This window comes from Sulfitobacter sp. 1A12779, assembly GCF_043557315.1.
GTDB lineage: Bacteria > Pseudomonadota > Alphaproteobacteria > Rhodobacterales > Rhodobacteraceae > Sulfitobacter > Sulfitobacter faviae.
Genome location: NZ_JBIFFU010000012.1, coordinates 55,687 through 100,671, shown reverse-complemented (window position 1 = coordinate 100,671; position 44,985 = coordinate 55,687). Strand labels below are relative to the sequence as shown.

Annotated in this window: 44 protein-coding genes, 1 tRNA gene and 1 riboswitch (1 of these 46 only partly in view); of the genes, 20 read left to right on the top strand and 25 right to left on the bottom strand. The window is 63.3% G+C overall.

What is annotated here, in order from left to right; translation table 11 throughout:
- The first annotated feature begins 260 nt into the window (after window positions 1-260).
- Window positions 261-337, top strand: a tRNA-Met gene (locus ACGYLQ_RS14580).
- Between the two features lie 214 nt (window positions 338-551).
- Here ACGYLQ_RS14580 and ACGYLQ_RS14575 read toward each other — a convergent pair.
- The 5 genes from ACGYLQ_RS14575 to ACGYLQ_RS14555 all read right to left on the bottom strand — a co-directional run bounded on the left by ACGYLQ_RS14575 (window position 552) and on the right by ACGYLQ_RS14555 (window position 5,188).
- Window positions 552-1,556 (bottom strand): FecCD family ABC transporter permease, encoded by a 1,005-nt coding sequence (locus ACGYLQ_RS14575; RefSeq protein WP_394443577.1) that lies wholly within the window; start codon window positions 1,554-1,556, stop codon window positions 552-554.
- Between the two features lie 54 nt (window positions 1,557-1,610).
- On the bottom strand, window positions 1,611-2,546 hold the full coding sequence (locus tag ACGYLQ_RS14570; protein ID WP_394443576.1) for an ABC transporter substrate-binding protein: 936 nt from the start codon (window positions 2,544-2,546) through the stop codon (window positions 1,611-1,613).
- 14 nt (window positions 2,547-2,560) lie between these two features.
- Window positions 2,561-3,343: an ABC transporter ATP-binding protein gene (locus ACGYLQ_RS14565; RefSeq protein ID WP_394443575.1), complete on the bottom strand. Its 783-nt coding sequence runs from the start codon at window positions 3,341-3,343 to the stop codon at window positions 2,561-2,563.
- A complete protein-coding gene (locus ACGYLQ_RS14560; RefSeq protein ID WP_394443574.1) occupies window positions 3,340-3,747 on the bottom strand; it encodes a DUF1636 family protein in 408 nt (135 codons plus the stop codon). Before ACGYLQ_RS14560 ends, ACGYLQ_RS14565 begins: the two co-directional genes overlap by 4 nt.
- A 120-nt stretch (window positions 3,748-3,867) precedes the next feature.
- Window positions 3,868-4,083, bottom strand: a riboswitch (cobalamin riboswitch).
- A 25-nt stretch (window positions 4,084-4,108) separates the two neighbouring features.
- On the bottom strand, window positions 4,109-5,188 hold the full coding sequence (locus ACGYLQ_RS14555; protein ID WP_394443573.1) for a CobW family GTP-binding protein: 1,080 nt from the start codon (window positions 5,186-5,188) through the stop codon (window positions 4,109-4,111).
- Between the two features lie 355 nt (window positions 5,189-5,543).
- On the opposite strand from ACGYLQ_RS14555, the gene urtA reads away from it, so the two are divergent.
- The 6 genes from urtA to aspS all read left to right on the top strand — a co-directional run bounded on the left by urtA (window position 5,544) and on the right by aspS (window position 13,388).
- On the top strand, window positions 5,544-6,830 hold the full coding sequence (urtA, locus tag ACGYLQ_RS14550) for an urea ABC transporter substrate-binding protein (RefSeq protein WP_394443572.1): 1,287 nt from the start codon (window positions 5,544-5,546) through the stop codon (window positions 6,828-6,830).
- Window positions 6,831-6,906: 76 nt separating this feature from the next.
- Window positions 6,907-8,835, top strand: coding sequence for an urea ABC transporter permease subunit UrtB (gene urtB, locus ACGYLQ_RS14545; RefSeq protein ID WP_394443571.1), 1,929 nt, complete (start codon window positions 6,907-6,909; stop codon window positions 8,833-8,835).
- A gap of 3 nt (window positions 8,836-8,838) precedes the next feature.
- Complete coding sequence (gene urtC, locus ACGYLQ_RS14540) at window positions 8,839-10,020, top strand: urea ABC transporter permease subunit UrtC (protein WP_394443570.1); 1,182 nt, start codon at window positions 8,839-8,841, stop codon at window positions 10,018-10,020.
- Window positions 10,017-10,772, top strand: coding sequence for an urea ABC transporter ATP-binding protein UrtD (urtD, locus tag ACGYLQ_RS14535; protein ID WP_394443569.1), 756 nt, complete (start codon window positions 10,017-10,019; stop codon window positions 10,770-10,772). Before urtC ends, urtD begins: the two co-directional genes overlap by 4 nt.
- Window positions 10,759-11,454, top strand: coding sequence for an urea ABC transporter ATP-binding subunit UrtE (gene urtE / locus ACGYLQ_RS14530; RefSeq protein WP_271692372.1), 696 nt, complete (start codon window positions 10,759-10,761; stop codon window positions 11,452-11,454). Before urtD ends, urtE begins: the two co-directional genes overlap by 14 nt.
- Window positions 11,455-11,612: 158 nt before the next feature.
- Window positions 11,613-13,388, top strand: a complete 1,776-nt coding sequence (aspS, locus tag ACGYLQ_RS14525) for an aspartate--tRNA ligase (RefSeq protein ID WP_394443568.1) — start codon at window positions 11,613-11,615, stop codon at window positions 13,386-13,388.
- 29 nt (window positions 13,389-13,417) lie between these two features.
- Here the strand turns inward: aspS and ACGYLQ_RS14520 are convergent, their stop codons facing one another.
- The 4 genes from ACGYLQ_RS14520 to ACGYLQ_RS14505 all read right to left on the bottom strand — a co-directional run bounded on the left by ACGYLQ_RS14520 (window position 13,418) and on the right by ACGYLQ_RS14505 (window position 15,637).
- Entirely contained in the window at window positions 13,418-14,149 is a 732-nt protein-coding gene (locus tag ACGYLQ_RS14520; RefSeq protein ID WP_394443567.1) for a BglII/BstYI family type II restriction endonuclease, read from the bottom strand.
- A complete protein-coding gene (locus ACGYLQ_RS14515; protein WP_067261508.1) occupies window positions 14,133-14,765 on the bottom strand; it encodes an MT-A70 family methyltransferase in 633 nt (210 codons plus the stop codon). The genes ACGYLQ_RS14520 and ACGYLQ_RS14515 overlap by 17 nt, the downstream gene beginning before the upstream one ends.
- A 112-nt stretch (window positions 14,766-14,877) precedes the next feature.
- Window positions 14,878-15,354: a hemerythrin domain-containing protein gene (locus tag ACGYLQ_RS14510; protein WP_394443566.1), complete on the bottom strand. Its 477-nt coding sequence runs from the start codon at window positions 15,352-15,354 to the stop codon at window positions 14,878-14,880.
- Between the two features lie 58 nt (window positions 15,355-15,412).
- Window positions 15,413-15,637 (bottom strand): hypothetical protein, encoded by a 225-nt coding sequence (locus ACGYLQ_RS14505; protein WP_394443565.1) that lies wholly within the window; start codon window positions 15,635-15,637, stop codon window positions 15,413-15,415.
- 95 nt (window positions 15,638-15,732) lie between these two features.
- On the opposite strand from ACGYLQ_RS14505, the gene ACGYLQ_RS14500 reads away from it, so the two are divergent.
- Entirely contained in the window at window positions 15,733-16,455 is a 723-nt protein-coding gene (locus tag ACGYLQ_RS14500) for a GNAT family N-acetyltransferase (RefSeq protein ID WP_394443564.1), read from the top strand.
- Between the two features lie 9 nt (window positions 16,456-16,464).
- On the opposite strand, the gene ACGYLQ_RS14495 is transcribed toward ACGYLQ_RS14500, so the two are convergent.
- Window positions 16,465-17,184, bottom strand: coding sequence for a response regulator (locus tag ACGYLQ_RS14495; RefSeq protein ID WP_394443581.1), 720 nt, complete (start codon window positions 17,182-17,184; stop codon window positions 16,465-16,467).
- A 126-nt stretch (window positions 17,185-17,310) separates the two neighbouring features.
- Between ACGYLQ_RS14495 and mce the strand changes: the two genes are divergently transcribed.
- Together mce and ACGYLQ_RS14485 are read left to right on the top strand one after the other, a co-directional pair.
- Complete coding sequence (gene mce / locus ACGYLQ_RS14490) at window positions 17,311-17,715, top strand: methylmalonyl-CoA epimerase (protein WP_067261515.1); 405 nt, start codon at window positions 17,311-17,313, stop codon at window positions 17,713-17,715.
- Between the two features lie 2 nt (window positions 17,716-17,717).
- Window positions 17,718-18,011 (top strand): DUF1467 family protein, encoded by a 294-nt coding sequence (locus tag ACGYLQ_RS14485; RefSeq protein WP_394443563.1) that lies wholly within the window; start codon window positions 17,718-17,720, stop codon window positions 18,009-18,011.
- Here the strand turns inward: ACGYLQ_RS14485 and ACGYLQ_RS14480 are convergent.
- The 4 genes from ACGYLQ_RS14480 to trpS all read right to left on the bottom strand — a co-directional run bounded on the left by ACGYLQ_RS14480 (window position 17,944) and on the right by trpS (window position 21,583).
- Complete coding sequence (locus ACGYLQ_RS14480) at window positions 17,944-18,678, bottom strand: EI24 domain-containing protein (RefSeq protein ID WP_394443562.1); 735 nt, start codon at window positions 18,676-18,678, stop codon at window positions 17,944-17,946. The two genes, ACGYLQ_RS14485 and ACGYLQ_RS14480, sit on opposite strands and share 68 nt — an antisense overlap.
- Window positions 18,669-19,241 (bottom strand): nitroreductase family protein, encoded by a 573-nt coding sequence (locus ACGYLQ_RS14475; RefSeq protein WP_394443561.1) that lies wholly within the window; start codon window positions 19,239-19,241, stop codon window positions 18,669-18,671. The genes ACGYLQ_RS14480 and ACGYLQ_RS14475 overlap by 10 nt, the downstream gene beginning before the upstream one ends.
- Window positions 19,242-19,250: 9 nt before the next feature.
- Window positions 19,251-20,357, bottom strand: a complete 1,107-nt coding sequence (locus tag ACGYLQ_RS14470; protein WP_394443560.1) for a class II histone deacetylase — start codon at window positions 20,355-20,357, stop codon at window positions 19,251-19,253.
- 209 nt (window positions 20,358-20,566) lie between these two features.
- Complete coding sequence (gene trpS, locus ACGYLQ_RS14465) at window positions 20,567-21,583, bottom strand: tryptophan--tRNA ligase (protein ID WP_209217007.1); 1,017 nt, start codon at window positions 21,581-21,583, stop codon at window positions 20,567-20,569.
- Between the two features lie 75 nt (window positions 21,584-21,658).
- Between trpS and ACGYLQ_RS14460 the strand changes: the two genes are divergently transcribed.
- Entirely contained in the window at window positions 21,659-22,345 is a 687-nt protein-coding gene (locus ACGYLQ_RS14460) for a rhomboid family intramembrane serine protease (RefSeq protein WP_394443559.1), read from the top strand.
- On the opposite strand, the gene murJ is transcribed toward ACGYLQ_RS14460, so the two are convergent.
- The 4 genes from murJ to ACGYLQ_RS14440 all read right to left on the bottom strand — a co-directional run bounded on the left by murJ (window position 22,342) and on the right by ACGYLQ_RS14440 (window position 28,633).
- Complete coding sequence (gene murJ, locus ACGYLQ_RS14455; RefSeq protein ID WP_394443558.1) at window positions 22,342-23,883, bottom strand: murein biosynthesis integral membrane protein MurJ; 1,542 nt, start codon at window positions 23,881-23,883, stop codon at window positions 22,342-22,344. The two genes, ACGYLQ_RS14460 and murJ, sit on opposite strands and share 4 nt — an antisense overlap.
- 109 nt (window positions 23,884-23,992) lie before the next feature.
- Window positions 23,993-24,544, bottom strand: a complete 552-nt coding sequence (locus ACGYLQ_RS14450) for a CHAP domain-containing protein (protein ID WP_394443557.1) — start codon at window positions 24,542-24,544, stop codon at window positions 23,993-23,995.
- A gap of 125 nt (window positions 24,545-24,669) precedes the next feature.
- Window positions 24,670-27,450 (bottom strand): [protein-PII] uridylyltransferase, encoded by a 2,781-nt coding sequence (locus ACGYLQ_RS14445; protein ID WP_394443556.1) that lies wholly within the window; start codon window positions 27,448-27,450, stop codon window positions 24,670-24,672.
- Window position 27,451: 1 nt separating this feature from the next.
- The gene (locus ACGYLQ_RS14440; protein WP_394443555.1) at window positions 27,452-28,633 is read right to left on the bottom strand and encodes a penicillin-binding protein activator; all 1,182 of its coding nucleotides are present in this window, start codon (window positions 28,631-28,633) and stop codon (window positions 27,452-27,454) included.
- Between the two features lie 87 nt (window positions 28,634-28,720).
- Here ACGYLQ_RS14440 and rsmI point away from each other — a divergent pair, with 87 nt between their 5' ends.
- From rsmI to ACGYLQ_RS14420, 4 genes are all read left to right on the top strand, one after another.
- The gene (rsmI, locus tag ACGYLQ_RS14435; RefSeq protein ID WP_394432047.1) at window positions 28,721-29,578 is read left to right on the top strand and encodes a 16S rRNA (cytidine(1402)-2'-O)-methyltransferase; all 858 of its coding nucleotides are present in this window, start codon (window positions 28,721-28,723) and stop codon (window positions 29,576-29,578) included.
- Window positions 29,579-29,600: 22 nt separating this feature from the next.
- Window positions 29,601-29,999 (top strand): YraN family protein, encoded by a 399-nt coding sequence (locus ACGYLQ_RS14430; RefSeq protein WP_394443580.1) that lies wholly within the window; start codon window positions 29,601-29,603, stop codon window positions 29,997-29,999.
- Between the two features lie 105 nt (window positions 30,000-30,104).
- On the top strand, window positions 30,105-31,040 hold the full coding sequence (gshB, locus tag ACGYLQ_RS14425; protein ID WP_394443554.1) for a glutathione synthase: 936 nt from the start codon (window positions 30,105-30,107) through the stop codon (window positions 31,038-31,040).
- On the top strand, window positions 31,037-31,954 hold the full coding sequence (locus ACGYLQ_RS14420; protein WP_394443553.1) for an alpha/beta hydrolase: 918 nt from the start codon (window positions 31,037-31,039) through the stop codon (window positions 31,952-31,954). Before gshB ends, ACGYLQ_RS14420 begins: the two co-directional genes overlap by 4 nt.
- On the opposite strand, the gene ACGYLQ_RS14415 is transcribed toward ACGYLQ_RS14420, so the two are convergent.
- The 3 genes from ACGYLQ_RS14415 to cobU form a co-directional block, all read right to left on the bottom strand.
- Window positions 31,917-33,434: a YifB family Mg chelatase-like AAA ATPase gene (locus tag ACGYLQ_RS14415; RefSeq protein WP_394443552.1), complete on the bottom strand. Its 1,518-nt coding sequence runs from the start codon at window positions 33,432-33,434 to the stop codon at window positions 31,917-31,919. The genes ACGYLQ_RS14420 and ACGYLQ_RS14415 overlap by 38 nt on opposite strands.
- 72 nt (window positions 33,435-33,506) lie before the next feature.
- Complete coding sequence (locus tag ACGYLQ_RS14410) at window positions 33,507-34,088, bottom strand: histidine phosphatase family protein (RefSeq protein WP_394443551.1); 582 nt, start codon at window positions 34,086-34,088, stop codon at window positions 33,507-33,509.
- Window positions 34,085-34,606 carry a bifunctional adenosylcobinamide kinase/adenosylcobinamide-phosphate guanylyltransferase gene (gene cobU, locus ACGYLQ_RS14405; RefSeq protein ID WP_394443550.1) on the bottom strand — a complete coding sequence of 174 codons (522 nt, stop codon included), beginning with the start codon at window positions 34,604-34,606 and terminating at the stop codon, window positions 34,085-34,087. The genes ACGYLQ_RS14410 and cobU overlap by 4 nt, the downstream gene beginning before the upstream one ends.
- 98 nt (window positions 34,607-34,704) lie before the next feature.
- Between cobU and ACGYLQ_RS14400 the strand changes: the two genes are divergently transcribed.
- The 5 genes from ACGYLQ_RS14400 to ACGYLQ_RS14380 all read left to right on the top strand — a co-directional run bounded on the left by ACGYLQ_RS14400 (window position 34,705) and on the right by ACGYLQ_RS14380 (window position 40,418).
- Window positions 34,705-35,583, top strand: a complete 879-nt coding sequence (locus tag ACGYLQ_RS14400; protein ID WP_067265311.1) for an RNA polymerase factor sigma-32 — start codon at window positions 34,705-34,707, stop codon at window positions 35,581-35,583.
- A gap of 81 nt (window positions 35,584-35,664) precedes the next feature.
- On the top strand, window positions 35,665-36,858 hold the full coding sequence (coaBC, locus tag ACGYLQ_RS14395; protein ID WP_394443549.1) for a bifunctional phosphopantothenoylcysteine decarboxylase/phosphopantothenate--cysteine ligase CoaBC: 1,194 nt from the start codon (window positions 35,665-35,667) through the stop codon (window positions 36,856-36,858).
- 9 nt (window positions 36,859-36,867) lie between these two features.
- Window positions 36,868-37,320, top strand: a complete 453-nt coding sequence (dut, locus tag ACGYLQ_RS14390) for a dUTP diphosphatase (protein ID WP_394443548.1) — start codon at window positions 36,868-36,870, stop codon at window positions 37,318-37,320.
- Window positions 37,320-38,357, top strand: coding sequence for a HesA/MoeB/ThiF family protein (locus ACGYLQ_RS14385; protein WP_394443547.1), 1,038 nt, complete (start codon window positions 37,320-37,322; stop codon window positions 38,355-38,357). The genes dut and ACGYLQ_RS14385 overlap by 1 nt, the downstream gene beginning before the upstream one ends.
- A gap of 48 nt (window positions 38,358-38,405) precedes the next feature.
- A complete protein-coding gene (locus ACGYLQ_RS14380) occupies window positions 38,406-40,418 on the top strand; it encodes a M3 family metallopeptidase (protein ID WP_394443546.1) in 2,013 nt (670 codons plus the stop codon).
- 19 nt (window positions 40,419-40,437) lie between these two features.
- Here ACGYLQ_RS14380 and ACGYLQ_RS14375 read toward each other — a convergent pair whose 3' ends face one another.
- The 4 genes in view from ACGYLQ_RS14375 to ACGYLQ_RS14360 are tightly spaced (at most 15 nt apart) and all read right to left on the bottom strand, a layout consistent with a single transcriptional unit that may run on beyond the window.
- Window positions 40,438-41,376 carry a 2-hydroxyacid dehydrogenase gene (locus tag ACGYLQ_RS14375; RefSeq protein ID WP_394443545.1) on the bottom strand — a complete coding sequence of 313 codons (939 nt, stop codon included), beginning with the start codon at window positions 41,374-41,376 and terminating at the stop codon, window positions 40,438-40,440.
- A gap of 3 nt (window positions 41,377-41,379) precedes the next feature.
- Complete coding sequence (gene rodA / locus ACGYLQ_RS14370) at window positions 41,380-42,519, bottom strand: rod shape-determining protein RodA (protein ID WP_394443544.1); 1,140 nt, start codon at window positions 42,517-42,519, stop codon at window positions 41,380-41,382.
- Complete coding sequence (mrdA, locus tag ACGYLQ_RS14365) at window positions 42,516-44,465, bottom strand: penicillin-binding protein 2 (RefSeq protein ID WP_067265293.1); 1,950 nt, start codon at window positions 44,463-44,465, stop codon at window positions 42,516-42,518. Before mrdA ends, rodA begins: the two co-directional genes overlap by 4 nt.
- Window positions 44,466-44,480: 15 nt before the next feature.
- Window positions 44,481-44,985, bottom strand: partial view of a rod shape-determining protein MreD gene (locus tag ACGYLQ_RS14360; RefSeq protein ID WP_394443543.1) — the 3' portion only. Its footprint extends 35 nt past the window's final position; 505 of the gene's 540 nt are visible here — the last part of the coding sequence; the start codon falls outside the window, past its right edge; it ends in the stop codon at window positions 44,481-44,483.

Sequence of the window (44,985 nt, the reverse complement as noted above, 5' to 3'; positions counted from 1 at the left end):
GTCTTAAGACGTGGGAGAGTAGGTCATCGCCAAACCTAATAAGTTCCTAGACTACAGTATCTCTCGACGATGATCAGATTAACAAAACCGCCGCAGCTCAATGCTGCGGCGGTTTTGTGTTTGAGGGGGCTTTCCGGCGGCCTTCGAACTTTGGCGGCGCGAACGTTAAGCGTGCCAGGAAAAATCTCAAGAAAAATTACCTTTTTCTGTTCGAATGCGCTTGCAGCTCCCGCGCTATAAGTCTAAACGGAGGGCATTGGCGCGGGATGGAGCAGCCCGGTAGCTCGTCAGGCTCATAACCTGAAGGTCGTAGGTTCAAATCCTACTCCCGCAACCAATATTAGCGAAGTATCGCTTTCAGAAAGACCCGCCCTTGCCGGCGGGTCTTTCTGCATTCGGGGGGATGTCTCCTTGCTTTACCCCTGTTCAAATTCGTATTCCGCCGGCTTTGCGAAGAGGACTATTTGTGTTGGTAGAAGGGAAGAGAGTTTAGCACAGGGGCGGGTTAGCGGTTCAGCGCCCGGTTCGAGCGTCTCTCATTGTTCTGCGCCTCACCGTATCTGCCGCCGCAGCAACCAGACGAAAAACACGCCGCCGATCAGTCCCGTAACAATACCGATGGGCATATCGTCGGGGGCCATGATGGTTCTGGCCACGATGTCCGCCCATAAGAGGAACACCGCGCCGCATAGGGCTGAGATGGGCAGCAGGCGACGGTAGTCGCCGCCGACCATGAGGCGCACGATGTGGGGGATCATCAGGCCGACGAAGCCGATCACCCCTGAGAAAGCGACCATGACCCCCGTGATCAGGGCGCCAATGACAAAGATCGTAAGCCGGAAACGCGCCACGGGGATGCCGAGGGTGGTGGCGGTTTCATCGCCGACGGTCATGGCGTTCAGGTGGCCGGATCTGAACCAGAGGTAGGCGCCGCAACCCAGTAGGATCACGGCGGGGTAGATGAGTTGGTCCCATCCCGCCAAGCCGAGGCCGCCGAGCATCCAGAACACCACCGTATGTGTGGCCCGTGGATCGCCAAGGAAGATCAGCACATTGGCGGCGGACATGACGATGAAGGACACGGCGACGCCAGCCAAGACCAGCCGGTCGGCGCTGGTGGCGGCCGCGAATTGCGTGACGGCAAGAACGATCAGTATCGCCCCGAGCGACCCGAGGAAGGCGAGCAGGGGGACGGTCAGCCCTCCGAGGAACAGCCCCGTGTGCAGTAGGGCAAGAATGGCGCCGAATGCGCCACCTGCCGAAATGCCCAGCAGATGCGGGTCTGCTAGCGGATTGCGGGTGACGGCCTGAAGGCTTGCGCCGACGATCGCCAATCCCGCCCCGACCAAACAGGCGAGGATGGCCCTCGGCAGGCGGATGTTCCAAACGATGGCCTCCCGCCCGGCGGACCAGTCCACGGCCACGGCGCCGGGGGCGGCCTTGTTGACCAAGATGCCCCAGACGGTTTTGACGGGGACCACGACGGCCCCCACGCTCACCGCAATCGACAGCGATGCCAGCAGGATCGCGATGCCGAACAGGCAAGTGATCCACACCCCCCGCGTGGGTTTCCGAGGCGCTATCGATCGCGGTTTAAACGTCATGAATGCTCACTGCCCCCGAAACGCGGTGGCGAGGGTTTTGACCGCTTCGATGTTGCGCGGGCCGGGTGTGGCCTCGACATATTCCAGCACGACGAAACGGTCGTTGCGCACGGCATCGATGTCGGCGAAGGCGGGGTTCTCCATCATGAAAGCGCGCTTTTGATCGGCGGTGACTTCGCCGTAATTGACGATCACGATGACTTCGGGGTCGCGCGCGACCACGGCCTCCCAACCGACGGTGGCCCAGCTTTTCTCAAGGTCGTTCATGATGTTCGTGCCGCCTGCGGCCTCGATCAAGGCGTTCGGCATGGCATAGGCCCCGGAGGTGAAGGGCACATCTTCGCCGCTGTCATAGACAAAGACCCGGGGGGCGGTCTCAAGCGGGGGCAGCGCTGCTAGGAATGCGTCGAGTTCGGCTTGGTAGCCTTCGATCAAGCGCTTGGCGCGATCGGAGACGTCGAAGATCGTGCCGAGATTGCGCAGATCGTTATACATATCCTCCATCGCGGATGGGGCCTTTTGACCGATATGGATGCAGCTTTCGGTGAGTTCGTAGACTTGAATGCCGAAGGGGGCGAGCGTTTCCGGCGTCACCTCGCCGCCGACCTTCATGCCGTAGTTCCAACCGGCAAAGAAGAAGTCGGCATCCGCCCCGATCAGCACCTCCCGCGAGGGGTATTTCGACGACAGTTCCGGCAGCGCCGCGACACCTGCTGTCATCTCTTGGTCCAGTTTGTTCCAGCCCGAGATGCCGGTATAGCCCACCATGCGGTCTGCAAGGCCAAGCGCGAGCATCATCTCAAGCAGGTTCACGTCATTGGCGACCGCAGCTTGGGGCGGGTGATCGAAGGTGACTTCGCGGTCACAGCTTTGCACGGTGGTCTGGGCGAAGGCCGATCCGGCGATCATCAGGGCGGCGAGGGTGGTGAGCATCAGTTTCATAAGAGTTTTCCGTTTCAATCTGGAAGGGCAAAAAAGAAACGCGCCGCGCCGCTGGGGGTGAGCCGCTCGCGCTGCGCGTCGACGCGAAATGTTTTTGAGACGAGATCATCGGTCAGAACCGTATTTGGCGGGCCGAAGCCCTGCGGATAGCCGTCTTTCAGCACCAGCACCTCGTCACAGATGCCATCGGCCATATTGAGATCATGAAGCGAGACGACGATGGTCATGTTCAAACCGCGGATCAGGGACACGATTTCAAGCTGGTGGCGTATATCGAGGTGGTTGGTCGGCTCATCCAGGACCAAGACCTGCGGCTCCTGCGCCAAGGCGCGGGCGACCATGACGCGCTGCCTTTCCCCGCCCGAAAGGGTGCCGACATCGCGGTCGGCGAGGGGGCGCAGGCTGAGCCGGTCCAAGACGCGATCGATGATCTGCTCATCTTTCCGGCTTGATGACGAAAACGCCGCGCGATGAGGCGTGCGGCCAAGGCGGACGATCTCCAAGACCGTTAGCCCAAAAGACGGCGTCTGTTCTTGCAAGACGGCGGCGATGCGCCGCGCGGCGGCACGGGCGGAGAGGGACCAGATATTCTGCCCGCCCACATGGATCGACCCCGTCTGGGGCGGTTGAAAACGGTAGAGCAGGCGCAAGAGGGTGGATTTGCCCGCGCCATTCGGCCCCAGCACGCCCAGAACGCCACCCGCTGCGACGTTAAAGGACGTAGGGTGCAGAACGGGCTGACCCGATTTTCCCGGCGCCCAGCTTACATCCTTTACCGCAAGATCGGCGGCCCTCATGAGGCGCGCAGGTGGCTGGGTTTCAGCTCGATCATCGCTGCGGGCACCCGCGCAAGGGTGGATTTGCGCAGTTTGCCGGGGCGGTCCAGCGAAGAGCACCAGCCGTCATTCAATGTGGCATAGTGCCGGGCGAAGGCCACAAGGTCATCGATGTCTTCGTCAGGGTCGATATCACCAAAGAGGTAGGTCGCCTTTGCGCTGGCGTGATAGGCCACCGTGCAGGGGCGGTCGCAGCCCGCCATACAGGCCACGCCCGCGACCTCGAAATCCTCGGGGATCGCCGCGCCGGCTGCCGCGATTGCGGCGCTCAGCCTCTGGATCAGGTCAAAGCCCGGGCGGCAATCCGTGCCTTTGTGTTTGCATGAGGTGCAAACCGTAATCCTGTGGTTTTGATGCGTATCCATGTCGCCCTCCGCGAACGCGCGGGGGATCGAGCAGCCATGTTCTACAGCAGGGGAGTTTTCCTGTCGCCATCATGTTCTCCTAACCAGACACCCCGTCTGGGTTGAGTTGCAATTGCGGCCCCTCTCGGTGCCGGTGATGGCAGGTCTCCTGACTCGCGGATCGACGCTCGCCCGAACCTTCCCAAGCCTTAAGCTCAGTGGTTTTTGTCGGGGTCACTCACCGCTCACAGTTGCGGGGGCAGTTACGGTTTCGGCGCGCGCTGCTTGCCTTACCGTATTCCCTTTTCATCCCAGACGCCGCTGCGGCGGCTGGAAACCATCGCCATAATCTGTGGCCGAAGAGCCATGCCGGGTCAAGCTGCTATCCCGCCTGTCGCCCAGGCCCATCGCGCCGGGCGCGCAGCATATCGAGGCTCCGGTTCAGTTCGGGGTTGGTCATGTCGCGGGCGATGACGACAATGCGGGACTGCTGGTCGTCCTTTGGCCAGTCGCGCAAGGGGACGGGCGGGTCGAAAAGATGCTGCACGCCGTGAAAGACGAAGGGGGTGGGGACGTCTTCCAGATGCACAATGCCTTTGACCCGCAAAAGATCGGACCCGCGCAGCCTGACCAGCGTGTCGAGCCAAAGGTCGAAAGCCTCGGCCGGGATCGGTGCGTCTAGAACGATGGAGGCCGACCCGATCCGCGCATCATGTTGGTGGGTTTGCATCATGGGGGCGGATGCCGTGGGCGCGGCGAAGCCCGAGAGGTTGTCGAGCGGATCGGACTTCTCGACGGGCGTGAGCCATTCCATAACGTTGCCCGCATCAACCGCCCGCCGCATACCGCTGAGCCCCCAGAGCGATGCAATCGGGATAAGTCCGCGTTCGGCCTTGATGATGCGCGCCGTTTGGTTGAGGTCGCGCAGCCTGCCTTCAAAGGCGGCAAGCGCTTGCTGGGTCACCAAGTCGGATTTGCTGAGCACCAGCAGGTCTGCCATCGCCACCTGCGAGACGGCTTCGAACTGCTGATCCAGCGTGTCCGGCCCATTCGCGGCATCGACGACTGTCACAACCCCGTCCACGCGGAATTTGCGGGCCAGATAGGGATCGGCCGAGAAGGTCTGGAGAATGGGGCCGGGGTCGGCCAGCCCCGTCGTCTCGATTACAACGCGGTCGAATTGCACGCGCCACGTCTGCCTGCGGCGCTTGAGGTCTTGCAGCGTCCGCGACAAATCCCCCCTGATCGAGCAACACAGGCAGCCCGATTGCATGAGAATGACCTCTTCGTCGGCGGTTTCGATCAGGTCGTGGTCAAGCCCGGCCTCGCCGAATTCGTTCACGACGACTGCGATTTTGGGGGCCTCTTCGCTTGCGACGATGTGGTTGAGCAGCGTGGTTTTCCCTGCGCCGAGGAAGCCGGTCAGCAGGGTGACGGGGATACGTTTGTCGGTGGCGGGCATGGTTTGCGGGCTCTGCTATGGATAATCTGGGTAACGTTATAACATCACAATATGTGGTGCAACCCGTAGGCCGATGCCCCGCGCGTGCCAAATCCATGCGCTCAGCGCCCAAATTTTGGCAGCTCCACCTCAAATTGCCCAATCGAAGGGCGTTGTCGCTGCGCCGCAGAAAGCGACCTTGGGTTAGGGCTTGTTGCAACGCGCCCTGAAATTGAGGCTGCAGGGGCCTCGCTATGGGGCGGCGCCAAGGGAGTTGTCCGGCAAGGGGGGCATCCGCGCGCGATAACAATAAACGCTGTGTGGAAGAGGCATCATCGCGTCTTTGCTTTTCCGCACACCAAACGGGGATACCGTCATGAAATTTTCCACCAAACGCACAGTCACGGCGACCGCTGCCCTTCTGCTCGCAGGATCAGCCGCCGCTGCGGCCTGCGACGATCCGATCAAGGTTGGCGTGCTGCACTCCCTCTCGGGGACGATGGCCATTTCTGAGACGACATTGAAAGACACGATGGAGCTTTTGATTGCGCAGCAGAACGCCGCGGGCGGCTTGCTGGGATGTGAGATCGAAGCGGTCGTCGTCGACCCGGCTTCCGACTGGCCCCTGTTCGCCGAAAAGGCGCGTGAGCTTCTCACCGTCTCGGAGGTGGATGTCATCTTTGGCTCTTGGACCTCGGTCTCGCGCAAATCCGCGCTGCCCGTTCTGGAAGAGCTGAACGGCCTGATGTTCTACCCGGTCCAGTATGAGGGCGAGGAAAGCTCGCGCAATGTGTTCTACACCGGTGCGGCCCCGAACCAGCAGGCGATTCCGGCCACCGATTATTTCCTTGAGGAATTGGGCGTCGAGAAATTTGCGCTGCTGGGCACTGACTATGTCTATCCCAGAACCACCAACAACATTCTTGAGCAATATCTGCTGGATAAGGGCATCCCCGAAGAGAACATCTTCGTCAACTATACGCCTTTCGGCCATTCTGACTGGTCCACGATCGTGTCGGATGTGGTCGAACTGGGGGCGGATGGCTCGCAGGTGGGCGTGATCTCAACCATCAATGGCGATGCGAATATCGGCTTTTACAAAGAACTGGCCGCGGCGGGCATCTCTGCCGATGACATTCCGGTCGTCGCCTTCTCGGTCGGGGAGGAAGAGCTTTCGGGCCTCGATACCGCTGACCTCGTGGGGCACCTCGCGGCGTGGAACTACTTCCAATCGGCTGAATCCGAGCAGAATGACGAATGGGTCGCTGCCTGGAAAGAGGCGATGGGCGAAGACCGGGTGACCAATGACCCGATGGAGGCGCATTACATCGGTTTCAACATGTGGGTGAACGCGGTCACCGAAGCAGGCACCACGGATGTGGATGCGGTTCGTGCGGCGATGTATGGGCAGGAATTCCCCAACCTCACCGGCGGGACGGCTGTCATGCTGCCCAATCACCACCTCGCCAAGCCTGTGTTGATCGGTGAAATCACCGAAGACGGCCAATTCGACATCATCAGCCAGACCGAAGAAGTGCCGGGCGATGCATGGACGGATTTCCTGCCTGAATCGGCGGTTCTGGTCTCCGATTGGAAAGACCTCGAATGCGGCATGTACAACAGAGAGACTGAGACCTGCGTTCAGTTGACTTCGAACTACTGAACCCAAGCGCCGGGCGCGTCCTCAGCCGTGCCCGGCATCCGCTTTGACCACTCCCTCACCGAAAGCCCCATACCTCATGGTTCGAATGCTGCTCAGCCTGATGTGCTTGCTGGCCTCTGTCGGTTTTGCATCCGCTCAGGACCTCCAGTCCCTTTTGCAGACCCACGAAGCAGAGGTGGTCAAACCCTCGCGAAAATCGGTCGGTGTCCTATTGGACGATCTGGTGGCCTCGGGCCTGCCGCAGGTGCCAGTCTTTCTGGAGCAATGGGCCGAGCGGAACGTTTGGCAAGAAGATGCCTCGGGCCTGTTCTACTTTGGGGCCGAGGCGGATGATACACTCGCGCTGCGCGACATAGATACGGGCGAAGAGGCCACCGCGCCCTCGGATGGGTTCAGCCAATTGCGCCCCAATGGCGGCGTGCGGCGGGTCATTGGCACGGCCTTGGTGCAGTTTCAACTGTCCGATCCCGATCCTGCGCGCCGCCGCGCCGCGCTTGAAAGCATCGCGCGTCGCAGCGATGCCAGCCAGCTTGGCCCGCTCGTGGCCTCCCTCGACGGGGAGGATGACCCCGCCCTGCGCGCCCGCAAGGAGCAATTGGCCAATTTCCTGACCGCGCGCTTTGGGCAGGCGGCTGATGCGCGCATTCGCGCGATTGAAAGCCTGTCCTCCGATACCTCACTCGAAGCGCGGGCGGTGCTGAGCCAGATCCTCTCGGCCAAGACCGGCGTGGCCGAACAGCGGCCCGAGGGGAACATCGCCCGCATTCTTGATCCCACGGCAGCACCCTCGGCAAGCTATGAGACGCTGGTCGAGGCGGGCCTCGCCCCTGCGATCGTGTCACAAGGCGAGATACGGGCGGCCCTGGAAGCCAATATCGTCGATGGCCGGGTGGGCGGCGTTCCTCTGGCGCAATTGGATGACCCGGCGCGGCGTTTGGATGCCTATCGCGCGCTTGCCGAGGCAGGCAGCGTGCCGCCTCTGGTGACGCAGGATGATATCGACACCGCTTTGCAGAACGCCGTTTTTTATGAACGCTACGCAGAGGATGACGCCGCGATCACCGACGCGGCCCGCGCCACGCTCGACGCGGTCGAAACCCGTGTCGGCTGGGCGCAGACGTTGGATTTGACGCTCGACGGTCTTTCGCTGGCTTCGATCTATTTCCTCGCCGCGATTGGGCTTGCGATCACCTTTGGGCAGATGGGGGTCATCAACATGGCCCATGGCGAGTTTATCATGATGGGCGCCTATACGGGCTATGTGGTGCAGCTCATCGTTCCCGATTACACGGTGTCGCTGCTGATCGCGCTGCCGCTGGCCTTTGCCGTCACCTTTGGCGCGGGCGTCGCGATGGAGCGGCTGGTGATCCGCCATCTCTACCATCGCCCGCTTGAGACTCTTTTGGCGACCTTCGGCATCTCGATCGCTCTGCAGCAGATCGCCAAGAACATCTTTGGCACGCAGGCCCGCCCGCTGACATCGCCCGAATGGCTGCGCGGGGCGCTGGTGATCTCGGATGTGGTTCAGATCAGTTTCATCCGCATCGCCATTTTTGTGCTGGCGCTAATCTTTCTGTTCTTGCTGCTGTATATCCTCAAGCGCACGCGCCTTGGCTTGGAGGTGCGCGCGGTGACGCAGAACCCCGGCATGGCGGCCTCGATGGGGATCAACCCGGATCGCATCAACATGATGACCTTCGGACTGGGCTCCGGCATCGCCGGGGTCGCGGGCGTCGGCATCGGGCTTTATGCGCAGGTCACCTCTGAGATGGGCACGAATTACATCGTGCAAAGCTTCATGACCGTCGTGGTGGGCGGTGTCGGATCGGTCTTCGGCACGCTGGCGGGCGCGGGGCTGATCGGCTTCCTGCAGAAGGGGATCGAGTGGTTGAACCCCTCTAATACGCTGGCGGCCCAGACCTATATGATCCTTTTCATCATCCTGTTCATTCAATTCCGGCCCAAGGGCATTGTCGCCCCCAAAGGCCGGGCAGCGGCGGATTGAGCCATGACCCAGACGCACAGCCAACGCAGTTCCTTCATCGGGCGCAATCCTTCGGTTCTCTACTTCCTCGCCGCGCTGGGCCTGTTCACGGCCCTTGTCACGGTGATGTCCGAAGCGGTCGGCACCGGGCTTGTCTCGACCTCTTTCGTCAAGACGCTGGGCAAAACCCTTTGCCTGTGCCTTGTGGCCATCGCGATGGATGTGGTCTGGGGATATTGCGGCATCCTCAGCCTTGGGCATTTCGCCTTTTTCGGGATCGGGGGCTACGCCATCGGGATGTGGCTCATGTATGCGCGCACTGAGATCATCGTGGCCGACAGTCTTGCCGGTCAGACAATCCCGCCCACCCCGCAGGAGATATCGGACGCCATCGGAAACCAGATTTTCGGGGTTGTCGGCTCATCCGACTTTCCGCTGATCTGGGCCTTTGCGGACAGCCTGTGGATTCAATTGGCCTTCGTCGTGCTGATCCCCGGCGCGCTGGCGCTGGTCTTTGGCTGGCTTGCCTTCCGCAGCCGCGTCAATGGGGTCTATCTGTCGATCCTAACCCAAGCCATGACGCTGGCGCTGGCGCTTTACCTCTTCCAGAACGACAGCGGGCTGCGGGGCAACAATGGCCTGTCGGGCCTACAAAACATCCCCGGTTTCGCCGACAGCGGGCAAGACGTGGTCTCAATCGTCTTCTTTCTCGCCTCTGCCTTGGCGCTTGCATTGGGCTATCTGTTCTTCGCTTGGATCACCGACAGCAAGCTGGGCAATATCATCCAAGCCATCCGCGACGATGAATCGCGCGTCCGCTTCCTTGGCTATCATGTGGAGAGCTATAAGCTCTTCGTCTTTACCATCACTGCCATCGTCGCAGGCATCGCGGGCGCGCTCTATTATCCGCAGGCGGGCATCATCAACCCGGCTGAGATCGCGCCCATCGCCTCAATCTATCTCGCGGTCTGGGTCGCCATCGGCGGGCGAGGGCGGCTTTACGGGGCGATCATCGGGGCGGCGGTGGTCTCGCTCCTGTCCAGTTGGTTCACGGGGGGCGGCGCGCCAAGCATCGATCTGGGGGTCTATACGATCCATTGGGTCGACTGGTGGCTGGTGCTGCTTGGCCTGAGCTTTGTACTTATCACGCTGTTTGCGCCTAAGGGCATCGGCGGCCTCTTTGACAAACTGGTGCGCAAGTCATGACTTCTCTTTTAGAAATGTCCGGAATTTCGAAATCCTTTGACGGGTTTCAGGCGATCAAGAACCTCAGCCTCCAGATCGGGGAGCCGGAGTTGCGGGCCGTCATCGGCCCCAATGGGGCGGGCAAAACCACCTTCATGGATATCATCACCGGCAAGACGAAGCCGGATGAGGGCTATATTCGTTTCGGCGAAGACAGCCGCTCGCTCATCGGCATGTCGGAAAGCCAGATTGCGATGCTGGGGATCGGGCGCAAGTTTCAAAAGCCGACGGTTTTTGAGGCGCAAAGCGTGCGCGAAAACCTTGCCATGGCGCTCAAGAACCCGCGGGGCACCTTCTCGGTCCTGTTTTATCGCAAGAGTGCGGAGGGGGCGGCGCGGCTTGAACAGATCGCCGATGAGATCAACCTGACCGCACATCTCTCCCGCCCTGCCGGAGAATTGAGCCACGGGCAGAAACAATGGCTGGAGATCGGGATGCTGCTTGCGCAATCGCCGCGCCTGCTGCTGGTGGATGAGCCCGCCGCAGGCATGACCGCGCATGAGCGCGAGCACACCACCGACATCCTGAAAAAAGCGGCCGAGACCCGCGCCGTTATCGTGGTGGAACATGATATGGAGTTCGTGCGGCGGCTGAACTGCAAGGTGACCGTGCTGCACGAAGGATCGGTGCTGGCCGAAGGGTCACTGGATCATGTCACCAACAATCAAACCGTTATTGACGTTTATTTGGGGCGCACCGATGCTGGAGATTGAGAACCTGAGCCTGAAATACGGGCAATCCCAGATCCTCCATGACATCACCTTGAACGCGCCCGTAGGGCAGGTGACCTGCGTGACCGGCACGAATGGGGTCGGCAAGACGAGCCTGCTGAAAGCCATCGCCGGGCGGCATCCTTTCTCAGACGGGGCGATCAGGCTTAATGGCGTGGAATTGCAACCGGGGCGTGCGGCACTCTCGGCCAAGGCGGGCGTCGGATATGTGCCGCAGGGGCGTGAGATTTTTCCACTGATGACCGTGCAAGAGAACCTTGAGACGGGCTTTGCCTGCCTGCCCAAGTCCGAGCGCAGGATCCCGGATGATATTTTCGATCTCTTCCCCGTCCTCGCTGAGATGAAGACCCGGCGCGGGGGCGACCTTTCGGGCGGGCAACAACAGCAGCTTTCCATTGCCCGCGCACTCATCGCGCGGCCCAGCGTGCTGCTGTTGGATGAACCCACCGAGGGGATTCAGCCCAATATTATCCAGATGATTGGCCGCACCATCCGGCTTCTGCGCGATCGGGGGGAGTTGGCCATCGTGCTGGTCGAGCAGAACTTCGATTTTGCCTATAACAACGCGGATCATTTCCACGTCATGCAGCGCGGTCAGATCACCCAATCGATCCCAAAGGCAGAAGCGAAACGAGAGCAGCTTCTGGATGCGCTTGCGCTCTAGCTGACCCCTCAAAACGGGATCGCGCAGGACTCCGGATGGGGGGTTAGGCGCGGAAACCTCCTATTATTGTGGGGGCGCGTGGCAGCAAAGTCTTGACTTCCCGACCGTCAAACGGTGTACCTGCGCGAAACCTGAAATAGCCCTAGGAAGGGACCATCATGCACGCCTATCGCAGCCATACCTGTGCCGATCTGAGCCTTGAGAACAAGGGTGACAATGTGCGCCTGTCCGGCTGGGTGCACCGGGTGCGGGACCACGGCGGTGTGCTGTTTCTGGACCTGCGCGACCATTATGGCATCACGCAGGTGATCTGCGACCCCGACAGCCCGGCCTTCGCCGAGATGGAAAAGGTCCGCGCGGAGTGGTGTGTTCGCATCGACGGCACCGTCAAGGCGCGCGACGAGAGCCTGATCAACCCCAAGCTGCCCACGGGCGAGATCGAAGTCTACGCGCGCGACATCGAAATCTTGGGCTCTGCCGCGGAACTGCCGCTTCAGGTCTTCGGCGATCAGGAATACCCCGAAGAGACACGTCTGCGCTATCGCTACCTCGACCTGCGCCGTGAGAAGATGCAAAAGAACATGGCGCTGCGCTCTGACGTGGTGGCCTCGATCCGCAAGCGCATGTGGGATCAGAACTTCCGCGAGTTCCAGACGCCGATCATCACCGCCTCCTCCCCCGAGGGCGCGCGCGACTTCCTCGTGCCGTCGCGTCTGCATCCGGGCAAGTTCTACGCCCTGCCGCAGGCGCCGCAGCAGTTCAAACAGCTGCTCATGGTCTCGGGCTTTGACAAATACTTCCAGATCGCGCCCTGCTTCCGCGACGAGGACCCGCGCGCCGACCGCTCGCCCACCGATTTCTACCAGCTCGACATGGAGATGTCCTTTGTCACGCAGCAGGACGTCTTCGACACGATCCAGCCGGTGATCGCGGGCATCTTCGAAGAGTTCGGCGGCGGCAAGAAGGTCGACGAGACTTGGGAGCAGATTTCCTACAAGGATGCCGCGCTGTGGTATGGCTCGGACAAGCCCGACCTGCGCAACCCGATCAAGATGCAGGTGGTGAGCGAGCATTTCCGCGATTCCGGCTTCGCGATCTTCGCCAAACTGCTTGAGCAGGAAGGCACCGAGATCCGCGCCATTCCCGCGCCCACAGGCGGCAGCCGCAAGTTCTGCGACCGCATGAACGCCTTCGCGCAGAAGGAAGGTCTGCCCGGCATGGGCTATATCTTCTGGCGCGATCAGGGCAACGGAATGGAGGCGGCAGGCCCGCTGGCCAAGAACATCGGGCCTGAGCGTACCGAGGCGATCCGCCAGCAATTGGGTCTGGGCGTCGGCGATGCGGCCTTCTTCCTCGGCGGCAAGCCGAAGAGCTTTGAGGCCGTCGCAGGCCGTGCGCGTAACGTCATCGGCGAGGAGTTGAACCTCACCGACAAGGAGCGTTTCGCCTTTGCATGGATCGTGGATTTCCCAATCTACGAGCGCGACGAAGAGACTGGCAAGATCGACTTCGAGCACAACCCCTTCTCCATGCCCCAAGGCGGGATGGAAGCGCTGGAGGGCGATCCGCTCAAGGTGCTGGGCTATCAATATGACCTCGCCTGCAACGGCTATGAGCTGGTTTCGGGCGCGATCCGGAACCACAAGCCCGAGATCATGTTCAAAGCCTTTGAGATCGCGGGCTACGGCGAAGACGAGGTGCGCAAGCGTTTCGGCGGCATGGTCAACGCCTTCCAATACGGCGCCCCGCCGCACGGTGGCTGTGCCGCGGGCATCGACCGTATCGTCATGCTGCTGGCCGAAGAGCAGAACATCCGCGAAGTCATCCTCTTCCCGATGAACCAACGCGCCGAAGACCTGATGATGAACGCCCCCTCCGAGCCGAGCAGCGATCAGCTGATGGAACTGGGGCTGCGGGTCATCCCGCAGGAGTGATCCTGTCTGAATGAAGTCTCGCCCCCGGCTCAGTCGGGGGTGATATTGCCCGGTAGGATGCCCAGCACCAGAACCGGGCAGCCGCCGCTGCGCCCGGCGGCGATGCGGCTGATCAGCTTGTGGGTGCCGGTGGTGCTGGCCCCGAATTTCGCGCTGACGGTCTTGTCGGTCTCATTGCCGAATTTGTCCAAGCAATTGCCGAGCGATTTGAAAAAATCGTTCGACAGTTCGCGCGTCACGATGACGCCCACGTCGATCACCCCCGCTTCGAAGAAGCTGCGAAAGGCGTATAGGTCGCGGTCGTAGGTCTGGTCCTTGCTGTTCCACTCATAGTCGAATGCCACCCGGCCCCGCCAGAAATCGACCATATGATTGTGGATGAAGTCTTCGCGGATGATGCGGTCAACCTCGGGGGCGCTGTCGCCCTTGCCTGCGGTGAGTTGCACCAGCAGGTCGGCCTTGATGCGCACCTCTTCGTGGAAATTCTCGGCTGCCGCATATTGCGCGAAACGGGTGGTGGCCGACATGCGGTTGCCCCCCGGCGCGCGGATTTCATTGCGGCTGATGGTGAATTGGCGCAGCACCCGGATGATCGCGGCCAATTCCTCGGGCGCGCGCTGTTGCAGCACGGCGGCGGCGCTGCGGTAGCTGGTGACGGAATAGCGGTCGCGCAGATCGACGGGCAGCAGGTCTTCGACAAGCCTTTCGTCGTCGAAAACCGCGTCGTCGATGCGCCGCGCCAGATTACTCAGCCGCGACACTGGAATTGTAGCTGTAGGTCTTCCAATCAGGCTTGTAATCCGCCTCGGCCTGATTGCCCCAAACGGTCCAACCCTCGCGCACGCCACGCCCGAAGAGTTCGAGGTAGGGGCCCCAAGAGCAGCTTTCGATCAGGTCATATTGCTCATCCGGCTTGCGCGAATGTTCGCGCTTGCGGGTTTGCAGCATGTTCACCTGCCGCCGCCCGGCGTCGAGCGTGCGCACGTTCTTGCCACGCACGCCGAACAGCAAAATCTCGGTCACATTGCGGAAGTAAAAACCCACGCCGCGCCCATCACTGCCGCCATCCTTGCGGATTTTGTGCCAGATGATGTTGGATTTATACTCAAACCCCCAAGCCTTGAGCACCTGCAACCCTTCGGGCAGCAGCGCATTTGGCACCCACATGTAGCAATGCGCGCGGTCTTCGAGGTGATCGGCCACGGGCAGGGCGCAGATATCCTCAACCGTCATCGTGGGATAACGGGCCAAGCGCTTATGCTCGGGCGCGACCTTTCCGGTGCGGTTGGTAAAGCGCCACGGCGGGTCTGCCATGACGCATCCAAACCGGTCTTTGCCCAGAAAGTCGCGTAGGTCTTGTGATGGATTATCGCTCATATCCAATATATTGCGTTCCCTCGGGCTTTCTTGCAACCGCAACCTGCCCGGCGGGGCTGGATATCCACAAGAACGTTAAGGGAACATATTTAGCAGGGAAGAGCGGCTTGGGTCAATCCTCAAGGCTGTCTTCGCGCTTTTCCTCGATGAGTTTGACTTCCTTTTCCTTACGCTTCAGGAACTTGTCGCCGAAGGCATCGTTCTGTTCCTCGCCGATAACCTTTTTCGCGCGGGTGAAAAGCTCGTCTTCTTCCTCATCCATGTGATGCTCGTAATCATGCTTGAGTTGCTTGAAACGAGTCAGCCAAGCCGAAGAGGACATATCGGTTTCGCGTAATTCCTCCATGATGTCGTCAAGCTGCTGGTGCTCATGCACCGAATGGCGGGCGTGATCTTGGCCCCATGTCTCCGACATCAGCGTGGAATAAAAGGTCTCTTCCTCGGCCGCGGCGTGGGATTTCACGTCATGGTAAAAGCGATCCCAAGCTTTGCGGCGCTCGGCGCTGTCGCCTTCGGTGTCGGCAATGGTGTTCAGCAAGGCGCGGTGTTCATCATGATCTTCTTTGATCGCGTCATAGATGGAGGGCATGGGGAAATCCTTTGGTGTTACCTGTGGCCAACGCCGCAGTCACCGGCAGGTTCCCGCCTTAGAAGACCGTGTCCTGCGCCGCTTGGCTGGCAACCTCTTGAAACAGCCCGCCGGTTTGCGCGTGAAATGCGGCCAAGGCGACGACCACCAGCCCAAGCGCATTCGCGCCCACAACGATCCAGTCGACCGGCTTTGCGGCTGTCGCGCTGTCTTTGGCGTGCTGGCTCATCTCACCCTCCCGGGCCTTTGCGGTTGCGACGATGCTGAAGGCTGATTGTGGCATCAATGTGTAGCTTGGAGGCCAAGACTGGGGTCTGATGCGATTATTTCAAGTTTATTCAGCTTGGCGGCTCGAAAACGCCGGTGCATAACTTTTCCATGAACAGTAAATCTGATCCGCGCCCCGTTGGGCCCCTTGTCGAGAATTGGTCCGAGCCGCCGCGCCCGGGGGGTGAGGTGCTCACCGGCCGTCATGTAGTGTTGGAGCCGCTGTCGGCCGAGAAACACGCGGCACTGCTCTATCCCGCCTATCTGGGGGAGGATCACGTTTGGGATTATCTGCCCTACGGGCCATTCTCATCGGCGGCGCAGTACCACCGTTGGGTGCGCGACAATGCGGGAAAGGCCGATCCCTATTTCATGGCCGTAAAGGACCGCGCGCGGGATCAATGGCTCGGCGTGGCGAGCTTCCTGCGGATCAAGCCCGAGGCGGGCAGCATCGAAGTGGGCCATATCAATTTCAGCCCCGCGCTTCAGCGCACCCCGGCGGCGACCGAGGCGATATTTCTGATGATGCAATGGGCCTTCGAGGCGGGCTATCGCAGGTTCGAGTGGAAGTGCGACGCGCTCAACCGTCCGTCGCGCCGCGCGGCGCAGCGTCTGGGGCTGAGTTATGAGGGCGTCTTTCGGCAGGCGACCATCGTCAAAGGGCGCAACCGTGACACGGCTTGGTTCGCCGCGATCGACACGGAATGGCCCGCGCTGAAAGAGGCGTTCGAGGTTTGGCTTGCCCCCGGCAATTTCGACGGGCAGGGGCAGCAGAAAGAGCGGCTTGGCGATCTGACCCGCCTTGTCCGGGTGGCCGGGGATCCGACGCTTTAACCCGTCAGGCTAGATCGCCAGCTTTTCAGCAAGGCGGTGCTGGATCATCCCGGTGATGGCTGTGGTCTCAGGCCCCGCGGGTTGGCCGAGGGCGCGTTTATGGGCCAAGGCGCGGGCGGCTTCTTCCAAACGTTGGTCATTGGCCGAACGGGCCACCCCGCACAGGAATTGCGCGACGTAATCCAGCGTTTGATTGTCGGGCGCGTCCCCCAGCACGTCGGCGATATGGGCAATGTCATCTTGGAAACCGATCCGGTCGGGGGTGACATCCTCATCCGGCAGGATGCGCGGCCCCCGGGGGCGGCGGTCGTCGGACAGCGCGGCGAGGATGGCTTGCTGAAAGGAGGACAGCGAGGTGATCGGCTTGGACAGGAACCCATCCACCCCCGCCGCGCGGGCGTCAGGCTCCATATGGCTGTCGCCGGAAATGGCGATGATCGCCTCGACCCGGGGTGTGCTTTGCATCAGTTCGGCAATCAGGTCCAACCCGCTGCCATCGGGCAGGCCAAGGTCGACCAGCGCCACGCTGGGGCGGTAAACCTGCAAATGCCGCCGGGCCGAGCGCAGGCAGTCCGCCCGTCTGATCCGCGCGCCCGAGCGCAGGCAGAGCAGGCGCATCGCCTCACAGGCGAAACGGCTGTCTTCCACCACCAGAACGGTAAGGCCTAGCAGAGGCCGCTCCGCCGTGGGGGTGAGGGTCGGTCTTTCAAAGGGGTCGGTATCGTCCATCATCGCCTCCAACAACAACTGCAGCGCCATCGTTACGCCGCGTTGGCTAATGACGCGTTAACGTGACGCATTGTTGTTTACCGGGGCGGCGGGCATAAAGCTGGCAAATCACGAGGAGCATTCAGGATGATCGGACGTCTTAACCATGTGGCCATCGCGGTGCCGGATCTCGAAGCGGCGGCGGATCAGTATCGCCACGCGCTTGGGGCCAAGGTTGGTGCGCCGCAGGCCGAACCGGACCACGGGGTGACCGTGATCTTCATCGAACTGCCGAATACCAAGATCGAATTGCTGCACCCCTTGGGCGAAGACAGCCCAATCAACGGCTTTCTGGAAAAGAACCCGGCGGGCGGCATCCACCACATCTGCTATGAGGTCGAGGACATCCTCGCCGCGCGGGACCATCTGAAATCCACCGGCGCGCGGGTCTTGGGCTCAGGCGAGCCGAAGATCGGGGCGCATGGCAAGCCGGTATTGTTCCTGCATCCCAAGGATTTCAACGGCGCGCTCGTCGAGCTTGAGGAGGTCTGATCATGGGGATCGTTTCGGGGCTCGTCCTCTTTGCCGTCATCTGGTCGATGACATTCCTGATCGCCCTGCCGATCCGGGTGCAAACCCAAGGTGACGCGGGCGAGGTGGTGCCGGGCACCCACGCGGGCGCGCCCGAGCAGCATCATCTGGGCCGCAAGGCGCTCTGGACCACGCTGGTTGCCGCGATCATCTGGGCGATTAGCGCGACGATCATCCTGTCGGGCTGGATCAGCGTGGCGGATATCGAAGGCTGGCTGCATCCGAATGCGGCACCAACGCATGGTATAGGTGGGTAAAGGTCGCCGCGCCTAGGATCGGGATCAGCAGGTTCAGCAGCGGTACCGAAAGCGGCACCGCCATCAGCACCCCGGCCATCCAGATCGTGCCCGCATGGCGGCGACGCAGGCGCTTGGTCTCGTCCCGCCCGTGGCGGCGCAGCGCGGCGAGGGTGAAATACTCCCGCCCCAGCAGAAACCCGTTCAGCCCCCAGAAGATAAACAGCGCCGCTGGGGCGAAGAGCAGGTAGAGCACCAGCGCCAACAAGTTCGCCCCCACCAGCACGCCCATGAAATTGACCGTGTCGCGGATGGCATCGCCCATGCTGACTTGGTTCGCGGGGGGCAGATGGGGGTAGTGCACCTCTTCCACCGCATCGGCCACCTCATCGAGAAACATCGAGGTGATCGCCGAGGCCACGGGCACCATCAAAAAGACCGAGAGCACCATGAGCAGGATCAGCGCGCTCCAGCTCAGCAGATCGTCGAGCCAGTTGACCTCGCCCAGCACGGGCAGCCAAGCGTCTTCGGGGGTGACCCAATCCACCAGATAGGCAAAGCCTGCCGTGGCCGCGATCAGCAGCGCCAGCGACAGGCCCACGCCCAAGAGCACCACCTTGCGAAAGCGCGCATCGCCCAATTGGCCAAGCGCGCGGGTGAATGACCTGAGGATCGCGCCTACAGCCATGTGGTGATCCCGTCGATGTCCGGGCGCGGACGCTCTGGCGGGGCGGCGGTTTCGGTGCCGATGTGAATGATGCCCGCGATGCGCTCATGCGGGGCGAGGGCCAAACCCTCTTCTATAAAGCCCCGGTCATGGGCGGGCCAACCGCTCAGCCAATTGGCGCCCCAGCCTGCGGCGAGGGCGGCATTCAGAAGCGCGAGGCAAACCGCCCCGGCGGAATAGGTCTGCTCCAGCGGCGGAATTTTGGGAGAGGGTTTTTGCACCTCGATCACCGCCACGGCAAGGTTGCCCTGATCGAACTGGCCACGCCCCTTGGCGATCTCTTCGGCCCCAAGGCCAAGCGCCGCGCCGCGTGTCTCTACCACCTCGGCTAAACGCGCCATCGCGGCACGGTCGATGACCACGAAACGCCAGGGCTCCAACTTGCCATGATCCGGCGTGCGCGCGGCGGCGGTCAGAAGCGGGCGCAGGGCCTCGGCATCGGGCACCGGCAGGCCCAGTGTCTTGGCCGGGCGCGAGCGGCGGTTTTGCAAAAAGGCGAGGGCGGAAGGATCAGCTACGGGCATCGGGGTCTCTTACAGGTCCAGTTGCTGCGCCATATCGTCAATCGACTGGCGGAGGAAGGCATCAAAGGCGGGCGAGGGTTGGCGTGCATTCAGCGACCGCACCATCGGGTCCGGCGCGTCAATCTCGCTGCCGCTCAGTGCGGCGATCGTGGCATGGCCGCAGAAGGGGACATAGGCCTCGGAATAGCCGCCTTCATGCACCAGCACCAGCTTGCCATCGCAAAGCCGCTCGGCGGTGCTGCGGATGCGTTTGGTCATCTCGGCAAAGGTTTCGGCGGTGGCCTGCATCCGCGCCAGCGGGTCGATGATCGCCGCGTCATAGCCGCAGGCGACGATGATCATGTCGGGGGCGAAAGCCTCGATCGCCGGGATCACAACGCGGTCCATCGCATGGAGGTAGGCGGTATGGCCCGAGCCTGCGTGCATCGGCAGGTTGATGTTATAGCCTTCGCCCGCCCCGCGCCCGCGATCCTTCAGGCCGCCGGTGTCGATGGGGTAATTCCCCTCTTGGTGGAGCGAGATGGTCAGCACGTCATCGCGGTCATAATAAATCGCCTCGGTCCCATTGCCGTGATGCACGTCCCAATCCAGCACGACGACTCGCTTTGCCAGCCCCTTGGCCTGCGCGGCTTCGATGGCGATGGCGATATTGGCGAGAAGGCAGAAACCGTTGGGCAGGTCCGGCAGGCAGTGGTGCCCCGGCGGGCGGCTGAGGGCATAGGCATTTTGAAGTTCGCCCCGCGCCACGGCATCGACGGCGGCGATGGACAGCCCGGCAGAGAGCGCGGCCAGTTCATAGCCGCCACGGGCAAAGGGCACCGCATGGCCCAGCTCTCCACCCCCCGCATCCGAGAGGCGTTTGAAGTCATCAAGATAGGTTTCGGGATGCACCCGCGCCAAGGCCTCCCGGCTGGCGGGGGCAGCACTGCGGGTGTCGAGTTCGGCGAAGAGCCCGGTCACCTCCATCAGGTTCTTCATCCGGCGCTTGGTCTCGGGGTTTTCCGGCAGGCCCCCGGCGGCGAGGGGCTGCACCAGCCCGCCCACCGGCATGGTAAAGACGTAGTTGCCCCCTGCGTGCCAAAAGCAGCGTTCGTCCCAGAAAAAACCTGTGGTCATCTTGTGCTCCCCTTCATCCTTGCGGGGAAGGTGGCGCAGGGCGGCGGGATTGTCCATGGCGCGGGGGGCTCACGCGGGCGGTGGCGCGTGAGGTGGGGGCGGGATTTGGTATTTGAGAAAGGATGAAGGGGGGAAGGGGGCGCTTTGGGTGGAAAGCGTAGGGCTGGGGGGGGGGCTAGCGCCTGTGGGGGCGCTAGGGGTTTTGGTGGTTAGCCGACCATGCCGACGATCTCATAGGTGCGTTTGAGGATCGGGGCGGTGATCTCGCGCGCTTGTTCCGCACCGCGGGCGAGGATGCGGTCGATCTCGGCCGGGTCGGCCATCAGGCGCTGCATTTCGGCGGTGATCGGGCCCATTCTGGAGACGGCCAGCTCCGCCAGCGCAGGTTTGAAGGTACCGAATTGCTGGCCGCCGACTTCCGCCAGCACCTGATCGACGGATTGGTCGCTGAGGGCGGCGTAGATGTTTACGAGGTTGCGCGCCTCGGGGCGGTCCTTCAAGCCCTCGGCCTCGGACGGGAGGGCGTCGGGGTCGGTTTTCGCCTTGCGGAACTTTTTGGCGATCGTGTCGGCATCGTCGGTCAGGTTGATGCGGCTCGCGGGCGAGGGGTCGGACTTCGACATCTTCTTGGACCCGTCGCGCAGGGACATGACGCGGGTGGCCGCGCCTTCGATCACCGGTTCGGTGAGCGGGAAGAAGTCGACGCCGTAGTCGTGGTTAAACTTCGCGGCGATGTCGCGGGTCAGCTCTAAGTGCTGTTTCTGGTCCTCGCCCACCGGCACATGGGTGGCGTGGTAGATCAGGATGTCGGCGGCCATCAGCGCGGGGTAGGCGAAGAGGCCCAGCGAGGCGGCTTCGGCGTTTTTGCCGGCCTTGTCCTTCCACTGGGTCATGCGGCCCATCCAGCCCATGCGCGCGACGCAGTTGAAGACCCAAGCCAGCTGCGCGTGCTCAGGCACTTGGCTTTGGTTGATCAGGATGGATTTTTCAGGGTCGATGCCCGAGGCGATGAAACCGGCGCAGAGCTCGCGGGTGCTTTTCTTCAGGTCCGCCGGGTCTTGCCAGACTGTGATCGCGTGCAGGTCCACCATGCAGTAGATCGATTGCACGCCCTTTTCCTGCGCATCGGCGAACCGTTTCAGCGCGCCGAGGTAGTTGCCCAGATGCAGGTCGCCAGAGGGCTGAATGCCGGAAAACACGCGCGGGGTGAATTGGGTCTCGGACATCGGGAGGCACCTCTGGGCTGGAAAGTCTTGCGCGGCAGGCTTACTTCTGGCCGCGAACCCCGTCAAGGAGCGCCCATGCAAGACCCAGACCTCCAGCCCCCCGTGAACCCGCTGCCGCCCGCGGTTGTCATTCTGTTTCTGGCCATCGCCGGGGTCGAGGTGGTGCTCTCTCTGGCCGAGGCCGGGCTGGTGGGTGGCCCCGCGGCCGTGGGCTGGCGGCTGGCGCTGGTGCGCGACTTTGGCTTTTCGGGGCTGATTTTTGACGCGATGATTGGCGCAGGCCAGTACCCGATCGAACATATCTGGCGGGTGGTGACTTACCCCTTCATCCATCTGGGCTTTACCCATGCGATCTTTGCCGTGGTGCTGCTTTTGGCCTTGGGCAAGATGGTGGCCGAGGCGATGGGGCAATTGGCGTTTTTGGCGATCTTCGTGCTGTCGGGGATCGGCGGGGCGCTGGTTTATGGGGCGCTATTGAACGATCCGGTCTGGCTCGCCGGGGCCTATCCCAATGTTTACGGATTGATCGGTGGCTATAGTTTCGTGATGTGGCGGCGGTTGCTGGGCTCGGGCGGGCCGCAGTATCAGGCCTTTACGCTGATCGCGCTGCTGATGGGGCTCCAGCTGTTCTGGGGTATGTTTCTCGAGACTGGCTTTCTCTGGGTGGCGGAACTGGCGGGGTTCATCTGTGGTTTCGGGCTGAGCTTTCTGGTCGCGCCCGGGGAATGGGCGCGACTGCGGGCGCGGTTGCAGCAGCGTTAACCGCGCCGCATTGCCGATTTGAACTCGGACAGGCGGAATGCGCCGATCAGCTGGCCGACACCGAAGTAGCTGAGTGCCGCGATGATAAGCAGCAGCACCAGCGCGAGCCCGCGCCACCATGGCAGGCCCAGCATCGGTTGCAGTGCCGCATTGCCGAGCCAGAGCGCGCCGCCCATGGCGGCGGAGGCGATGAGGATGCGCCAGATGCGTTTGTGGAACCGCGCGTCGAACTTGACGGCGTCGCCAAAGCGCCGTGCGCCGATGGCGAGGCAGGCAAACATCGTCCAGCCTGCCAGCGTCGTGGCGACCGCCGGGGCGATCCAGCCGATGAAGGGGGCAAGGCCGATGGCGAGGGCTGCGTTCACCACCATGGCGACGACGGCGAAATGGAAGGGGCGGCGGGTGTCTTCGCGCGCGAAATAGACCGGTTGCAGGATCTTTTGCAGCACGAAGGAGGGCAGGCCGAGGCCGTAAACCATCACCGCCGTGGCAATCGCGGCGGTGTCATCGACGCCCGAGGCGCCGCGCTCGAACAGCACGGTGACCAGCGCGAAGGGGATCACGATCAGCGCGACCGAAGAGGGGATCGTCAGTGCCAGCGAAATCTCGGCGGCGCGGCTCAGCGCGGTTTGCGCGCCTGCGTCGTCTCCGGCCCGCAGGCGGCGCGACAGGTCGGGCAGCAGCACGATGCCCACGGCGATGCCCACCACGCCCAAGGGCAGTTGATAGAGGCGGTCGGCGGCGAAGAGCCATGAGACGGCCTTGTCATATTGGCTGGCCACCAATTGCCCGACCACGAGGTTGATCTGCATCACGCCCGAGGCCAGCGCGGCGGGCAGGGCAATGACGATCATCGCGCGCATGTCGGGGGTCCAGCGCGGGCGGGAGGGGCGCAGCGGGAAACCCGCTTGGGCCGCGGCGCGCCATGTCAGCGCCAGCTGTGCCACACCGGCGACGGGGATCGACCAGATCAGCCAAAGCGCCACTTCGCCCCCGGTAAGCGCGGCGAATGTCATGGCGGCGATGACGAAGATGTTCAGCAGCACCGGTGCTGCGGCGGCCACGGCAAAGCGCCCAGTGGCGTTAAGGATGCCTGAGAACAGCGCAGACAGTGACATGCAGAGGATATAGGGAAAGGCGATGCGGCCAAAGGCGACCGTCATGTCGAAGCGCGGGTCACCGACGAAACCTTCGGCTGTCAGCCAGACCAGACCGGGCATGAAGATCATGCCCAAAGCGGTCAGCGTCAGCACCACCAGCGACAAGCCGTTAAACGCATCGCGGGCGAATGTCCCGGCGCCTTCCTCGCCCTCCAGCTTTTTGGCGAACATCGGCACGAATGCCGCGTTGAACGCGCCTTCGGCAAAGAAGCGGCGGAACATATTGGGCAGGCGGAAGGCGGCGACGAAAGCGTCCATGACCGGACCGGGACCGATGAGTGACAGCAGCAGCACTTCGCGCAGGAAGCCGAGCACGCGGCTCAGCAGGGTCCAGACCCCGACAGTGAAAAAGCCGGACATAAGACGGATAGGTTTCATCGGAGGAGCCTTAAATTGCGCTGCGGTGATCCCTAGCGCGGGCGTTCACCCGGTGCAATCGCGGTGAGCGGCAGGAAATGCCCCGCCACCCGCCGTGGCAAGGCGGCGCTTATCCCCCCGTGGGGTAGATGAACCCATTGATCGGATAGGTGCTGCCAAAGGCGCCCGGCTGGCTTTCCAAGCGCACGGCGGACCAGTCGTTGTCGTCGGACACGTCAATCACGGCCATTTTCAGCGACACTTCGTTGCGCTTCCAATTGGCGTGATCCACCCGGATTTCGCGCGGTGAGACGATGTCTGAGACCACGGCGATATGGCCCATCGGCATGGAGCGGGTGGCGCTGAAGGCCATCACGGCACCGACGACGGGATCATCGCCGCGCGGGTAAAGCCCCTTGGCCTTGCCCCACCATGTCTCCGCATTGCCGCGAATCTGGATGCCGCTGACATTGCGGGCGAAGGGCGCGCACCAAACGCGCTGGCCCTTGGCGCGCATGTCTTTGGCGGTCTGCACGGCCATGAAATGACGCTGGGGATCGATGCCGCCGAAATCATAGGTCTGCGGGATGTCAGGCGCTTTGGCGCAGGCTGCCGTCAAAAGAAGTGTGGCGCAGAGAACCATCAGGCCCCGGTTCGGCAGTGCGGCGCGTGTCACGCTCATATGTCCCTCATTCATGGAATCCCGCCTCAGCGGCGGGTTGCAGGGATTTTGAGGATCTGATGCGCAAAGCAAAGCGACCAAAGAGCGGGTGGCGAAAACCCGCCGATGAGGCGGAGGCGGGGGGGCTAGCCCTCCGCCCGCTCGACCCCTGCGGCAATCGCTTCGCGCAGGCGTTTTTCCAAGGTGCGCTGCTTGGCCTCGGTGTAGTATTTCAGGCCGAACATATCCTTGACGTAGAAAGTATCGACCACCTGTTCGCCATAGGTCGCGATCACCGCATTGGCGATATAGACGTTGGAGGCTGCCAAGGTGCGCGTCAGATCATAGAGCAGACCGGGCCGGTCGCGGGTGTCGACCTCAATGATCGTGTAGATTTCCGAACCTTCGTTGTCGAAGGTGATATGCGTGGGCACCTTGAAGGCGCGTTCGCGTTTCTTGACCTTGTCGCGGGATTTCAGCGCGTCGCGGGCAACGATCTCGCCGCGCAGGGTCTTGAGGATCATCTCGCGCAGCCGCGGCAGGCGGCTGGCCTCATAGGGTTGATCTTCGCTGTCTTGAATCCAGAAAGCGTCGGTTACGAAACCATCCTTCGTGGTGTAGCTGCGCGCATCCACCACATTGGCACCGACCAGCGCCAGCGCCCCGGCGAGCCGGGCAAAGATGCCGGGGTGATCGGCCATGACGAAACAGGCCCGTGTTGCGCCGCGGTCTTCGTCGGGGTGCAGGTCAATGCGGATATCGTCATTGCCGATGTCGCGCAGCAGTTCCGCAAAGGCGACATGGGCGGTGACATGCAAACCCTGCCAATAGGGCGGATAATGGCGGGCCGTCTCACGCTGGAGACGTTTGCGCGGCCAATCGGAGAGCGCGGCGCGCAGGGCTTTCTTGGCCTCCGCGCCCCGGTTTTCGCGGTTGAGGTCTTCGAGCCCGGTTTCCAGCGCCCGCTCGGTCTGGCGATAGAGCGCGCGGATCAGCACCGCTTTCCAATTGTTCCATGTGTTCGGCCCGACGCCACGAATGTCGCAGACCGTCAGCACGCAAAGCAGGTCGAGCCGTTTGACCGTCTGTACCGCCTTGGCAAAATCGCGCACTGTGCGCGGATCGGCGATGTCGCGTTTCTGCGCCATGTCGGACATCAGCAGGTGATAGCGCACCAGCCATTCCACCGTATCGACCTCATCGCGTTTCAGCCCCAGCCGCGGGCCAATGCGCCGCGCCAGTTTCGCGCCGATGATGGAATGGTCCTCGGGCCGCCCCTTGCCGATGTCATGCAGCAGCAGCGCCACATAGAGCACCTTGCGGTTCACCCCACGTTTCAGGATCGAGGAGGCAACGGGCAGTTCCTCTTCCAGCTCGCCCTTTTCGATCCGGGCGAGGTTGGCGATACATTGGATGGTGTGTTCGTCCACCGTGTAGGAATGATACATGTTGAACTGCATCATTGCGACGATTGGCTCGAACTCAGGGATGAAGGCGCCCAAGACGCCTAATTCGTTCATCCGCCGCAGGGAGCGTTCGGGATTGCCATGCTTCAGCAACAGGTCGAGAAAGATGCGCCGGGCCTCGGGCGTGCGGCGCATGTCGTCGTCGATCAGCGCGAGGTTGGCCTTGATTAGGCGCATCGCATCGGGGTGGATCAACATGCCCGTGCGCAGTGCCTCTTCGAAGATGCGCAACAGGTTCAGCTTGTCTTGCAGAAACTCTTCGTCGTCTTTCACCGCGATGCGGTTGTGGACCACCTGAAACCCCTCGCGGATTTTCGGGCGGCGGCGGAAGATGCGTTCCAGCAGCGGCTCGGCCTTCATATGCGACGCTTCGAGCCCGCTGACGAAGATGCGCGTCAGATCCCCCACCGCGGTGGCATGGCGGAAATAGGCTTGCATGAAGATCTCGACGCCGCGCCGGCCGCCGATGTCCTGATAGCCCATCGCTTGGGCGACCTGCACCTGCATGTCGAAGGTCAGCTGTTCCGTCGCGCGCCCGGCAATCAGGTGGAGGTGCCCGCGCACGGCCCAGAGAAAGGCCTCGGCCTCGCGGAAGGTGTCGTATTCATCGGCGCGGAAAACGCCCAGATCGACCAGATCCGCGACCCGGTCCACGTCATGGATGAACTTGGCGATCCAGAACAGCGAATGCAGATCGCGCAGCCCGCCTTTGCCTTCCTTGACGTTGGGCTCGACCATATAGCGCTCACCCTGTTTCAGGTGGCGGTTGTCGCGCTCTTCCAGTTTCGCTTCGATGAAATCCTTTCCCGCGCCTGAGAAAAGTTCGTTCTTGAGCCGTTCGGAAAGCTCTTGCGCAAGGGTCACATCGCCGTCGATGAAACGGTTTTCCAGCAGGGCGGTCTGAATGGTGAAATCATCCGCTCCCAGCCGCAGGCAGTCTTCGATGGTGCGGGTGGCGTGGCCGACCTTCAGCTTCAAATCCCACAGGATGTAGAGCATCGATTCGATCACGCTCTCCGACCATGCGGTGGCCTTGTAGGGAATGAGGAACAGCAGATCGACATCGGAGAAGGGCGCCATCTCTCCCCGGCCATAGCCGCCGACGCCAATCATGGCGAGCCGTTCACCCTCGGTCGGGTTCGGGTTGGGGTGCAGCACCTGCGTGGCAATCTGCAAGACGCAGCGCAGCAGTTGGTCGGTGAGATAGGTGTAGGAAGAGGTCATCGCACGCGCATCGAAGGGCGATTCAGCAAAGCCTGCCGCGATGGCCTTGCGGCCCGCCTGCTGAGCTTCTTGGATCAGGGGGACGATCTCGGCTCTGAGGGCTGCGCCCTCCAGCGTGCTGTCGCGCTGGGAAAGGGCCTGCCAGATGGCGGTATCGTCAAAGATTTGTTCGGGCGCGCAAATCAGGCGCGGGTGTCGACGCGCGCCTGATGTTGTTGTCGGTTTCGCGAGGTCCAATTCAGAAACCAGCCCCGCCAAAGCCGCGCGGTGCCGGGTCGAGCACGACGACGCGGTTGTCGCGGATCGTGGCCACGGCCAAGGCGCGTTCGTTGGTGCCATCGCGGCGCAGGCGGAAGATGCCGCTGGCGCCTTGGAAACCCGCCCCTTGGGTCAGCGCGGCCCCGGAAAGCGCGTTGGATTTGCCGCCCTTCACCAAGGAGCCGATCGCCGCGATTCCGTCAAAGGCCAGCCCGGCCAGAGGGTGCGGATCACTGCCATAGGCCGCGGTGTAACGGTTCGAGAAGGCACCGCTCGCCGCCCTGTCGGGCAGGGCAAACCAGCCGCCCTGAACGCCGGGCAGTTCCAGCGTTTGGGCGGGGATGTCCCAACGGGTCAGGCCGACATATTGTGTGGTCGCCGATTGGATGCCGGCCTCGGGCAGAAGCTGCGCGAAGAGCGGCAGAGCACTGGCCGAGGAGGTGGTGAGGAAGAGCGCATTGGCGCCGCTGCCTTCGACGGTTGCTTTGACCCGCGGCACGGCGGCCACGACCGACTCTTGGCTCAGCGCGTAATCGACGGTGCCTGCCAGCGTCGCGCCATTGGCGCTGATCGCTTGAACGATCGCGTCACGGCCCAGCTGTCCGGCAAGGTCCTGACCATGCAGCACGACCATTTTGTCCTTGCCGTTGGGCTTTGCAAAGCTCACCAACCGGTTGGCGGTATTGGCAAAGGTCGGCCCGAGCACGAAAACATTGCCGCCCGCGATGGTCGGGTTGTTCGAGAAGGAGATCACGTTGACCCCTGAGGAGGCCACGGCCACCCCAGCCGCATTGGCCGCTTCGCCGTAAACCGGGCCGAGGATGATCTTGGCCCCTTCATTCACCGCCTGCGCAGCGACGGATGCGGCTGTGCTGGCATTGCCTGCGGTGCCATAAACGCGCAGGTCGATCTGGACGCCATCCAGATCGCGCATCGCAAGGCGCGCGGCGTTTTCGAGGTTCTTGGCCAGCAACTCATCACTGGCCGTGCCGCCCCGCGGAACCAAGAGCGCCACGGGGACGGGGGCCGCAGGGTCGATGCGCGGGCCGCCGGAATTGGCGCCGCCCGTGGCGACAGGCTGACAGGCCGCCAGCAGGACCGCGAAGAGCGGCAGCAAGAGCAGGTGCATCTTCTTGCGGATGGCGCGGAAACAGGCAATCATTTGTATTCACTCCCCGGTGGTGGCAAGACGACGATGGTCGCCGGAACATGGCCGCGATCATAGTGACTGCGAAAGGCGGGTCCAGCGTTGAAATTTGACAAGACAGAGCTAGCCCCGGGACTTTATTTCGTGGGCGTCCCCATCGGCACCGCACGCGATATCACCCTGCGCGCGCTTGACACGCTGGCCTCGGCGGATCTGCTGGCGGCAGAGGACACGCGCAGCCTGCGGCGGCTGATGGAAATTCATGGGGTGCCGCTTGATGGACGCAAGGTGCTGGCGCTGCACGATCACAGCGGCACATCGGTGCAAGAGCGGCTGATCGCGGCCATCCGCGAGGGCAAATCAGTCGCCTATGCGTCAGAGGCGGGCATGCCGCTGATCGCCGATCCGGGGTTTGAATTAAGCCGCGCCGCAGCCGAAGCGGGCGTGATGCAGACCTGCGCGCCGGGACCATCGGCCGTGTTGACCGCGCTGGCACTGGGCGCCCTGCCGACGGATGCATTTTTCTTTGCGGGCTTCCTGCCTAATAGTAAATCGGCCCGGATCGCGGCGCTGGAAAAGCTGCGCGATGTGCCGGGGACTCTGGTATTTTACGAATCGCCCAAACGGCTCGGCGCCATGCTGCGCGATGCGGCAACCGCACTGGGCGCGGGTCGCAAAGCGGCAATGTGCCGGGAGTTGACCAAGAAATTCGAAGAGATTCAGCGGGGTACCCTAGAAAACCTCGCCGAGCTTTATCAAGCGAAGGCGCCAAAAGGCGAAGTGGTGGTGCTGATTGATCGTAGCCGTTCAGACTCTGTTAATCACCTTGACCTAGAAACAGATTTGCAACGGGCGCTTACAGAAATGTCGATGCGTGACGCTGTCGATTTGGTGGCGCAGGCCCATGGCCTGCCGCGGCGGCAGGTCTATCAAGCGGCATTGGCGCTCGGCAAAGGTTAGAACGCGGGTCGGAGCAATGAAAATGGTGCAGGGTGATACGGGGATACGAACTGCGGCCAAACGCCAACGGGGGCGCATGGCCTATCATGCCGGGATCGCTGCCGAGAACCGCATCGCGCAAGACTATGAAAGGCGCGGTTTTGCCATCGCGCGCCGCCGTTGGCGGGGCCGCGCTGGTGAAATTGATTTGATCCTGCGCGATGGGGCTGCCTTGATCTTTGTCGAGGTGAAACAAAGCCGTAGTTTCGCACGGGCTGCCGAAAGCCTTTCCGCCCGACAAATGCAGCGCATCTACCGCTCCGCCGAGGAATTTCTTGCTGGCGAACCTGCAGGAAGCCTGACCGAGGTGCGCTTTGACGTGGCGCTTGTCGATGGGCAGGGGGCTACCGAAATCATCGAAAACGCCTTTGGCCACGGCTGACCCATTGCGTATAGGCCCCTGCTGCGCCATCTAAGAAGCGATCCCAAATGCCTGCACCGTCGGTCCGGGTCGGATCACGACAAAGGTAAGCAGCGGGGGACGCCGATGAAAATCGCCTTTCAAATGGACCCGATCGGGGACGTGAACATCAATGCCGACAGCAGCTTTCGGCTGGCCGAAGAGGCGCAGGCGCGGGGGCATGAGCTGTTCTTCTACACGCCCGATCATCTGGCGTACCAAGAGGGGCGGATCACTGCACGGGGCTATGACTTTACCTTGCAGCGCGTGCAGGGCGATCATGCCCGGTTCGGAGAAGAGCGCGAAGTCGATTTGGCGGATTTCGACGTGGTCTGGCTGCGCCAAGACCCGCCTTTCGACATGCATTACATCACCTCGACTCACCTGCTGGACCGGCTGAAAGAAACCACCTTAGTGGTCAACGATCCCTTTTGGGTCCGCAATTACCCCGAGAAACTTCTGGTTCTCGACTTCCCCGAACTGACGCCACCCACCACGATTGCGCGCGACCTTTCGACCATCAAGGCCTTCAAGGCCAAGCATGGCGATGTGATCTTGAAACCGCTTTACGGCAATGGCGGGGCCGGTGTGTTCCGGCTGGACGCCAATGACCGCAACCTCACCTCCCTGCATGAATTGTTCACCGGCTTCTCGCGTGAGCCGCTCATTGTTCAAAAATTCCTTCCTGCCGTATCCAAGGGTGACAAGCGCGTCATCCTCGTGGACGGGGAGCCGGTGGGCGCGATCAACCGAGTCCCGGCGGAGGGCGAGACGCGGTCGAACATGCATGTCGGCGGGCGGCCTGAGAAGGTCGGGCTGACTGAGCGCGATCTGGAGATCTGCGCCGCCATCGGGCCATTGCTCAAAGAAAAGGGCCAGATCTTTGTCGGGATCGATGTGATCGGTGATTATCTGACCGAGATTAACGTGACCTCTCCCACCGGCATTCAAGAGCTGGAACGGTTCGATGGCGAGAATGTCGCCGGAAAAATCTGGGAGGCGATCGAGGCCAAGCGCGGGTGAGCCTGCGCCAGCATCTTCTGAACCGCTACCTGCGTCTGACAGAGAAACCTTTGCTGGCGCATGCAAACCCGCAGTTCCTGCGGGCCACGATGGAGATGCAGGCGCGGCTCTTTTTCAAAGGGCCGCGCGAGGTGCATGCAGAATGGCGTGATCTGCCGGGGGCGGGATCGGCGCTTTGGCTTACGCCGCCGCAGGCCTCCCAAGGGCGTGTGATCCTCTACGTTCATGGCGGCGGGTTCGTATTTGGCAGCCCGGAGACGCACCGGGCGATGGTCGCGCGCCTATCCCTGCTGACCGGTGCGCGGGCGGTGCTGCCGCGCTATGCGCGCGTGCCGGAAGCGGCCTTTCCCAAACCTGCGCAAGACATCCGCGCGGCGTGGGATGCGCTGCACCAGATGGGCTTCGCCGCGAGGGACATCGTGATTGGCGGCGACAGCGCGGGCGGCGCGCTGGTTTTCGATCTTTTGGCGCAGCTTTGTCGCGAGGGGGTGGCGCTGCCTGCTGGCGCCTTTGGGCTTTCCCCATTGTTGGACCTGACGTTTTCAGGCCCAAGTTTCACGCAGAATGCCGAAAGCGACGTGTTGTTGCCCGCCGCCCGCGCGACGGAAATGGCGCGGCTCTATCTTCAGGGGCAGGATGCGGAGAGCCCCCGGGCGAGTCCCATTCTCGCCGATTTCAAAGGCGCACCGCCTGTCTGGCTCACCGTAAGTGACAGCGAAATCCTGCGCGATGACAGCCGCCGATTGGCGGCCCGTCTGCGCGAAGCGGGCGTGTCGGCCAGTTTGCAGGAGGTCCATGACCTGCCGCATGTCTGGCCGCTGTTTCAGAACCACCTGCCCGAGGCGCGGCAGAGCCTTGCGGCCCTCGCCGATTGGATCAATGCCCTGCTGTCGGATCGGGCAGGCGAAAACTGATCGCCTCGGCCATATGGGGGCGGCGGACCTCGGGTTCCCCCGCAAGATCGGCGATGGTGCGCGCGACACGCATGACCCGGTGATACCCGCGCGCCGACAGGGAAAACCGTTCTGCTGCGCGCAGGAGCAGCGCGCGCGCTTCGGCATCCGGGCTGACGACGGTTTCAAGTAGGTCGCCCGCCGCATCGGCATTGGCCGAAATCCCGTCATGCGGCGCGTAGCGCGTGGATTGAAGCGCCCGCGCGGCGGCGACCCTTGCCGCGACCTCGGCCGAGGTCTCGCCGTTGGCGGGCAGGTTGAGGTCGCTGTAGCTGACGGGCGGCACGTCGACGCGCAGGTCGAACCGGTCCATCAGCGGGCCGGAGATGCGGCCGAGATAGTCTTCGCCGCAGGCCGGGACACGGGCGCAGGCGCGGGCCGGGTCAGGCAGGTAGCCGCATTTGCAGGGGTTCGCCGCCGCGACGAGCATGAAGCGGCAAGGGTATTTCACATGGGCATTGGCCCGCGCGATCATGACCTCGCCAGTTTCGATCGGTTGGCGCAGGGTTTCGAGGACCGTGCGGTTGAACTCGGGGAACTCGTCCATGAACAGCACGCCGTTATGGGCCAGAGATGCCTCCCCCGGTCGCGCTTGCCGACCGCCTCCGATGATCGCGGCCATAGAGGCCGTGTGATGTGGCTCGCGAAAGGGACGGCTGCGGGAAATGCCGCCCTCATCCAGCAGCCCGGCGAGGGAGTGGATCATCGAGGTCTCAAGCGCCTCGGATGCCGTCAGCGGCGGTAGGATGCCGGGCAGCCGCGCGGCCAGCATGGATTTCCCCGACCCCGGCGTGCCGACCAGCATCAGGTGATGCCGCCCGGCGGCGGCGATCTCCAACGCGCGTTTGGCGCGTTCTTGGCCCTTAACCTCGCGCAGGTCGCGGCCCGCCAATGTGAGGGGCACCTCGCCCGGCTCGGCGGGGGCGATCGGTACTTGCCCGGTGTAGTGGCGCACCACGTCGCCCAGAGTGGCGGCGGCGATGACCTGTGTCTTGCCCACCCATGCGGCCTCCGCCCCCGACCCCGCGGGGCAGAGCAGGCTGCGGTCCTCGGCGGCGGCGGCCATGGCGGCGGGCAGGGCGCCGACAACGGGCATCAGTGTCCCGTCGAGCGAAAGCTCCCCCAAGGCCACTACATTCTGGGTGATGTCATCCGGTAGGATATCAAGGGCCGAGAGCAGCGCCAGCGCGATGGGCAGGTCGAAATGGCTGCCTTCCTTGGGCAGGTTGGCGGGGGAGAGATTGACGGTGATGCGCTTGGACGGCAGCGCGATGGCCAAGGCGCTGAGCGCCGTGCGCACCCGGTCGCGGGCTTCCGACACGGCCTTGTCCGCCAGTCCGACGATCGAAAAGCCTGGCAGCCCGGCGGTGACCGCGCATTGCACCTCGACGATGCGCGCGTCGACCCCTTGAAATGCGACCGTATAGGCCCGCGATACCATTACCCCTGCTCCGTCTTGCGATGGTTAATCGGTAGGCAAGACGGGTTTAGGAATGGTTAACGGCACTGTGGGTCAGGGCGTATGATTGATCCCTTCGACCCGCCATTGGCCGTTGTCGTGGGACAGCTGCGTCACCGAGAGGTTGTCGATCTTATGGGCCATCGCCTCTAGCGGGCCGCCGCCTTGGGCCTGCTGCACCTGCGTGAGGATGACGCCGAAATGGGCCACGGCGATCACATGGGCATTGGGGTGGGCCGCGTTGATCCGCGTCACCACCCGGTCGACGCGCGCCTTGGTCTGGTTCCAGCTTTCGCCCTCGGGGGCCATGACATCGCCGGGGGTCTCCCAATAGGCGCGGCTGAGGTCCGGGTCACGCGCGGCGACTTCGGAGAAATGCAGCCCATCCCAAGCGCCGAAATGCAACTCTCGCAGCTCATGCTCATGGGGCAGGCGGCGGCGGGAGGGCTGGGCCAGCGCATCTGCCGTATGTACGGCGCGGATCAGGTCCGAGGAGACGAGCAGCGCCTCATCGGGCAGATGCAGGTTCAACCGCGCCAGTCGGGGCGCATTGGAAAGGTCCGCCGGGACATCGCGCCAGCCGACGAAGTTCTTCTCATGAGTGGGGCCATGACGCACCCAGTGCCAAGTGGTCATGGCATCTCCCCTTTCAACAGTTGTGGCAGGCCGACGACGACCTGCACCACGGTCTCTGCCTCGGCGGCCAAGGCGATGTTCAGCCGCCCCTGCGCCTCGCGGAATTGGCGGGCCATGGCGTTCTCGGGCACGATGCCTTGGCCGACCTCGTTCGAGACGATGACCCAATGCGCGGCGCAGCCCCGCAGGGCCTGCAATAGCTGCGCCTGCGCGGCCTCCAGATCGCTGCCTTCCATCAGGTGATTGCTCAGCCACATGGTTGCGCAGTCGATCAGCACGATTTCGCCGGCGGGCAGTTTCGCCAGCGGTTCGGTCAGATCGAGCGGGCATTCGACGGTGCGCCACCCCGCATCGCGCCTTGCTTGATGCTTGTTCACACGTTCTTGAACTTCGTCATCCCAGATGCGACCGGTGGCGAGGTAAGTCTTTGACATGCCGCTGGAATTTACGAGGGCTTCTGCCCATTCCGACTTGCCCGAGGCCGCCCCGCCTAGGGCAAAGGTAGTTCTAGGCAACATCTTCTCACCAAATATTTGAACCAAATGGCATGTCTCTGCGTATCTCCACCAAAGGCCCATCACAAGGTGCGCCGCGCATTTCTCAAGGGGGATACCAAATGTCATTGCAAACCGCTCGCGAATTTTCACTCACCCGCACCGCAATGAAGGCCGAATTGCTCGATGCCGAGACAGAGTTGGAATTGGCCTATGCGTGGCGCGATCACCGGGATGAGGCCGCGTTGCACCGTTTGATCACCGCCTACATGCGTCTGGCGATTTCGATGGCCGGCAAGTTCAAGCGCTACGGCGCGCCGATGAACGATCTGATCCAAGAGGCCGGTCTGGGCCTGATGAAAGCCGCCGACAAATTTGACCCCGACCGCGGCGTGCGTTTCTCGACCTATGCGGTCTGGTGGATCAAGGCGAGCATTCAGGACCATGTGATGCGCAATTGGTCGATGGTGCGGACGGGGTCGACCTCCTCTCAGAAATCGTTGTTCTTCAACATGCGCCGCGTGCAGGCTCGGTTGGAGCGTGAGGCCACGGCCATGGGCGAGACGTTGGATAAGCACCAGCTGCGCCAGATGATCTCGACCGAGATTGGCGTGCCGCTGCATGATGTCGAGATGATGGAAGGCCGTCTGTCGGGCTCGGACTATTCGCTGAACGCCACGCAGAGCGCTGAGGATGAGGGCCGCGAGTGGATCGAAGCACTGGCCGATGAGAGCGCGCAGGCGGCGGAGCGTGTCGAGGAAGAGCATGACACGGCGCAGTTGCGCAACTGGTTGCTGGCGGCAATGCAGGGCCTGTCCGAGCGTGAGCAATTCATCGTGCGCGAACGCAAACTGCGGGATCCGGCGCGTACTTTGGAAAGCCTAGGCGATGAGCTTAGCCTCAGCAAAGAGCGGGTCCGCCAGCTTGAGGCCGCGGCCTTTGGCAAGATGCGCAAGTCGCTTGAGATGCAATCGCGTGAGGTCTTTGCCTTTCTGGCCTGACGCCGCATTGCGATGCCCGCCGGGGCTGGCAGATTTCGCCGCCCCGGATTAAGGTCTCCCTAATGCAAACGGGGGGCCTTTATGCTGTCGGGCAAACATATTCTGCTGATCATCGGCGGCGGCATCGCCGCCTATAAATCCCTCGATCTGATCCGGCGTCTGCGCGAGCGTGGGGCCAAGGTGACACCGGTGCTGACCCGCGCGGGCGAAGAGTTTGTCACCCCGCTTTCCGTATCCGCGCTGACCGGGGTGAAGGTCTTTCGCGATCTTTTCGACCTCGGCGATGAGGCCGAGATGGGGCATATCCAGCTCAGCCGCGCGGCGGACCTTTTGGTGGTTGCCCCCGCCACGGCAGACCTGATGGCCAAGATGGCGCAGGGGGCGGCGAATGATCTGGCCTCGACCTTGCTTTTGGCCACCGATACGCCAGTGCTGCTGGCACCTGCGATGAACGTGCGGATGTGGCAGCACCCCGCGACGCAGCGCAACATCGCCACCCTGCGCGGCGATGGCATCGCCATGGTTGGGCCGAATGACGGTGATATGGCCTGCGGTGAATACGGGCCGGGACGGATGGCCGAACCGCTTGAGATTGTCGCGGCGGTAGAGGCGCGGCTGGGGCAGGGGCCGCTTGCGGGCAAGCGCATCCTCGTCACCTCCGGCCCGACGCATGAGCCGATCGACCCGGTGCGCTATATCGCCAACCGCTCCTCGGGCGCGCAGGGCACGGCGATCGCGCGGGCGCTGGCGGATCTGGGGGCTGAGGTCGTCTTTGTAACCGGTCCCGCCGAAGTCGCCCCGCCCGAGGGTGTCGAGGTCGTGCCGGTGCAAACGGCGCAAGAGATGATGCAGGCGGTAGAGGCTGCTCTGCCCGCCGATGCCGCCGTCTTTGCCGCCGCGGTGGCCGATTGGCATGTGCAGGGGGCAGGGGACCGGAAGCTGAAGAAATCGAAAGACGGGCTGCCCAGCCTGTCTTTCGCGGAAAACCCCGACATCCTGAAGACCATCAGCCAGCGCGGCGACGGCCGCCCGCCGCTCGTCGTGGGCTTCGCCGCCGAGACTGACGACGTGCTGGCCCATGCCACCGCGAAACGCGCGCGCAAGGGCTGTGACTGGATCGTCGCCAATGACGTCTCCCCCGCCACGGGGATCATGGGCGGGCGCGAGAATGCCGTGACACTGATCACCGAGGCAGGGGCGGAGGATTGGCCGCGCATGGGCAAAGATGCCGTGGCCGCCCGTCTGGCCGAACGTATCGCCGCAGCACTTGCCTGAGGGGGCGCTATGACCACGATCAAACTCTGCTGGGCCGAGGGCGCGGACCGCAGCCTGCCATTGCCCGCCTATGAAAGCGCCGGGGCCGCGGGGGCGGACCTGCGGGCCAATCTGCCCGGCGGCGCCGTCGATCTGGCCCCCGGCGCGCGGGCGCTGATCTCCACCGGGTTGCACATTGCGATCCCGCAGGGGTTTGAGGTGCAGATCCGCCCGCGCTCGGGCCTCGCGCTGAAGCATGGGATCACCCTGATCAACAGCCCCGGCACCATCGACAGCGATTATCGCGGCGTGGTGGGGGTGATCATGGGTAACATGGGGGCGGAGGCCTTCACCGTCGAACATGGCATGCGCATCGCGCAGATGGTCGTGGCTCCGGTGGTGCAGACGGGCTTCGATCTGGCCGCGCGCCTTGATGAGACCCCGCGCGGCGCGGGCGGGTTCGGCTCGACGGGGGCGCAGTGATGCTGGCTGTTTTGATCATAGCGGCGGCGCTTTGGTTCGGCGGCGGCTTCCTTGGCCTGCCGCGCGGGCTGCGCGCGGGGCTGATCGGGCTGATGTATCTGGCGCTGGTCGCGCTGCATCTGCTGTTTCCGGCCACCCATCCGCTGCGGCTTTCCACCGGCGGCAGCGCCGCGCCTTGGCTGCTCTTGGGCGGTTTCGTCGTGCTGGTGCTGCTCTACCGGCAGGGGCTGGCGACCCTGCGCGCGCGCGCCACGCCGGACGCGCCGACCGAAGCCCCCACCGCGGGCCGTTTTTCGGAGAGTGAGTTGAACCGCTACGCCCGGCACATCGTGCTGCGTGAGGTCGGCGGCGCGGGCCAGAAGGCGCTAAAAAACGCGAAGGTGCTGGTGATCGGTGCGGGCGGCCTTGGCGCGCCGGTGCTGCAGTACCTCGCCGCGGCGGGCGTGGGCTCCATCGGGGTGATCGACGACGACGCGGTCGAGAACGCGAACCTGCAACGGCAGGTGATCCACAAGGACGCCGCCATCGGCATGCCCAAGGTCTTTTCCGCGCAGGCCGAGATGCTGGCGCAGAACCCCCATGTCACCGTGCGCCCCTACCACCGCCGCCTGACCGACGAGATCGCCGAGGATCTGGTGGCCGATTATGACCTCGTGCTCGATGGGACAGACAATTTCGACACCCGCTATCGCGTCAATGCCGCCTGCGTCGTTGCGGGCAAGCCGCTAATTTCCGGCGCGCTCAGCCAATGGGAGGGGCAGCTCAGCGTCTTCGATCCCGCCCGCGGCGCGCCCTGTTATCGCTGTATCTTCCCCGAAGCGCCGGGGGCGGGACTTGCGCCTTCCTGCGCCGAGGCCGGGGTCATCGGCCCGCTGCCCGGCGTAGTCGGCACGATGATGGCGCTGGAGGCCGTGAAGCTCATCACCGGCGCGGGGAGTGTCTTGCGCGGCGAGATGATGATCTACGACGGGCTTTACGGCGAGACCCGCAAGATCGGCCTCAAACGCCGGGCGGGCTGCGAAACCTGCGGCGGGTGATTGCAAGTCACCCCGGCGCGCCCCATCTTGGGCGCAAAGGAGACCTGCATGACAAACCCGCTTCTGACCGAATGGGAGACCCCCTTCGGCATCGCCCCCTTTGACCGAATTTCAGACGAGGATTTCGCCCCCGCTTTGGAGGAGGCGCTCACCGCCCACCGGGCCGAGATCGACGCCATCGCCGAGAACCCCGAGGCCCCCAGCTTCGCCAATACCATTGAGGCGCTGGAAGCCTCCGGCGCGGCGCTCGACAAGGTTCTGAGCGTCTTCTTCACCGTGGCAGGCGCGGACAGTAACCCGGCGCGCGAGGCGTTGCAGCGCGACTTCTCGCCCAAGCTTGCCGCGCATCAATCGGCGATCTCGGGCAACACGAAGCTCTTCGCCCGCATCAATGCCGTTTGGGAGGGGCGCGGCAGGCTCGACCTCAGCGAGGAACAGGCCCGCGTGCTGATGCTGACGCACCGTGGCTTCGTCCGCTCAGGCGCTGCGCTGACGGGGTCGGAGGCCGAACGCATGAAGGAGATCAAGGCGCGGCTGGCGGTGCTGGGCACGCAGTTTACCCAGAACCTGCTGGCGGATGAGCGTGACTGGTTCATGCCGCTCTCCGAGGACGATCTGACCGGCCTGCCGGATTTCGTGATCGACGCCGCCCGGGCCGCGGGCGAAGAAAAGGGCGCGCAAGGCCCGGTGGTCACGCTGTCGCGCTCGCTCATCACGCCTTTCCTGCAATTCTCCGACCGCCGCGACCTGCGTGAGAAGGCGTTCCGCGCGTGGGAAGCCCGCGGGGCGAATGGCGGCGAGACCGACAACCGCGAGATCGCGGCGGAGACGCTGGCCCTGCGCAAGGAGCGTTCGGCGCTTCTGGGCTACGACAATTTCGCCGCCTACAAGCTCGAAACCGAGATGGCCAAGACCCCCGCCGCCGTGCGCGACTTGCTGATGTCAGTCTGGAAACCGGCCAAGGCGCAGGCCGACGCCGATGCCGAGGTGCTGACCGCGCTGATGCGCGAGGATGGCGTGAACGGGGCGCTGGAGCCATGGGACTGGCGCTACTACGCCGAGAAGCGGCGCGCCGCGGAGCATGATCTCGATGAGGCGGCGCTGAAACCCTATTTCCAGCTCGACCGGATGATCGACGCGGCCTTCGACTGCGCCAACCGGTTGTTCGGGCTGGAGTTCGCAGCCCTCGACGTGCCGCTCTACCACCCCGATTGCCGGGCGTGGGAAGTGACGCGGGACGGCCAGCATGTGGCGGTCTTCATTGGTGACTATTTCGCCCGCGGCTCGAAACGTTCGGGCGCGTGGTGCTCGGCCATGCGGTCGCAGGCGAAGTTCCCGCGCGAACAGGCCCCCGTGGTGATCAACGTCTGCAATTTCGCCAAGGGCGATCCGGCGCTACTGTCCTACGACGATGCGCGCACGTTGTTTCACGAGTTCGGCCATGCGCTGCACCAGATGCTCTCGGATGTGACCTATGAAAGCGTCAGCGGCACCTCGGTGGCGCGCGACTTCGTGGAGTTGCCGAGCCAGCTTTTTGAGCACTGGTTGGACCAGCCCGAGGTGCTGCAGAAATTCGCCACCCATGCCCGCACGGGCGAGGCGATGCCGCGTGAGATGCTCGACAAGGTGCTGGCCGCGGCGACCTTCGACATGGGATTCCAGACGGTGGAATATATCGCCTCCGCCCTTGTCGATCTGGAGTTCCACGACGGCGAACCACCTGCCGATCCGATGGCGAAACAGGCCGAGGTGCTCCGCAGCATCGGCATGCCGCAGGCGATCCGCATGCGCCACGCCACCCCGCAGTTCGCGCATGTCTTCTCGGGCGATGGCTATTCCAGCGCCTATTATAGCTACATGTGGTCCGAGGTGATGGATGCCGACGCCTTCGCCGCCTTTGAGGAAGCGGGCGGGGCTTTTGATGCGGAACGTGCCGAGGCCTTGGAGAAACACATCCTCTCGACCGGCGGCAGCCGCGATCCGGCAGAGCTTTACACCGCCTTCCGGGGGCGTCTGCCGGGGGTCGAAGCGCTGCTCAAGGGGCGCGGGCTGGCCGCCTGAGCCTTGCCGGGGCCGGGGGTCAATACCCCCGGTCGCGGTCCACCAGATGAAGCAGAGGCTCGCCGGCCTCGCTGCGGCGGATGTTTTCCGCGATGACTTCCGAGGCCGTGTCGTTGCGCGTGGCCGCCGCGATATGCGGGGTTACGGTCACCTTCGGATGCGCCCAATAGGGGTGATCCTCGGGCAGCGGCTCCACCCGGAAGACGTCGAGCGTGGCATGGGCGATCTGCCCGCTGTCGAGCGCTGCCAAGAGCGCATCGTCGTCGATCAGCGGCCCGCGACCGGGGTTGATGATGAAGGCGCCCTCCGGCATCTGCGCGAGCGTCTCGGCATTCAGAACGTTCTGCGTGGCGGGCGTGTCGGGCATCAAGAGCACGGCGATCTCGGCGCGTTTGAGCGCTTCCGTCAGACCTTCGTCACCGTGCAGGCAACGCACGCCCTCGATCTGCTTTTCGCTGCGCGACCAACCGGTCACGTCAAAGCCCAGACCCACGAGCGCCTCCGCCACCGCTTGGCCGAGCGCGCCGATGCCCAGCACCGCCACGCTGCGCTCGCGCGCCAGTGGCGGGGTGCGCGGCTCCCATTTGGCATCCTTGCGCAGAATGTCGGTATCCATCCCCAGATGATGGCGCAGCACATGGCCGGTACACCATTCCACCATGCCGTGGGTCAAGCCGAAGTCGACCATCCGCGCCAGCAGGATATTCAAGGTCTCGTTTCCGGTGATCGCCTCCACCCCGGCCCAGAGGTTCAGCACCGCCTTGGCACGGGTGTAGGGGGTGAAATCCTGCAACTCGCTGTTCGGGGCGTAGACGATATAGTCGACCTCTTCAGGCGGCAGGTCGGTGGCCAGCGTGAAATCCTGCCCCGGCAGTGCTTTGCGCAGCGCTTCGTTCAAAGGTTGTTCGTAGCCGTCCCAGCGTTCGGCTTTGGCGGCGAAGAGAATGTTGATCGTCATGAATTACCTCGGTCTATGAACATGCGCCGATTGCACCAAGCCGAAGGCCAGCAGCAGCACCAGCATGGCCGAGCCGCCATAGCTCACCATCGGCAGCGGCACGCCGACCACGGGGGCCAGCCCCATGACCATCGACATGTTAACGGCGAAAAAGAGAAAGAAGTTAAGCGCGATGCCAAGGGTCAGCAGGCTTGAGAAGCGGTCCTTGTTCTTCACCGCCGAGGCCACGCAGAACAGGATGATCAGCGCGTAAAGCCCCAGAAGGGAGACGCCGCCGACGAAGCCGAACTCTTCGGCCAATGTGGTGAAGATGAAGTCGGTGTGTTTCTCGGGCAGGAAGTTCAGCCGCGATTGGGTGCCCTGCATATAGCCGCGCCCCGACCAGCCGCCCGAGCCAAGCGCGATCTTGGATTGGGTGATGTGATAGCCCGCGCCAAGCGGGTCTTGGCTGGGGTCGAGGAAGGTGTCGATGCGGCGGTATTGGTAGTCTTTCAGCAATTGCCACGGTGTCCCGCGCGATTGGAAAACGGCGGTGACCAGCCCGATGGCGGCGGTGATGACGGCGGCGAAATAGGCCCAGTGCACGCCCGCGAGGAACATCAGCCCGCCCCCGGCAGTCAGCAGCAGGATCGAGGTGCCAAGGTCGGGCTGTTTCAGCACCAGCGCGGTGGGGATCACGATGATCAGGATGGGCACCAGCACCCAGAAGGGGCGCGAGACCTTCTTGACCGGCAGCCAGTCGTAATAGGCGGCCAGAAACAGGACCAGCGTGATTTTCATCAGTTCCGACGGTTGCAGCCGCATGAAGCCGATGTCGATCCACCGCTGCGCGCCCATGCCGACAGAGCCGAAGAGTTCGACCGCGACCAGCAGCACCAAGGTCGCCCCATAGGCTACCCCCGACAGGTTGCGCCAAAGCCAGATCGGCACCATCGCTACGGTGAACATGATCGCCATGCCCATGGCGAAACGTTTCATCTGCGGTTCGGCCCAGGGGGAGAATGACCCGCCAGCGACCGAATAGAGCATCAAGAAGCCGACGCCCGCGACACTGGTCAGCAGGATCGCCAGCGGCCAGTTCATAAAGAGGATTTTGTGCAGCCCTGTGGGGACGGATTTGACCGTATGCTCCAGATAGCTCATGCCTGATCCTCCCCCTCCAGATTGGCGGTGGTCTCGGGCGTGGTGTTGCGCAGTTCCTCTTGCTGGGTGGCGATGCGGCCCCGGTCGGACTTGGGGTAGGCTTCGAGCGGCGGCTCGCCGCCCGCCATGGCCTGCAACATCACGTCGCGCGCAATCGGGGCTGCGGCGGTCGAGCCGCCGCCGCCGTGTTCCACCAGCACGCAGGCTGCGTATTTCGGTTTGTCATAGGGCGCAAAGCAGACAAAGAGCGCGTGGTCGCGGCGTTCCCACGGCAGGTCGGCGTTGCTGGTCACGCCGCGGGCGCGTTCGGCGGCGGTGATGTTGCGCACCTGACTGGTGCCGGTCTTGCCCGCCATGCGCATCGTGTCGTCGATGATGCGGCTGCGGTAGCCGGTGCCGCGGCGGTCGTTCACCACATCGTACATCGCCTTGCGCAATTGGCGCAGGTTGTTCTCGTTCAGCCCCATCGGTTCGCCCGCGCCGCTGGGTTGCTCCACCCCGTCGATGGATTTGATCAGCCGCGGTGTCACCGCGCGGCCCGTAGCGATCCGCGCACTCATCACCGCCAATTGCAGCGGGGAGGAGAGGGTGAAGCCCTGTCCGATAGAGGCGTTGACCGTGTCACCCACGACCCAATCTTCGCCCCGGGCCGAGCGTTTCCACTGTTTCGTGGGCGCCAGCCCGCCCGCGACCGAGGACAGCGCCAGATCGTGTTTGATACCAAGGCCAAAGCGGTTCGCCATGGCGGTGATCTTTTCGATCCCGACCTTTACCGCGAGATCGTAGTAATAGACGTCGCAGGATTGTTTCAGCGAATGTTGCAGATCGACCCATCCGTGGCCCGCGCGTTTCCAGCAGTGGAACCGCCGCCCCGCGACTTCCAGATGGCCGGGGCAATAGACCGTCTCATCGGGGGTGACGATGCCCTCTTCGATGGCGGCAAGCGCCACGATCATCTTGAAGGTCGAGCCGGGCGGGTAGGTGCCCTGTATGGGTTTGTTCACCAAGGGGCGGTATTTGGAATTGAGCAGCGGGTTGTAATCCGCCGAAGAGATGCCGCCGATAAAGAGGTTCGGGTCATAGCTGGGCGAGGATGCAAGCGCGGCCAGATCGCCATTCTCGCAGTCGATGATGACCACGGCGGCGCTTTCCTCGCCCAGACGGGCCTGCACATAGCGTTGCAGATTGGCGTCCACGGTCAGTTGCAGATCGGCCCCGGCCTGCCCCTCGCGCCGCTCCAGCTCGCGCATCACGCGGCCCGTGGCGTTCACCTCCACATGTTTGGTGCCCGCCGCACCGCGCAGCAGGTTTTCGGCCCGGGCTTCGACGTTGATCTTGCCGATTTGAAAACGCGGGATGCGCAACACCTGGTCGGGGTTCTCCAGCGCGTCGAGGTCGGCTTGGCTCACCCGGCCTACGCGGCCCACCACATGGGCGAAATCCGCACCGCGCGGGTAGACGCGGGTCAGGCCCACTTCGGGCGTGACGCCGGGCAGGGCGGGGGCGTTGACGCTGACCTTGCTCACGACTTCCCAACTGACGTCATCGACGATGGTGACGGGCAGGAAGGGGGCAGAGCGCGACATTTCGGTCATGGCGCGTTCGCGGGTCTCCTCGTCGATCTCGATGACTTGGGCGAGCCGCTCCATCACGGCTTCCACGTCGCCCGCATCTTCGCGGACCATGACGATCCGGTAGGAGGGCACGTTATCGGCAAGCTGTATGCCGTTGCGGTCAAAAATCTCACCCCGGGCAGGGGGGATCAGGCGGATGTTGATGCGGTTCTCTTCGGCCAGCAGGCGGAACTGATCGGCCTGATCGACCTGTAGATAGCGCATGCGCGCGGCCAGCCCGCCCATGAACAGCAGCTGCGCCCCGCCCAAAAGGGCGGCGCGACGCGTCAGGCGCGTGTGGGTTGCATCATTGTCGGCGCGGCTTCGTCTCATATCATCGCTCCCCGATCACACCCGTTTGCCAAGCGCATCCAGATCGCCCGGCGCGGTCTTGCGCACGCCCATGATACCATGGGTCACCGCCACGGTCAGCGGATAAGCGAGCGTCGTCAGTGCCAATTCCGTGAGGTTCAGCGTCAGCGAAGGCGTCGGCACCAGCGCAAGGCTCAGGAGAATCCGGTTGGCAAAGATCACCATGGTCAGGATTACCGCCACGGTCAGCCATTCGGCGGCAAAGCTCGCATCCCGCAGGTGCCGCCCCCGCGATTTGAGGTTCTCGACCCCGATCAGGGCCAGCACCGCCCAAAGGCCGGGCGGGCGTTGCAGCAACAGGTCCGCCAGCAGAAAGACCAGCGCCAGAAAAAGCGAGGGCACATATTCAGGCCGTCGGAGCCCCCAAGCACAGGCAAAGCCCAGCAGCAGGTCCGGCCCGGCCCAAGCCCGCGGTGTCGTCTCAAGCGGGAGGAGGTGGAAGAACAGGATCACCAGCGCCAGCGCGACAAAGCTCAGGCGC

What these genes read in the sequence shown, in the direction of transcription:
- ACGYLQ_RS14570 (WP_394443576.1), bottom strand. Translation starts at nt 2,546, where the DNA reads ATGAAACTGATGCTCACCACCCTCGCCGCCCTGATGATCGCCGGATCG.
- cobU (WP_394443550.1), bottom strand. Translation starts at nt 34,606, where the DNA reads ATGTTGCCTAGAACTACCTTTGCCCTAGGCGGGGCGGCCTCGGGCAAG.
- ACGYLQ_RS14385 (WP_394443547.1), top strand. Translation starts at nt 37,320, where the DNA reads ATGCTGGCTGTTTTGATCATAGCGGCGGCGCTTTGGTTCGGCGGCGGC.
- rodA (WP_394443544.1), bottom strand. Translation starts at nt 42,519, where the DNA reads ATGAGCTATCTGGAGCATACGGTCAAATCCGTCCCCACAGGGCTGCAC.
- urtA (WP_394443572.1), top strand. Translation starts at nt 5,544, where the DNA reads ATGAAATTTTCCACCAAACGCACAGTCACGGCGACCGCTGCCCTTCTG.
- ACGYLQ_RS14560 (WP_394443574.1), bottom strand. Translation starts at nt 3,747, where the DNA reads ATGGATACGCATCAAAACCACAGGATTACGGTTTGCACCTCATGCAAA.
- ACGYLQ_RS14565 (WP_394443575.1), bottom strand. Translation starts at nt 3,343, where the DNA reads ATGAGGGCCGCCGATCTTGCGGTAAAGGATGTAAGCTGGGCGCCGGGA.
- ACGYLQ_RS14485 (WP_394443563.1), top strand. Translation starts at nt 17,718, where the DNA reads ATGGGGATCGTTTCGGGGCTCGTCCTCTTTGCCGTCATCTGGTCGATG.
- ACGYLQ_RS14510 (WP_394443566.1), bottom strand. Translation starts at nt 15,354, where the DNA reads ATGCCCTCCATCTATGACGCGATCAAAGAAGATCATGATGAACACCGC.
- ACGYLQ_RS14460 (WP_394443559.1), top strand. Translation starts at nt 21,659, where the DNA reads ATGCAAGACCCAGACCTCCAGCCCCCCGTGAACCCGCTGCCGCCCGCG.
- ACGYLQ_RS14470 (WP_394443560.1), bottom strand. Translation starts at nt 20,357, where the DNA reads ATGACCACAGGTTTTTTCTGGGACGAACGCTGCTTTTGGCACGCAGGG.
- dut (WP_394443548.1), top strand. Translation starts at nt 36,868, where the DNA reads ATGACCACGATCAAACTCTGCTGGGCCGAGGGCGCGGACCGCAGCCTG.
- mrdA (WP_067265293.1), bottom strand. Translation starts at nt 44,465, where the DNA reads ATGAGACGAAGCCGCGCCGACAATGATGCAACCCACACGCGCCTGACG.
- ACGYLQ_RS14430 (WP_394443580.1), top strand. Translation starts at nt 29,601, where the DNA reads ATGGTGCAGGGTGATACGGGGATACGAACTGCGGCCAAACGCCAACGG.
- ACGYLQ_RS14495 (WP_394443581.1), bottom strand. Translation starts at nt 17,184, where the DNA reads ATGGACGATACCGACCCCTTTGAAAGACCGACCCTCACCCCCACGGCG.
- urtB (WP_394443571.1), top strand. Translation starts at nt 6,907, where the DNA reads ATGGTTCGAATGCTGCTCAGCCTGATGTGCTTGCTGGCCTCTGTCGGT.
- gshB (WP_394443554.1), top strand. Translation starts at nt 30,105, where the DNA reads ATGAAAATCGCCTTTCAAATGGACCCGATCGGGGACGTGAACATCAAT.
- coaBC (WP_394443549.1), top strand. Translation starts at nt 35,665, where the DNA reads ATGCTGTCGGGCAAACATATTCTGCTGATCATCGGCGGCGGCATCGCC.
- ACGYLQ_RS14515 (WP_067261508.1), bottom strand. Translation starts at nt 14,765, where the DNA reads ATGAGCGATAATCCATCACAAGACCTACGCGACTTTCTGGGCAAAGAC.
- ACGYLQ_RS14480 (WP_394443562.1), bottom strand. Translation starts at nt 18,678, where the DNA reads ATGGCTGTAGGCGCGATCCTCAGGTCATTCACCCGCGCGCTTGGCCAA.
- trpS (WP_209217007.1), bottom strand. Translation starts at nt 21,583, where the DNA reads ATGTCCGAGACCCAATTCACCCCGCGCGTGTTTTCCGGCATTCAGCCC.
- ACGYLQ_RS14410 (WP_394443551.1), bottom strand. Translation starts at nt 34,088, where the DNA reads ATGACCACTTGGCACTGGGTGCGTCATGGCCCCACTCATGAGAAGAAC.
- ACGYLQ_RS14500 (WP_394443564.1), top strand. Translation starts at nt 15,733, where the DNA reads ATGAACAGTAAATCTGATCCGCGCCCCGTTGGGCCCCTTGTCGAGAAT.
- ACGYLQ_RS14475 (WP_394443561.1), bottom strand. Translation starts at nt 19,241, where the DNA reads ATGCCCGTAGCTGATCCTTCCGCCCTCGCCTTTTTGCAAAACCGCCGC.
- ACGYLQ_RS14380 (WP_394443546.1), top strand. Translation starts at nt 38,406, where the DNA reads ATGACAAACCCGCTTCTGACCGAATGGGAGACCCCCTTCGGCATCGCC.
- urtC (WP_394443570.1), top strand. Translation starts at nt 8,839, where the DNA reads ATGACCCAGACGCACAGCCAACGCAGTTCCTTCATCGGGCGCAATCCT.
- ACGYLQ_RS14440 (WP_394443555.1), bottom strand. Translation starts at nt 28,633, where the DNA reads ATGATTGCCTGTTTCCGCGCCATCCGCAAGAAGATGCACCTGCTCTTG.
- mce (WP_067261515.1), top strand. Translation starts at nt 17,311, where the DNA reads ATGATCGGACGTCTTAACCATGTGGCCATCGCGGTGCCGGATCTCGAA.
- ACGYLQ_RS14415 (WP_394443552.1), bottom strand. Translation starts at nt 33,434, where the DNA reads ATGGTATCGCGGGCCTATACGGTCGCATTTCAAGGGGTCGACGCGCGC.
- urtE (WP_271692372.1), top strand. Translation starts at nt 10,759, where the DNA reads ATGCTGGAGATTGAGAACCTGAGCCTGAAATACGGGCAATCCCAGATC.
- ACGYLQ_RS14375 (WP_394443545.1), bottom strand. Translation starts at nt 41,376, where the DNA reads ATGACGATCAACATTCTCTTCGCCGCCAAAGCCGAACGCTGGGACGGC.
- ACGYLQ_RS14450 (WP_394443557.1), bottom strand. Translation starts at nt 24,544, where the DNA reads ATGAGCGTGACACGCGCCGCACTGCCGAACCGGGGCCTGATGGTTCTC.
- ACGYLQ_RS14555 (WP_394443573.1), bottom strand. Translation starts at nt 5,188, where the DNA reads ATGCCCGCCACCGACAAACGTATCCCCGTCACCCTGCTGACCGGCTTC.
- urtD (WP_394443569.1), top strand. Translation starts at nt 10,017, where the DNA reads ATGACTTCTCTTTTAGAAATGTCCGGAATTTCGAAATCCTTTGACGGG.
- aspS (WP_394443568.1), top strand. Translation starts at nt 11,613, where the DNA reads ATGCACGCCTATCGCAGCCATACCTGTGCCGATCTGAGCCTTGAGAAC.
- murJ (WP_394443558.1), bottom strand. Translation starts at nt 23,883, where the DNA reads ATGAAACCTATCCGTCTTATGTCCGGCTTTTTCACTGTCGGGGTCTGG.
- ACGYLQ_RS14505 (WP_394443565.1), bottom strand. Translation starts at nt 15,637, where the DNA reads ATGCCACAATCAGCCTTCAGCATCGTCGCAACCGCAAAGGCCCGGGAG.
- ACGYLQ_RS14400 (WP_067265311.1), top strand. Translation starts at nt 34,705, where the DNA reads ATGTCATTGCAAACCGCTCGCGAATTTTCACTCACCCGCACCGCAATG.